At 56.9% G+C, this 55761-nt stretch carries 45 protein-coding genes and 7 pseudogenes; 31 read left to right on the top strand and 21 right to left on the bottom strand.

What is annotated here, in order from left to right; translation table 11 throughout:
• Window positions 1-32: 32 nt before the first annotated feature.
• From uppS to ispC, 3 genes are all read left to right on the top strand, one after another.
• Window positions 33-791, top strand: a complete 759-nt coding sequence (gene uppS, locus CAGGBEG34_RS05010) for a polyprenyl diphosphate synthase (protein ID WP_006682734.1) — start codon at window positions 33-35, stop codon at window positions 789-791.
• Between the two features lie 286 nt (window positions 792-1077).
• Window positions 1078-1893, top strand: coding sequence for a phosphatidate cytidylyltransferase (locus CAGGBEG34_RS05000; RefSeq protein WP_006682733.1), 816 nt, complete (start codon window positions 1078-1080; stop codon window positions 1891-1893).
• 10 nt (window positions 1894-1903) lie between these two features.
• On the top strand, window positions 1904-3067 hold the full coding sequence (ispC, locus tag CAGGBEG34_RS04995; RefSeq protein ID WP_006682732.1) for a 1-deoxy-D-xylulose-5-phosphate reductoisomerase: 1164 nt from the start codon (window positions 1904-1906) through the stop codon (window positions 3065-3067).
• Here the strand turns inward: ispC and CAGGBEG34_RS10100 are convergent.
• From CAGGBEG34_RS10100 to CAGGBEG34_RS04975, 4 genes and pseudogenes are all read right to left on the bottom strand, one after another.
• Window positions 3056-3546 (bottom strand): annotated as a pseudogene (locus tag CAGGBEG34_RS10100) (ABC transporter substrate-binding protein); the annotation flags it as partial. The gene ispC and the pseudogene CAGGBEG34_RS10100 sit on opposite strands and share 12 nt — an antisense overlap.
• Window positions 3547-3563: 17 nt before the next feature.
• A complete protein-coding gene (locus CAGGBEG34_RS04985) occupies window positions 3564-4193 on the bottom strand; it encodes a hypothetical protein (protein ID WP_042688152.1) in 630 nt (209 codons plus the stop codon).
• Between the two features lie 154 nt (window positions 4194-4347).
• Window positions 4348-5871: a monocarboxylate uptake permease MctP gene (gene mctP / locus CAGGBEG34_RS04980; protein ID WP_006682731.1), complete on the bottom strand. Its 1524-nt coding sequence runs from the start codon at window positions 5869-5871 to the stop codon at window positions 4348-4350.
• Window positions 5868-6077, bottom strand: a complete 210-nt coding sequence (locus CAGGBEG34_RS04975; protein ID WP_042688151.1) for a DUF3311 domain-containing protein — start codon at window positions 6075-6077, stop codon at window positions 5868-5870. The genes mctP and CAGGBEG34_RS04975 overlap by 4 nt, the downstream gene beginning before the upstream one ends.
• 141 nt (window positions 6078-6218) lie before the next feature.
• Here CAGGBEG34_RS04975 and bamA point away from each other — a divergent pair, with 141 nt between their 5' ends.
• The 12 genes and pseudogenes from bamA (at window position 6219) to ispF (ending at window position 17522) form a co-directional block, all read left to right on the top strand.
• Window positions 6219-8525: an outer membrane protein assembly factor BamA gene (bamA, locus tag CAGGBEG34_RS04970; RefSeq protein WP_006682730.1), complete on the top strand. Its 2307-nt coding sequence runs from the start codon at window positions 6219-6221 to the stop codon at window positions 8523-8525.
• A 30-nt stretch (window positions 8526-8555) separates the two neighbouring features.
• Window positions 8556-9110 carry an OmpH/Skp family outer membrane protein gene (locus tag CAGGBEG34_RS04965; protein WP_081463752.1) on the top strand — a complete coding sequence of 185 codons (555 nt, stop codon included), beginning with the start codon at window positions 8556-8558 and terminating at the stop codon, window positions 9108-9110.
• Window positions 9107-10174, top strand: coding sequence for a UDP-3-O-(3-hydroxymyristoyl)glucosamine N-acyltransferase (gene lpxD, locus CAGGBEG34_RS04960; RefSeq protein ID WP_006682728.1), 1068 nt, complete (start codon window positions 9107-9109; stop codon window positions 10172-10174). The genes CAGGBEG34_RS04965 and lpxD overlap by 4 nt, the downstream gene beginning before the upstream one ends.
• A 14-nt stretch (window positions 10175-10188) precedes the next feature.
• Window positions 10189-10656, top strand: coding sequence for a 3-hydroxyacyl-ACP dehydratase FabZ (gene fabZ, locus CAGGBEG34_RS04955; RefSeq protein ID WP_006682727.1), 468 nt, complete (start codon window positions 10189-10191; stop codon window positions 10654-10656).
• Window positions 10653-11441, top strand: a complete 789-nt coding sequence (gene lpxA / locus CAGGBEG34_RS04950; RefSeq protein WP_006682726.1) for an acyl-ACP--UDP-N-acetylglucosamine O-acyltransferase — start codon at window positions 10653-10655, stop codon at window positions 11439-11441. The genes fabZ and lpxA overlap by 4 nt, the downstream gene beginning before the upstream one ends.
• A 164-nt stretch (window positions 11442-11605) precedes the next feature.
• Window positions 11606-12673: pseudogene (gene lpxB / locus CAGGBEG34_RS04945) on the top strand (lipid-A-disaccharide synthase); the annotation flags it as partial.
• Window positions 12577-13341, top strand: a complete 765-nt coding sequence (gene rnhB / locus CAGGBEG34_RS04940) for a ribonuclease HII (protein ID WP_420885886.1) — start codon at window positions 12577-12579, stop codon at window positions 13339-13341. The pseudogene lpxB and the gene rnhB, both read left to right, overlap by 97 nt.
• A 19-nt stretch (window positions 13342-13360) precedes the next feature.
• Window positions 13361-15043, top strand: a pseudogene (gene metG / locus CAGGBEG34_RS04935) (methionine--tRNA ligase); the annotation flags it as partial.
• A 5-nt stretch (window positions 15044-15048) separates the two neighbouring features.
• Window positions 15049-15918 (top strand): glutamate racemase, encoded by an 870-nt coding sequence (murI, locus tag CAGGBEG34_RS04930; protein ID WP_006682722.1) that lies wholly within the window; start codon window positions 15049-15051, stop codon window positions 15916-15918.
• A gap of 51 nt (window positions 15919-15969) precedes the next feature.
• Window positions 15970-16179 (top strand): (2Fe-2S)-binding protein, encoded by a 210-nt coding sequence (locus CAGGBEG34_RS04925; protein WP_006682721.1) that lies wholly within the window; start codon window positions 15970-15972, stop codon window positions 16177-16179.
• 137 nt (window positions 16180-16316) lie between these two features.
• Window positions 16317-17042, top strand: a pseudogene (ispD, locus tag CAGGBEG34_RS11680) (2-C-methyl-D-erythritol 4-phosphate cytidylyltransferase); the annotation flags it as partial.
• Between the two features lie 3 nt (window positions 17043-17045).
• Window positions 17046-17522 (top strand): 2-C-methyl-D-erythritol 2,4-cyclodiphosphate synthase, encoded by a 477-nt coding sequence (gene ispF / locus CAGGBEG34_RS11675; protein WP_238984980.1) that lies wholly within the window; start codon window positions 17046-17048, stop codon window positions 17520-17522.
• Window positions 17523-17565: 43 nt separating this feature from the next.
• Here the strand turns inward: ispF and nth are convergent, their stop codons facing one another.
• The 7 genes and pseudogenes from nth to CAGGBEG34_RS04885 form a co-directional block, all read right to left on the bottom strand.
• A complete protein-coding gene (gene nth, locus CAGGBEG34_RS04915; protein ID WP_006682719.1) occupies window positions 17566-18204 on the bottom strand; it encodes an endonuclease III in 639 nt (212 codons plus the stop codon).
• Window positions 18201-19436, bottom strand: coding sequence for a DNA recombination protein RmuC (locus CAGGBEG34_RS04910; RefSeq protein WP_006682718.1), 1236 nt, complete (start codon window positions 19434-19436; stop codon window positions 18201-18203). Before CAGGBEG34_RS04910 ends, nth begins: the two co-directional genes overlap by 4 nt.
• 121 nt (window positions 19437-19557) lie before the next feature.
• A pseudogene (locus CAGGBEG34_RS04905) lies at window positions 19558-20956 on the bottom strand (sodium:proton antiporter).
• A complete protein-coding gene (locus CAGGBEG34_RS10095) occupies window positions 20916-21563 on the bottom strand; it encodes a C40 family peptidase (RefSeq protein ID WP_081463750.1) in 648 nt (215 codons plus the stop codon). Before CAGGBEG34_RS10095 ends, CAGGBEG34_RS04905 begins: the two are co-directional and overlap by 41 nt.
• A gap of 4 nt (window positions 21564-21567) precedes the next feature.
• A complete protein-coding gene (pdxA, locus tag CAGGBEG34_RS04895) occupies window positions 21568-22554 on the bottom strand; it encodes a 4-hydroxythreonine-4-phosphate dehydrogenase PdxA (RefSeq protein WP_006682717.1) in 987 nt (328 codons plus the stop codon).
• Between the two features lie 3 nt (window positions 22555-22557).
• A complete protein-coding gene (locus CAGGBEG34_RS04890) occupies window positions 22558-23556 on the bottom strand; it encodes a peptidylprolyl isomerase (RefSeq protein ID WP_006682716.1) in 999 nt (332 codons plus the stop codon).
• 7 nt (window positions 23557-23563) lie between these two features.
• Window positions 23564-25924, bottom strand: a complete 2361-nt coding sequence (locus CAGGBEG34_RS04885) for an LPS-assembly protein LptD (protein ID WP_158641798.1) — start codon at window positions 25922-25924, stop codon at window positions 23564-23566.
• Between the two features lie 187 nt (window positions 25925-26111).
• On the opposite strand from CAGGBEG34_RS04885, the gene CAGGBEG34_RS04880 reads away from it, so the two are divergent.
• From CAGGBEG34_RS04880 to CAGGBEG34_RS04870, 3 genes and pseudogenes are all read left to right on the top strand, one after another.
• Window positions 26112-27167 (top strand): aminoglycoside phosphotransferase family protein, encoded by a 1056-nt coding sequence (locus tag CAGGBEG34_RS04880; protein ID WP_006682714.1) that lies wholly within the window; start codon window positions 26112-26114, stop codon window positions 27165-27167.
• 17 nt (window positions 27168-27184) lie between these two features.
• Window positions 27185-27865: pseudogene (gene murU, locus CAGGBEG34_RS04875) on the top strand (N-acetylmuramate alpha-1-phosphate uridylyltransferase MurU); the annotation flags it as partial.
• 118 nt (window positions 27866-27983) lie between these two features.
• Complete coding sequence (locus tag CAGGBEG34_RS04870) at window positions 27984-29156, top strand: UbiH/UbiF/VisC/COQ6 family ubiquinone biosynthesis hydroxylase (RefSeq protein ID WP_006682712.1); 1173 nt, start codon at window positions 27984-27986, stop codon at window positions 29154-29156.
• A 293-nt stretch (window positions 29157-29449) separates the two neighbouring features.
• On the opposite strand, the gene CAGGBEG34_RS04860 is transcribed toward CAGGBEG34_RS04870, so the two are convergent.
• Together CAGGBEG34_RS04860 and ctaD are read right to left on the bottom strand one after the other, a co-directional pair.
• Window positions 29450-30307, bottom strand: a complete 858-nt coding sequence (locus tag CAGGBEG34_RS04860; protein ID WP_006682711.1) for a cytochrome c oxidase subunit 3 — start codon at window positions 30305-30307, stop codon at window positions 29450-29452.
• A gap of 119 nt (window positions 30308-30426) precedes the next feature.
• Window positions 30427-32037, bottom strand: a complete 1611-nt coding sequence (gene ctaD / locus CAGGBEG34_RS04855; RefSeq protein ID WP_006682710.1) for a cytochrome c oxidase subunit I — start codon at window positions 32035-32037, stop codon at window positions 30427-30429.
• A gap of 278 nt (window positions 32038-32315) precedes the next feature.
• Here ctaD and glnA point away from each other — a divergent pair.
• From glnA to CAGGBEG34_RS04830, 4 genes and pseudogenes are all read left to right on the top strand, one after another.
• A pseudogene (gene glnA / locus CAGGBEG34_RS04850) lies at window positions 32316-33730 on the top strand (type I glutamate--ammonia ligase).
• 339 nt (window positions 33731-34069) lie between these two features.
• On the top strand, window positions 34070-36001 hold the full coding sequence (dsbD, locus tag CAGGBEG34_RS04845) for a protein-disulfide reductase DsbD (RefSeq protein ID WP_420885885.1): 1932 nt from the start codon (window positions 34070-34072) through the stop codon (window positions 35999-36001).
• A 281-nt stretch (window positions 36002-36282) separates the two neighbouring features.
• Window positions 36283-37380 (top strand): SagB/ThcOx family dehydrogenase, encoded by a 1098-nt coding sequence (locus tag CAGGBEG34_RS04840; RefSeq protein ID WP_006682707.1) that lies wholly within the window; start codon window positions 36283-36285, stop codon window positions 37378-37380.
• 312 nt (window positions 37381-37692) lie between these two features.
• Window positions 37693-38991, top strand: coding sequence for an MFS transporter (locus CAGGBEG34_RS04830; protein WP_006682706.1), 1299 nt, complete (start codon window positions 37693-37695; stop codon window positions 38989-38991).
• Here CAGGBEG34_RS04830 and dnaJ read toward each other — a convergent pair.
• The 4 genes from dnaJ to hemH form a co-directional block, all read right to left on the bottom strand.
• Window positions 38972-40108, bottom strand: coding sequence for a molecular chaperone DnaJ (gene dnaJ / locus CAGGBEG34_RS04825; RefSeq protein ID WP_006682705.1), 1137 nt, complete (start codon window positions 40106-40108; stop codon window positions 38972-38974). The genes CAGGBEG34_RS04830 and dnaJ overlap by 20 nt on opposite strands.
• 1 nt (window position 40109) lies before the next feature.
• On the bottom strand, window positions 40110-42041 hold the full coding sequence (gene dnaK, locus CAGGBEG34_RS04820) for a molecular chaperone DnaK (RefSeq protein ID WP_006682704.1): 1932 nt from the start codon (window positions 42039-42041) through the stop codon (window positions 40110-40112).
• A 40-nt stretch (window positions 42042-42081) separates the two neighbouring features.
• Window positions 42082-42654 (bottom strand): nucleotide exchange factor GrpE, encoded by a 573-nt coding sequence (gene grpE, locus CAGGBEG34_RS04815; protein WP_081463747.1) that lies wholly within the window; start codon window positions 42652-42654, stop codon window positions 42082-42084.
• 232 nt (window positions 42655-42886) lie between these two features.
• Window positions 42887-43909 carry a ferrochelatase gene (gene hemH / locus CAGGBEG34_RS04810; protein ID WP_006682702.1) on the bottom strand — a complete coding sequence of 341 codons (1023 nt, stop codon included), beginning with the start codon at window positions 43907-43909 and terminating at the stop codon, window positions 42887-42889.
• Between the two features lie 114 nt (window positions 43910-44023).
• Between hemH and CAGGBEG34_RS04805 the strand changes: the two genes are divergently transcribed.
• Window positions 44024-44365, top strand: coding sequence for a hypothetical protein (locus tag CAGGBEG34_RS04805; RefSeq protein ID WP_006682701.1), 342 nt, complete (start codon window positions 44024-44026; stop codon window positions 44363-44365).
• A gap of 116 nt (window positions 44366-44481) precedes the next feature.
• On the opposite strand, the gene purM is transcribed toward CAGGBEG34_RS04805, so the two are convergent.
• Window positions 44482-45537, bottom strand: a complete 1056-nt coding sequence (purM, locus tag CAGGBEG34_RS04800) for a phosphoribosylformylglycinamidine cyclo-ligase (RefSeq protein WP_238984979.1) — start codon at window positions 45535-45537, stop codon at window positions 44482-44484.
• Here purM and CAGGBEG34_RS11670 point away from each other — a divergent pair.
• The 8 genes from CAGGBEG34_RS11670 to CAGGBEG34_RS11005 all read left to right on the top strand — a co-directional run bounded on the left by CAGGBEG34_RS11670 (window position 45475) and on the right by CAGGBEG34_RS11005 (window position 53646).
• Complete coding sequence (locus CAGGBEG34_RS11670; RefSeq protein ID WP_238984978.1) at window positions 45475-45615, top strand: hypothetical protein; 141 nt, start codon at window positions 45475-45477, stop codon at window positions 45613-45615. The two genes, purM and CAGGBEG34_RS11670, sit on opposite strands and share 63 nt — an antisense overlap.
• 117 nt (window positions 45616-45732) lie before the next feature.
• Window positions 45733-46809, top strand: coding sequence for an AI-2E family transporter (locus CAGGBEG34_RS04795; protein ID WP_042688145.1), 1077 nt, complete (start codon window positions 45733-45735; stop codon window positions 46807-46809).
• A 161-nt stretch (window positions 46810-46970) separates the two neighbouring features.
• Complete coding sequence (gene hda, locus CAGGBEG34_RS04790; RefSeq protein ID WP_006682698.1) at window positions 46971-47705, top strand: DnaA regulatory inactivator Hda; 735 nt, start codon at window positions 46971-46973, stop codon at window positions 47703-47705.
• A 26-nt stretch (window positions 47706-47731) separates the two neighbouring features.
• Window positions 47732-49975, top strand: coding sequence for a type I restriction-modification system subunit M (locus CAGGBEG34_RS04785; RefSeq protein ID WP_042688144.1), 2244 nt, complete (start codon window positions 47732-47734; stop codon window positions 49973-49975).
• A 48-nt stretch (window positions 49976-50023) separates the two neighbouring features.
• Window positions 50024-51499, top strand: coding sequence for a polynucleotide adenylyltransferase PcnB (pcnB, locus tag CAGGBEG34_RS04780; protein WP_006682696.1), 1476 nt, complete (start codon window positions 50024-50026; stop codon window positions 51497-51499).
• Window positions 51496-52014, top strand: coding sequence for a 2-amino-4-hydroxy-6-hydroxymethyldihydropteridine diphosphokinase (gene folK, locus CAGGBEG34_RS04775; protein WP_006682695.1), 519 nt, complete (start codon window positions 51496-51498; stop codon window positions 52012-52014). Before pcnB ends, folK begins: the two co-directional genes overlap by 4 nt.
• Complete coding sequence (gene rodA / locus CAGGBEG34_RS04770; protein WP_042688143.1) at window positions 52004-53152, top strand: rod shape-determining protein RodA; 1149 nt, start codon at window positions 52004-52006, stop codon at window positions 53150-53152. The genes folK and rodA overlap by 11 nt, the downstream gene beginning before the upstream one ends.
• Window positions 53153-53229: 77 nt before the next feature.
• Entirely contained in the window at window positions 53230-53646 is a 417-nt protein-coding gene (locus CAGGBEG34_RS11005; RefSeq protein WP_158641797.1) for a hypothetical protein, read from the top strand.
• Window positions 53647-53728: 82 nt separating this feature from the next.
• Here CAGGBEG34_RS11005 and lptB read toward each other — a convergent pair whose 3' ends face one another.
• From lptB to CAGGBEG34_RS04750, 3 genes are all read right to left on the bottom strand, one after another.
• Window positions 53729-54577 (bottom strand): LPS export ABC transporter ATP-binding protein, encoded by an 849-nt coding sequence (lptB, locus tag CAGGBEG34_RS04760; RefSeq protein WP_081463753.1) that lies wholly within the window; start codon window positions 54575-54577, stop codon window positions 53729-53731.
• A 113-nt stretch (window positions 54578-54690) separates the two neighbouring features.
• Window positions 54691-55308, bottom strand: coding sequence for a lipopolysaccharide transport periplasmic protein LptA (lptA, locus tag CAGGBEG34_RS04755; protein ID WP_006682692.1), 618 nt, complete (start codon window positions 55306-55308; stop codon window positions 54691-54693).
• Entirely contained in the window at window positions 55305-55592 is a 288-nt protein-coding gene (locus CAGGBEG34_RS04750) for an AbrB/MazE/SpoVT family DNA-binding domain-containing protein (protein WP_006682691.1), read from the bottom strand. Before CAGGBEG34_RS04750 ends, lptA begins: the two co-directional genes overlap by 4 nt.
• Window positions 55593-55761 lie beyond the last annotated feature (169 nt).

Here is a 55761-nt window from a genome sequence, read left to right as displayed (position 1 = left end):
CGGTCGCGCCCTTCTCTGCCTTCTCCGCCTTGATGCAAGCCACAATACATATTCCGCAGCATATCGCCATCGTGATGGATGGCAATGGGCGATGGGCCATACAGAAGGGATTACCACGCATTGCGGGACATCGCAAAGGCGTTGAGGTCGTGCGGGACATCGCCAGAGCGTGCGCGGAGCGCGGCATTGCCTATCTCACCCTGTTCGCGTTCAGTTCGGAAAACTGGCGCCGTCCCAAGGAAGAAGTGGCATTTTTGATGCGCCTGTTCACCAATGCGCTCGAACGCGAAATTGGCCAACTGCATGAAAACGGGATTCGATTGCGCGTCATTGGCGATTTGACGCGATTCGAGCCATCGCTGCAGCGCCAAATACAGCGCGCCGAAGCAAAAACCGCGCACAATACGCGTATGACGCTGACGGTTGCAGCCAATTACGGCGGACGCTGGGATATCCTCCAGGCCGCGCGCAGATGCGCATCCAATGCGCTCAACGCGGGCCGCCCAATCTCGCTTAGCGCGCTCAACGAAGCGGATATTGCAAAATATTTGGCGATTGCCTACGCGCCCGAACCAGACCTGTTGATCCGAACCGGCGGCGAGCAGCGCATCAGCAATTTTCTGCTATGGCAACTGGCGTATACCGAACTTTATTTTACGGATACTTTCTGGCCGGATTTCAACGCTGAAGCGTTCGCGCATGCGCTGCACTGGTACAGGAGCCGCGAACGCCGCTTCGGTTCAATCAGCGCGCAGCGCGAAGCGCCTGCGTATTCCGCCAAAGCTGTTTAGGGCCTGTTTCCAATTAAAACATGCGCGCGAACAGGTGAATCCGGTTGCAGGGCAAGGCGGGCGGCGCGTCGTTTGGTCAACCCAAACAAGCGCCGACCAACACCGCCCTGTGATCGGATTCACCTGTGCCCGTAAAATCAGGTTCAAAATTGGGGTTGCTGCCGATATGAGAGGCTCGCGGCGTCATGCGCTTTGCGAATATATTGAATATTCGCTTCGTCACATTCCTTGCGAGCCTCTCATATCGGCGCAACGCGCACACGTTTTAATTGAAAACAGGCCCTAGATGTTCAAAACACGCCTGATCACTGGCGGCGCGCTATTCGCCGTATTTATACCCGCGCTCTTTTTCGCGCGGCCTGTAGCGTTTTGTCTGTTAATCGCAGCGATCATGGGATGCGCCGCATGGGAATGGGCGCGGCTGCTCGCGTTGAAAAACAAGTATTGTGTGAGTTATGCGTTCGGCATTGGTCTCCTGTTTTTCTTATTGCGCCATTCAGGACAAAGCGCCACGCATACCCTGTATCTGACTGCCACTGTTTTCTGGCTTGGCATTGCGCCTTTGGCCCTCATTTTTCTCCCCAAAACCAGGTATTCCCGCCGATGGCGCCTGTTGTTACTCGCCGCCGGCCCGTTGATTCTGATGGTAAGCGGATATGCGTTGCTGGATGCGCGCACGTTCAGTCCGCGATTTGCATTCTCGATCCTGTTATTTGTGTGGGCCGCGGATAGCGGCGCGTATATTGCAGGCAGGCGGTTTGGCAGACATAAACTCGCGCCTTCCATCAGTCCCGGAAAAAGCTGGGAGGGCGCGCTTGGGGGGATACTGCTCGCGCTGGCCGCCGCGTTTGCATTGCAGGACTTTGAGCCCTCGCTGCTGACGGGCGCGCTTGAGCGCCTGGGTCTATGGGGCGCTTGTGCTGCGCTTTCTGCCTTATGTATCCTGAGCATTGTCGGAGACCTGTTTGAGTCGCTGTTGAAGCGTCAGGCGGGCGTCAAGGACTCAAGCGCGCTATTGCCCGGTCACGGCGGCGTGCTGGACCGCATCGACGCGCTGCTGCCAGTATTGCCGTTCGCCATGTGGCTTGTTCATGGAAGGTAATCCGCCTCCAATGCAGCAACGTTTAACCATTCTGGGCTCGACCGGTTCTATCGGCGTGAGCGCATTGGATGTTGTCGCGCGCCATCCAGAACGGTTTTCTGTCTTTGCGCTCTGCGCGCATCGCAATCTGAAGCGCCTGGCTGAGCAATGTCTGCAATTTGCCCCTGAGTACGCGGTGATCGGAAGCGCCGCCGATGCCGCCCAACTTAAAACGAGACTGGCGCGCGCCGGCCTGCGTACTCAAGCGTTATGTGGCGAGGCCGCACTCGCCGCGCTCGCCGCCGATTCCGGTTGCGATACCGTCATCGCGGCCATCGTCGGCGCGGCTGGGCTTGCGCCTACGCTTGCGGCGGCGCGCGCCGGTAAACGGCTTCTGCTGGCCAACAAGGAAGCGCTTGTGATGTCCGGCGCGCTGCTGATGGACGCGGTCCGCCGTCATCACGCCATATTGCTGCCGATTGATAGCGAACACAACGCGATTTATCAATGTCTAGCAACGCACGGAAAAGCGGAGCAAATTATTCTGACCGCATCCGGCGGGCCGTTCCTCACGCGCGATGCGGCATCTCTTGCCGATGTCACGCCCGCTGAAGCCTGCGCGCATCCCAACTGGTCAATGGGCCGCAAAGTCTCAGTGGACTCGGCGACGATGATGAATAAAGCGCTTGAAGTCATTGAAGCGCACTGGCTGTTCAATATGCCGGCGCACGCGATCGAAGTACTGATTCATCCGCAAAGCATCGTTCACTCAATGGTGCGTTATGCGGATGGATCGATGCTGGCGCAAATGAGTTACCCGGATATGCGCACGCCGATTGCGCATGCACTGGCTTGGCCGCAGCGCATTGCGTCGGGCGTGGCAAAGCTTGATCTGAGCAGCGTTGCGGAACTGAATTTCGAGCGCGTCGATCCAGTCCGCTTCCCGGCGCTGAATCTTGCGTTTGAAGCTTTGCGGCAGGGCGGGACGGCAAGCGCGGCGCTCAATGCAGCCAATGAAATCGCGGTAGATGCCTTTTTGCGCGGCCGCGCCCGCTTCACGGAAATTACGGCAGTGATTGAGCGGGTGCTTGAACGCTTTGAACCGGGCGCGGCGCATACGCTGGAAGAGATATTCACCGTAGACGCGCGCGCGCGGCGGCTTGCGCAAGAGGTTGTGTCTACCCTATTCCCTTAACCCGACTCTAGAAAAAATCGTCGCGCCGAACGGATTGATTTTGAAGCCCGTCACGCGCTTGTTGATGACTTGGTAATCAGTCGCATAGACGATGGGCGTAAGCGGCTGCCCGCGTTTAAAGATTTTCTGCGCTTTTAATTTGAGCCATCAAGCGAGCGTTCGGATTAGAGGGCCGCTGTACTGACATCGCCCACAGTGAAAGGGAGAATCCGTCTGGATAACCCGCCTGCGCCAATCATTTCTTCGCTTGTTTCAAATCACGCGGCGCGTCTTTCAAACTTCTGTCATAAGCCGAGTGTTGGGGCGGCATCCGGCGCAATGGCAAATATCAGCCTGGATAAGCGCACATCCTCAGGCTTCCAGTACTCCGGATTGCCGTCAAACATAATGGCCGAATCTTTCTCATATTTTCGGAAAATAAACGGGCCGGTGCCGACCGGTTTCTGATTAATCTCTGAGGGCTTACCCTGTTTCAGCAAATGCTGCTCTAAATTGCCTATATATTTAATATGGAGTATTTACCCCATGCGCGCAATTTGGATAGCACATGGCGGAGGGTAAACGGGGGGATTATTTTTTCCCGAATATGGGTGATGTGATTACTCATGGTTGGAACGGACACCTCAAACTGTTGAGCAAGCACTTTACATTGAGAAGCTTCGCACATGGCAAGTAAAATCTGCATCTCCTTGGATGTAGGTGGGCCAAGAGGATTGAAATAGCTCTCCAGTCTCAGATGCCGTAACAAATGCTGAATAGCCTTCTGTTTGGAGTTAGGGAAGGATATCTGATAGAGACCAAACAATCGACCCAAAGGCAATTGCGGGGTCAAATCCTGATAAAAAGTAAGAAATGCGATGATTTTTCTGTTATCTGCGCTTGAAATAGGAATTTTGGTGACAGCAGAAAGATCAATCAGACCATTCACGAGAATGTATAAACAATTAAAACTGACAGGGCGTTGTGCGAGTAATAATCGATTTTCAAATTCCTCGTTCCGTTTCACACCATTGCGCTCTGCACATATTACGGCGTCATCCAGATGTAATCTCTCCTTTCTATGAAGCACATCGTTCACCCAAAGCTCACGCGCAGTGATGCCGATTAAATCATGAATGGAGTCCATCCACTCATGACCACCTCATAATGGTTTGCCAGCAGATGTTTTCTGGTGCGCGCGTCTCTTACAAAACTTGAGTGAGGGTAGCTCTCTAAAAACTTAGATAAGAAATCTCCCATGCAGCTTATGCTTTCATGGCCGAAAAAATGCTGAAAATTATTCATTTTGTGCCTCCAACGGAGAAAGGGAAACGTATTGTTTCATTATTCCGCTTTTTCAAAAGGTTGCTCGGCAACGCGACGGAAAGCGCAAAGGTGATCGCGATGTTCATCAGCAGCGCGATTAATCCAATGTAGATAGGATAGTGCGCGCCGCCGAAATTCAGCGTATAAACGGGCTTTAAGCCTTGCGCCGCGCTTAACGCCGTCCCTGAGACGATGCCAGCGAACCAGCCGGTAAAGAGCGCGGGTAATTTTAGACGGCGCGTATAGAGCGTGAAAACAATGGCCGGAAAAATCTGCAAAATCCAGATGCCGCCGAGCAATTGCAAATCGATTGCATATTCGGTAGGCAGGAAGATAATAAATGTCAATGCGCCGAATTTGACCAGCAACGACGCCAGTTTTGCATTTTTCGTCTCGTGCGCCGGAGTCACTCTTTGGGACACAAAGGGTTTGTATAAATTACGCGTAAACAGATTGGCCGCGCCAATCGACATCACTGCCGCCGGCACAAGCGCGCTAATCGCGATTGCGGCGGCGGAAAAACCGAGGAACCAGGAAGGAAAGAGTCGCCTGATCAGCGCGGGCACCACGTCTGAACTCGCCTCAGGCTGAATGCCCGCGGCAATCGCCATCAACCCAAGCAGCGCAATCAGACCAAGCAGCAGCGTATAAGCGGGCAAAAACACCGCGTTCTTTTTGACGGTATCGGCGCTGTTTGCGCTGAGCACGCCGGTCATGGTGTGCGGATACATAAAAGCGGCGAGCGCGGAACCAAGCGCGAGCGTCGCATAGGCGGAAAACTGGGACGGATGCAAAATAATTCCAGTCGTGCCGCCTTTGAGAGAAAAAGCGCGGTCGGCCGCCTCAAAGACTGCGCCATAACCGCCCAGTTTGACGGGAATGACCGCAACAGTGACGATCACAACGATATAGATCATGATGTCCTTGACAAAAGCAATCATGGCTGGCGCGCGCAGCCCGCTGGTATAGGTGTAAGCGGCGAGAATCAGAAAGGCGGCGATCAGCGGCAGCTCGCCGTGTATGCCCAGACTTTGAATAACCACTTGCATACCGACCAACTGCAACGCGATATAGGGCATGGTCGCGATAATGCCGGTCGCGGCGATCGCAGCCACGAACCATCTGCCGCCATAGACGCTTTGCACAAAATCAGCCGCCGTCACATGCGCGCCGCGATGGCAAGCGGTCCACAGTTTCGGCATCACAAGAAAGATGAAGGGATAGACGATGATCGTAAAGGGCAGCGCAAAAAAGCCATAGGCGCCCACCGAGTACACTAGCGCCGGCACCGCAATCACGGTATAGGCCGTATAAAAATCGCCGCCGATTAAAAACCAGCTCACGGCAACGCCAAACCGCCGCCCGCCTAGCCCCCATTCATGCAGATGCAGCAGATCGCCCGCTTTCCAACGGGACGCAATAAAGCCAAGCACGGTCACCAAGGCAAAGAAGGCGATAAACACCGCAATCGCCGGAAGGTCTAAGGCATCCGCCTTCATTGCGCTTTCCCTTTCCTATAAAGGAGATATAACAGCAGCGACGTTAAAGGCACCCAAAGGAGCTGATACCAGTAAAAGAAGGGAAAACCGAATAAGGCGGGATATTGACGGTTGTAAAATGGCAGCCACAACAGTGCGATATACGGAAGCAATAGCAATATACCGAGCAAATTTTTCCGCAATCGCCGTTCGTTGTCTGTTTTCATCTTTGTCCTGTGTGGCCTGGTCAGCGGTCCATTCTTGACTCACTTTACCATACTGCCGCTCTGCGTAAGATGGGTTATACCTTTATCTTATTGTATGATGCGGCGGAATTTTACTACCCAATTTAACCGCGGGGAATCACGTTGTTTCAAGCGCATCGCTTTGCTCTCAAAACGCTCGCAGCGGCATTACTCGCCGCGTATAACGCTATCGCGCACGCAAGTGCATCATTTACGGTTCGGGATATTCGCGTCGAAGGGTTAGAGCGCATCGAGGCCAGTACGGTATTCGCCTATCTGCCGCTTAGGCCGGGTGAAATCTTCAATGAAGATAAAGCGACCGAAGTCATTCGCACGCTTTACGCCACCGGTTTTTTTAATGATGTGCGCGTGGCAGCGCAAGGCGATCTGGTCGTGGTTCAGGTGCTGGAACGCCCAATGATTACATCGGTTGACTTGAGCGGCATCCGTGCGGTGGATAAAAATAAGCTGAATGAAAATTTGCAGGCGCTTGGACTAACGCCCGGCCATTATTACGATAAAAATATCGTCAGTAAAGCCGAACAGAGGCTCAAAGAGGAGTATCTGACTCTGGGTTACTATGGCGCGGAAGTGACGACGACGGTTACTCCCATCGACCGCAACCGTGTCGCGCTGCTGTTTTCAGCCATTGAAGGGGAACGCGCGCGCATACGGCAAGTCAATTTCATTGGCAATAAGGCAGTCAAAACCCGTACATTGAAAGGCGAAATGCGCCTGTCAACGCCGGACTGGTTCTCCTGGTATACCAGAAATGACGCCTATGGACAGGAGAAATTCGCCGTCGATCTTGGCAATATTCGCGCGTATTATCTGAACCGTGGCTATCTGGAATTCAATATCGAATCGGCGCAAGTTTCGCTCTCTCCAGACAAGAAAGACGCCTATTTAAACATCAGCCTGCATGAAGGCGAACCGTATACGGTATCGAGCATACTGCTCACGGGCGAGCTGCTCGATAAAAAACGCGAATTGCAGAAACTGCTGACGCTAAAGCCCGGCGAGCGCTATTCAGAGTCGAAATTACGCGCGTCTGCACAAGCGATCAAGGACAAACTGGCTGAATACGGCTTTGCGTTTGCGACCGTGAGCGAGCAGCCCGCAATGGATCCGAAACAGCATACGGTTGCATTGACGCTGAATATTGCGCCTGGCCAGCGCGTCGCCGTCCGGCGCGTGAATATCGCAGGGAATCGTCAAACGCGCGATGAAGTCATCCGGCGCGAAATGCGCCAGTTTGAAGGCGCATGGTTTGATGGTCAGCGCCTTGCGCTTTCCAAGGCCCGGCTTGAGCGCCTCGACTATTTCAACGGCGTTAATATTGATTATGCGCCAGTCGCGGGCGTTGACGATCAAGTGGATATCAATGTCAATGTCTCTGAGAAGAGATTGGGCTTTGTCAACCTCTACGCGGGCTTTTCTTCCACGGAAAAGCTTATGCTCGGCGGCAGCCTGTCCCAGAATAATATCTTTGGCAGCGGCACCGACCTCTCCCTTAAAGTGGATACCTCGCGCGCCGCGCGCGCCTTTTCAATCGTACACCTCAATCCGTATTTCACGCCCGACGGCGTTGAACAGCTCACGAGCGCTTACTACGATACGCAAAAGCCGCTTGTATCCGCAGGCGCAGGAGCGGAAGACTTCACCATCAACCGGATCGGCGGCAGACTGCGCTTTGGCATCCCATTCTCCGAAGTCGATAAAGTCTATTTCGGCCTGGGTTTTGAACAGAATCGCTTCAAGGCGTATGAACAGGCGCCGAAGCGCTATCAGGAGTACATTCAAGAATTCGGCAGAGTGGTCAACAGCGCGCCCTTAACGATTGGCTGGGCGCGCGATGCACGCGATCATCCTACCGTTCCAAGCCGCGGCACTCTGACGCGGGCCAATTTTGAGCTGGGCCTGCCTATTGCCAGCACCAAGTACTATAAGATCGATCTTCAGCAACAGTACTATTATTCATTCGCGCGCGGGTTCGTGCTGGGCTTGAATGGCGAATTGGGTTACGGACGCGGCCTGTCCGGTAAACCGTTCCCCATTTTCAAAAATTACTACGCGGGCGGAATTGGCTCGGTGCGCGGCTATGAACCGGCTTCGCTCGGCCCCAAGGATGAAGACGCTCAGGTCGCCATTGGCGGCGCAAAAAGCGCGCTGGTGAATGCGGAAATCAGCGTTCCGCTGCCAAAAACTGGCTTTGACCGCATGCTGCGCGTTTTCGCCTTTGTGGATGCCGGCAATGTATGGGATGAGAAACAAACCCCCCGTTTAAGCGATATACGTTATTCCTATGGTCTGGGACTCACATGGATATCGCCAATCGGCCCGCTCAAATTTAGCTGGGGCTTTCCCATTGTAAAAAAAGCCGGGGATGCGTATCGAAGATTTGAATTTACAATAGGAACGTCTTTCTGATAGACCGTCGGTATCAAAGTGAATAGATGGATGAACCGCATTTCTCAATCCTATTGTCTGCGCCTGGTTCTTTTGGGCTTGTTCTTTAGCCATTCACCTGCCGCATTTTCCGAAGCCAAGCCATTGGCGCGGATTGCCGTAGTTGATTCGGACCGGATTCTGCGCGAATCAGCCGCTATCCAGCAAGCGCAGCAGCAGCTTGAACAGGAGTTTTCCGGGCGCGACCACGAACTGCGCAAGATTGCGCAACGCGTCCAGTCGATCACTGAAAAGCTCAACAAGAAAGGAGACGATCTGCCCGATGTCAAACGCAGTGCAATGCAAACCGAACTGGCGCAACTGAATGCGGATTTCCAGCGCAAACAGCACGAATTCAACGAAGCGTTCAATCAACGCCGCAATGAAAAAATCGCGGCCGTCGTGGACGATGCAAATCGCGTGATTCAGAAAATCGCGCAGGCTGACCAGTACGATTTAATTGTCCAGGAGGCCGTATATTTCAACCCGCGCATTGATATTACAGATCAAGTTTTGAAAGCATTGGCTGAGCCTGGTTTTGCACAAAAAATCAACGCCCGGCCATGAGCTTCACACTCAATCAATTGGCGCAGCGTTTTAGCGGCCGCATTGCCGGCGATGGCGAGCGTCAGATTGAGGGGCTTGCGCCGCTTGACGGCGCCGGGCCGCGCCAGTTGGCTTTTTTGGCCAATCCCAAATATCTCACGCAGGTGGTCTCCACCCGCGCCGCCGCTGTGTTGATCACAGAGGATTATTTTGCCAAAATCAATTCAAAGGCATTCTGCGCTTTTTTTATCGTCCCCAATCCTTACGCCACTTTTGCGCGCATTGCGCAGTATTTTGCTGAAAGCGTAGACAAACCGCCGCCCGCAGGCGTGCATCCAAGCGCATTCATCGATCCATCAGCGCGGCTTGCACCGAGCGCATCCATTGGCCCATATACTGTCATTGAAGCGAATGCGGTCGTTGGCGAACGCGCGCGTCTTGATGCGCATGTGTTTATCGGGAAAGGGGCAACGGTCGGCGAGGCATCGCATCTGTATCCGCATGTGACGGTTTATCATGGCTGCACGCTTGGCGCGCGCGTGATTGCGCATGCAGGCGCAGTGATTGGTTCAGATGGTTTTGGCTTTGCGCCGGACTTTGGCGATGAAAATCATCCTCATGACCGGAGCGGCGAATGGGTCAAAATTGTCCAGACGGGCGCGGTCGTGATCGGCGATGATGTTGAAATCGGCGCAAACACGACGATTGACCGCGGCACAATGGCGGATACGGTGATTGAGCGCAGCGTCAAGATCGATAATCTGGTGCAGATTGCGCATAACTGCCGGATCGGCGCCTATACGGTCATTGCCGGCTGCGTGGGCATTGCGGGCAGTACGACGATCGGTCGTCATTGCATGATCGGCGGCGCAGCCGGTATTATCGGTCACTTGATATTGGGCGACCGGGTGAGTGTGGCGGCCAAATCCCTCGTCACCAAGTCGCTTCCCAAAGCAGGCTTCTATAGCAGCGCATTTCCAGCGATACCTCGTTCAGACTGGAATCGCAATGCCACTTTAATGCACAAGCTCGACACCTTGCGCGCGCGGATCAAGCAACTCGAAGCGACCGTATTTTCCGCTTAAAGCCGCGATCATCCATGAATACTTCTGCAACTGCGCTTGATATCCACAAAATTCTCGCGCTTCTGCCGCACCGCTATCCTATTTTGCTGGTCGATCGCGTACTTGAGCTTGAGCCGCGCCGAAGAATTAAAGCATTGAAGAATGTATCAATCAATGAGCCGTATTTCAGCGGCCACTTCCCGCAGCGCCCGGTGATGCCAGGCGTGCTCATCATTGAAGCGCTCGCACAAGCCGCCGCGCTGCTGACCTTTTGCGGCTCCAAACAGGTCTCTGAGCAATCTCTGTATTACCTCGCAGGCATTGACAAGGCGCGCTTCAAACGGCCGGTTGCGCCGGGCGACACACTGATTTTGAACGTGCATCATGAACGGACGCGGCGCGAAATCTGGAAATTCAGCGCCAGCGCTGAAGTGGAAGGCACAGTTGCCGCTCAGGCCGAACTGATGTGCACCGCTCGCCCGGCGGAACAGGACAGAGGATGACGCACATCCATGCCAGTGCGATCATCGACTGCAATGCGCAACTGGATTCAACGGTGGTCATCGGGCCATACGCAGTGATTGGCCCGCATGTGCGCATCGGCGCGCACACAACGGTGGGCGCGCATAGCGTGATTGAAGGTCATACCACGATTGGCAGCTCTAACCGGATTGGTCATTTTGCCGCGCTCGGAGGACTGCCGCAGGATATGAAATATCAGGGCGAAGAGACGCGGCTTGAAATCGGCGACCGCAATACGATTCGAGAATTCACCAGCATCCATACCGGTACGGCGCAGGGCGCGGGCCTCACGCGCGTCGGGCATGACAACTGGATCATGGCATATGTGCATATTGCGCATGATTGCCTCATTGGCAGCCATACAGTCCTGGCCAACAATGCACAGATTGCGGGTCATGTGCAAGTGCACGACTGGGCCATTCTGGGCGGCATGACCGGAGTGCATCAACATGTGCGCATTGGCACGCATGCGATGCTCGGCGGCGCATCCTCGCTTGCGCAGGATGTCCCGCCTTTTGTGATTGCATCCGGGCATCGGGCGGCGCCCTATGGAATTCATATTGAAGGGCTGCGCCGGCGCGGTTTTGCCACCGAAGTCATCAGCGCTTTACGCGCGGCGTATCGAATTCTCTATAAATCCGGCCTGCCGCTGGATCAAGCGAAACCGCGCCTGGCGGAACTGGCAGGCCAATCCAGCGCGGCAGCGCCCTGGGTGCGCACGCTGCTCGATTTTATAGAATCCGCGCAGCGCGGGATTATTCATTAGAGCATTTTTCAGTGATTTTCCCTGTGTCGCTTCGCCGTTCTGTGTATTCGGGATCGCTGCGGGGTCGCCTCCATCGCTGCGCGATGGAGACCTGCTCCGCCCGCATCGATCCCCATACTGTCTTCGCGCTCGCTCCTTGAGTAAATCGACTGAAAAATGCTCTAATGTCCGCCTTGCAAATTGCGATGGCCGCTGGCGAGACCAGCGGCGATTTACTCGCCGGGGCCGTGATCCGGCAGCTCTCGATGCGCTTGCCGCCGGACAGCCGCTACTTTGGCATTGGCGGCGCGCAGATGAGGGCGGCGGGATTTCAGGCCCGTTTTCCAAGCGAGAAACTGGCCGTGCGCGGTTATGTCGAAGCCGCGCGCCATCTGCCTGAAATCCTGTGGCTCCGCCGCGCTTTTAAACGCACTTTACGCGCCGCGCCGCCTTCGGTTTTCGTCGGCGTCGACGCGCCCGATTTCAATCTCGGCCTGGAATGCGCTCTACGCCGCGCCGGCATTCCAACGGTGCATTTCATCAGTCCGTCGATCTGGGCGTGGCGCGGCGCGCGCATTCATAAAATCAAACGCGCAACGGATTTGATGTTGTGCGTTTTTCCATTTGAAACGGAGATTTATGCGCGTGCGGGCATTGTGCATCGCTATGTTGGACATCCGTTGGCGGACCTCATTCCGTTCAAACCCGATCCGATGGCTGCACGCCGAACGCTAGGTTTACCGGAGTCTAGACCAGCAATCGTCGCGGTTTTACCGGGCAGCCGGAACTCCGAAATTGCGCGCATCGCGCCGGTTTTTTTTGCGGCGATGGCGCGTATGCACGAGCGGGGGCGCAGACTGCGTTTTGTCATGCCAGCGGCCTCGCCCGCGATACGCGGCGCTTTGCAGCGGCTTGCCGGACGCTACCCACAATTGCCGCTTTCGCTGATCGACGGCCATTCGCATCGCGCGCTTGAAGCATGCGATGCGGCGCTCGTTGCAAGCGGGACCGCCACGCTCGAAGCCGCGCTCTATAAAAAGCCAATGGTCATTTCATACCAGGTGCCCTGGCTGACGGCGCAGATCATGAAACGGCAAGGGTACCTGCCGTATATTGGTCTGCCGAATATTCTGGCGGGGCGCTTCATCGTGCCCGAATTGTTGCAGCGCTCTGCAACGCCCAACGCGCTCGCGGATGCGCTGTTCGATCAACTGGACAACGACGCAAACCGGCGCGCGCTCAACGAAATCTTCACTCAGCTCCATCATACGCTGAAGCGCGGCGCGGCGGCGCGCGCGGCGGATGCGATTGCAGAGGTGATCCATGCCGCACGACACCGCCGATGAATATTGAATGCGGCGTCGATGAAGCAGGCCGCGGGCCGCTGGCCGGGCCAGTTGTCGCCGCGGCGGTCATTCTGGATGAAACCGCGCCGATTCATGGATTAGCGGATTCAAAAACATTAAGCGCTCAAAAACGCGCCGCGCTTTTTGAGCTGATCTGCGCGCGCGCCCGCGCGTACTGCATTGCCAGTGCATCGGTTGAAGAAATCGACCGTTTGAACATTCTGAACGCAACTTTGCTTGCAATGCGCCGCGCGGTTGAAACGCTTGCGATTAGGCCCACGCTGGCGCAGATTGACGGCAACCGGTGTCCACCATTGAATATCCGCGCCCAAGCCATTGTACGCGGCGACGCGCATATCCCCGCCATTTCGGCGGCCTCGATTCTCGCCAAGGTTGCGCGCGACCGAATGCTGCTCGAATTGCACGCGCAGTATCCTGAATATGGCTTTGACCGGCATGCCGGCTACGGCACGCGCGCGCACCTGGCTGCCTTGCAGCGCTACGGCCCATGCGTGCATCACCGCCGTTCTTTCGCACCCGTGCGCGCGCTGCTTAAGCATTCACATCTTGTCTGATATCTAATCCATCTTCCTTATGTCTGCCGCTTTTCCTCATCTACAAAAACAAAACCCCGCGCCGCGCCGCATTTTTGTGACTTCTGCCTTGCCTTACGCCAATGGTCCGATTCACCTGGGCCATTTGCTTGAAATGATTCAGACGGATATCTGGGCGCGCGCGCTGCGCATGCACGGCCATTCAGTGCTGTATATCGGGGCGGACGATACGCACGGCACGCCGATTATGCTGCGCGCGGAAAAGGAGGGCATTGCGCCGGACGCGCTTATCCAGCGCGTCTGGGCTGAGCACAAGCGCAATTTTGACGATTTTGATATTTCATTCGACTATTACGGCTCAACCGATTCCGAGGGCAACCGGCAACTGTGCGAGCGCATTTACCGGGCGCTTGAGGCGTCTGGCTTGATTGAAGCGCGCGTGATTGAACAGGCGTATGACCCGAAACAGCGTATGTTTCTTCCGGATCGCTTTATCAAGGGCGCATGCCCCAAATGCAGCGCGCCTGAGCAGTATGGCGATGCCTGCGAGCGATGCGGTTCGACCTATGCGCCCACCGATCTTGTGAATCCATATTCCGTACTCTCCGGCGCGGCGCCCGTGCGCAAAACCACAACGCACTATTTTTTCCGCCTCTCCGATTCGCAGTGCCAACGATTCCTGCGGCGCTGGGTTGCGCAGCTCGCACAAACGGAAGCGCGCAATAAATTGCGTGAATGGCTCGGTGAAGCAGGCGCATCGAAACTCATCGACTGGGATATCTCGCGCGATGCGCCCTATTTCGGTTTTGAAATTCCGGGCGCGCCTGGGAAATATTTTTATGTGTGGCTGGATGCGCCCGTCGGTTACTACGCCAGCCTGAAAGCGCTTTGCAACGCGCGCGGCCTCGATTTTGAGGATTGGGTCAAGCCGGAGAGCGCCGCCGAGCAGTACCATTTCATTGGCAAGGATATTCTGTATTTTCATACCTTATTCTGGCCCGCGTTGCTCAGATTTTCAGGTTTCCGCCCGCCGACCAATGTGTTCGCGCACGGCTTTTTGACCATCGGCGGTCAAAAAATGTCGAAATCGCGCGGAACTTTTATCACCGCGCAGCGTTATCTCGACGCGGGTCTGAATCCGGAATGGCTGCGCTACTACTTCGCCGCGAAGCTCAATGGTTCGATGGAAGATATCGACCTGAACCTGGGCGATTTTGCAACGCGCGTGAACAGCGATTTAATCGGCAAATACATCAATATCGCCAGCCGGACAGCGGGTTTTCTGGTCAAACGCTTTAACGGCTGCGTGCTTGATCGCGCAATGCAGCATCCGCTGCTTGAACGTCTGCGCGCGGCCTTGCCATCCATTGCAACGCATTATGAAAACCGCGATACCGCGCGCGCAATGCGCGATGCCATGCGCAATGCAGACGCGGTCAATGCCTATATCGACGCTGAAAAACCCTGGGAGTGCGCGAGAGCGCCAGAGAGTAAAGACAGGCTGCACGAAATCTGCAGCGTCGGCCTTGAAGCGTTCCGCTTACTGACGCTCGCCTTAAAGCCCGTGCTGCCGCGGCTGGCGCGCACAGTGGAAGACTGGCTCGCGATTGAATCGCTTGCCTGGCCCGATGCGCGCACACCCTTGCGCAGCGGCCAGCCGATACGGGTTTACCGCCATTTGATGACGCGCATCGAACCCGGCCGCATGGATGCGCTGCTGGCCAGGCCATGAACCCCCTTCCTCTAGAGCGTTTTTCAGTGAGCGCACCGATTGGCATATTTGATTCGGGTCTGGGCGGACTTTCGATTTTAAGCGCCATCCGCGCGCTTCTGCCGGATGAATCGCTTTATTTCTGCGCCGACTCGCGTTATGCGCCCTACGGCGAGCGTGAGGTTGAATTTATCGTCCAGCGCGCTTTCGCCTTGAGCGCGTGGCTGCTCGAACAGAGCGCAAAAGCGCTGGTGGTCGCCTGTAATACCGCAACGGCGCAAGTCATTGAAGCATTGCGCGCGCGCTTTGCAGTGCCGGTGGTCGGCGTCGAGCCGGGGATTAAACCCGCTGCCGCCTTGTCCGTCTCGCGCGTTGCAGGCGTGCTCGCAACGGCAAGCACTTTACACAGTCAGCGGTTCCGGCAACTGCTCGCTGCTCACGGCCGCGACTGCCAATTTATCCTCCAGCCCGGATACGGTTTGGTGGAAGCCATCGAGCGCGGAGACCTTGACTCGCCTGGGCTATTGAAGCTGCTTGAACGTTATTTAACGCCTATGCTGGCTGCGGGCGCGGATACCCTGGCGCTGGGATGCACGCATTATTCTTTCCTCACCGCTGTCATCCTGAAAATCAGCGGAAAACAGATGCAATTGATTGACACCGCAACGGCCGTTGCCCGCCAGGTCGCGCGCGTGCTGGACATGCACAACAGGCGCGCGCCCGCCAATGCAACGCCACGCCTATGTTTCTATTCAACCGGCGATGGCCAGCCACAGCAGCGCTTGCTCCCCGCCTTATTGGGTATCCATGCACAGGTTGAATGCGTGAGGATTCCAAATATACCTTCGCATACAGATGCAGTATTCACAAAACCTGTTGCATCTTGACCGCGTTTCAATGAAAATGATTCTTGTTAAAATTCAGATGATGATTCAGTCATGATTATCTGCGTCTGCCAATCCGTTTCCGACCGTGAAGTGCGCGCCGCGATTCGTAATGGCGTGACCTCACTTGAGCAATTACAGCTTGAGCTTGGCGTTGCAAGCGGTTGCGGCAAATGCACGAATGCCGTTTGCGAGATGCTCATCCAGACGCGGCGATGCACCGGAAAAGAAGAAGCACACGCGCGCCCCCGCAAAGCCGCCTAGAGCCTTTTTCATCGGCTTGCACAGCGTCACTTCGCGCTCGCCGTATTATTTATACTGTCTTCACGCTCGTTCCTTGTGCAATCTCACTGAAAAAGGCTCTAGAGCATTTTTCGCTTTCATCATATTCCCGCGCACACGTGAATCCCCGTCTTTTCGTCCTCATCCCGTGCGCCGGCGCGGGGATGCGCGCAAGCGCCAGCCTTCCTAAACAATATCAATGGATTGCCGGCCGCCCTCTGCTCTATCACACTTTATCCGCCTTCAATGCGTGCCCTGAGCTGGCGCATATACTGGTTGTGCTCGCGCCCGAAGATGCGCATTTTGAGATGCGTCACTTTGAGGGCTTATGTTTCGAGCCGCGCCATTGCGGCGGCGCCTCACGGCAATTATCCGTATTGAATGGCCTGAATGCGCTGGCTGACAGAGGCGCAAGCGCGCATGACTGGGTGCTGGTTCACGATGCGGCCCGGCCCGGCATTACGCCTGCATTGATTCGCGCGCTGATTGACGCTGTGCAGAATGATCCGGTCGGCGGCATTATGGCGCTGCCGCTCACTGACACGCTCAAGCGCGCCTTCGGAAATCGCGCAGAGGACGCCTCGCCATCGCGCATTGCATGCACTGAACCGCGCGCAGGCTTATGGCGTGCGCAAACGCCGCAGATGTTCAGATTCGGGCGATTATGCGATGCGCTCACGCGCGCGCAGCGGGCAGGCCGCACCTTCAGCGATGAAGCGGGCGCGCTTGAAGCGCAGGGGCATATGCCCCTGCTGATCAAAGGCCATCCGCGCAATTTCAAAGTGACTTATCCAGAGGATGTTGAATGGACTGAAGCGTTTTTATCAAAATCAACCCTGTCCTCCGCTTTGCGCATTGGACAAGGCTATGACATCCACGCTCTGACGGCTGGGCGGCCACTGATCATCGGCGGCGTCACCATTCCTTTTGAACGCGGATTGCGCGGCCATTCGGACGCAGACGTGCTGCTGCACGCGCTCATTGACGCGCTGCTCGGCGCCGCCGCGCTCGGCGATATCGGACAGCATTTTCCAGACACCGACCCGCGTTTCGCAGGCATCGATAGCCGCGCTTTATTGCGCGCAGCGCATCAGCTTGTCCATGCAGCCGGCTACCGGATCATCAATGCCGATAGCACAATCATCGCGCAGGCGCCCAAACTTGGCCCGTATATTCCAGCCATGCGCGCCCATCTCTCGGCTGAACTCAGCCTTCCGCTTGAGCGCATCAATATCAAAGCGAAAACCAACGAAAAACTGGGTTTTATCGGACGCGGCGAAGGGATTGCCGCTGAAGCGGTTGTATTACTAAAAGTCATTTCATAAATAGGCGAGAATCGGGCGGCGTGAAGGGATTTTATTATGCCGCCTACGGCGGCGGCGTTTTTGACTGAAATTCGCACAATGGCGCAATCGCGCAATGCCAGCATTCAGGCCGGCGCGCTTTGCAGACATAGCGGCCATGCAGAATCAGCCAATGATGCGCATGCCGCTGGAATTCGCGCGGCGTTGCCGCCTCAAGCGCTTTTTCGACTTCGCGCACAGTCCTGCCCGGCGCCAGGCCGGTGCGGTTCGCAACGCGAAAGATGTGCGTATCGACCGCAATCACGGGCTGGCCAAACGCCGTGTTGAGGACCACGTTCGCCGTTTTGCGTCCCACGCCAGGCAGGGATTCCAGCGCGGCGCGCTCCGCGGGCACTTGGCCCTGATAGCGTTCAAGCAGCATCGCACAGGCCGCGATGATGTTTCTGGCCTTGGTGCGATATAGGCCAATCGACTGGATATAAGGGCGCAGGCCGTCCGCGCCCAGTTCAAGCAGCGCGCGCGGCGTATTGGCGCGCGCAAAAAGGATGCGCGTTGCCTTATTGACGGACACATCCGTCGCCTGCGCCGAGAGCATCACCGCGATCAGCAATTCAAACGGCGTTTGATATTCCAGCTCGGTCGTTGGGTGCGGGTCCAGGCTTTGCAGTGCCTGATAGAGGGCGCAGCGCCGGGCGGCATTCATAGATCAGAGCATTTTTCAGCGAGTGCGCTATCCGGCGCCGGCAAGGCTTCCACATCGCGCAATTTCCGATGAATCACGCGGGTGCGCGTCTGGGCGCTTTCAATCGAGCGCGTGACCGTTTCCAGTTGCGATTTGGTTTTCGCCAGCGCTTCGCCAAACCTAGCAAATTCCGTTTTGACCGCGCCCAGCACATGCCAAACTTCGCTAGAGCGTTTTTCAATCGCAAGCGTGCGAAATCCCATTTGGAAACTGCTGAGTATCGCGGACAAGGTGGTAGGGCCGGCAATCGTAATCCGATATTTGCATTGCAGCGCCTCGAACAGTCCCGGACGGCGCAGCACTTCAGCGTACAAGCTTTCGATCGGTAAAAAAAGGAGCGCGAAGTCGGTCGTATGCGGCGGCGCGAGATATTTCTCCGCAATGCTTTTCGCGCATGCGCGCACGCGCGCCTCAAGCGCGGCAGAGGCGAGGTCGAGCGCGGCCTGATCAGCGCGTTCCTGCGCGTCAATCAAACGCGCATAGTCTTCGCGCGGAAATTTGGCGTCAATCGGCAGCCAAAGCGGCTGGGTTCCGGATCCGTCCGCATTGACCAGATTGCCAGGGAAACGCACCGCAAAATCAACGCGCGCGCTGCTTTTTGGCACGACGGCCACGTTTCTTGCATACTGGTCGGGCGCCAGCATTTGCTCCAGCAATGCGCCGAGCTGGACTTCGCCCCAGGTGCCGCGCGTTTTCACATTGGTCAGCACTTTCTTCAAATCGCCGACGCCGTCCGCAAGCGTTTGCATTTCACCCAGACCGCGATGCACCTGTTCAAGCCGCTCGGACACCCGCTTAAACGATTCGCCAAGCCGCTGCTCCAGCGTTGCCTGTAGCTTTTCGTCAACGATATGGCGGATCTGGTCAAGTTTGGACGCCGTATTGGCTTCAATGTCCTTGAAAGCGCGTTCAAGCGTCGCGCGCATCCCGGCAAGCGCGCGGTCATTACTTTGCGCAAGCTGCGTTAACTGTTGATTCAACGCATTGTTTTGAAGCGCAGAAGATTGCGTGAGCTGCGCCGTGACCGTCTGCTGGAATTGCGCAAAGTTGGCACTGGATTCCGCGCGGCCAGCGCGGCCCGCTTCAGCAATTTCATCACGCAATCCGCGTTCCAGGCGCGTAAAAAGCGCGAACAGCGCCAGCGCGATCAACGCCAGCGCAGCAAGAACGATGATCCACAGGGAAACTGGCATGGGATGGCTCACAATGAAATGAGGAGTTTCGCACAGCCGTGCTGGCAAGGCGCGCCGACGCAGAAAGTACACCTAGTACGGCAAGGAGGCGCAACACCGCCAGCGCGGCTGTGCGAAACGCCTAGCGGAAAAAGATCCATGTAGTCAATGCGAATACCGGCATCAAAACGCACCCCGACCACGCCATAAAACCAAAAAAGCTTGGCATGCGCACGCCGCGCGATTGCGCAATCGCTTTGACCATGAAATTCGGCGCGTTGCCAATATAAGTATTCGCGCCCATAAACACCGCGCCTGCGGAAAGCGCGGCGAGCGCGGTCGCGCCTTCATTCATCAGCGTTTGCGCATTGCCGCCCAAGGTATTGAAAAACACCAGATACGTCGGCGCGTTGTCGAGAAAGCTCGATAAAAGCCCTGTGACCCAGAATACCATCGCGCCTACCGGCTGGCCGTTAACGTCGCTGATTGCGCGGCCCACAAACGCAAANGGCGCCGGCGCTGCCAGCGCGCAGCATCGCAATCACGGGCGCAATGGTGATAAAAATGCCTGCAAATAGTTTCGCCACTTCGGCAACCGGCGCCCAATTGAAATCATTAGCGGCGCGCGCCGAGCGGGGCGTCGTCCACCATGAGGCCGCCATTACGCCAAGCAACAGCAACTCGCGCGCCAGATTCTGCATGTCGACCTGCGCGCCCCATAGATGGAACGCAATGCCCGGCTTCCACAGTCCGCTCATCAGCACCAGCGCCAGCACGCAGGCAAGCCATACAAAATTGATTTTGCCTTCGATGGAGAAAGAAGGCGAATCCGGCGTCGGGTCGAGGAACGGCGCGCGCGCTTCTTCACGGTGATGGAAATAATATACATCGATCAAATAAAACAGCGCGAGCAGCAGGATGACGGCAAATAGCATTGGCTTGAACAGATGCGCGGTGGTCCAGAAGAAGCCAACGCCGTTCAGAAAACCGAGAAATAAGGGCGGATCGCCGAGCGGGGTTAATGCGCCGCCGATATTGGCGACCAGAAAAATAAAAAAGATCACAACGTGCACGGTATGCCGGCGGTTATCGTTTGCGCGCAGCAATGGACGAATCAGCAGCATTGCGGCGCCGGTGGTGCCCATCACGCTCGCCAGCAGCGTTCCCAGAGCAAGCAGTCCCGTATTCATGACCGGAGAGCCATGCAGATTGCCGCGTATGCATAAACCGCCCGCGACGGTATACAGCGCGGTCAGCAGGATAATGAAAGGAAGATATTCGGCGAGCAGCGCATGCACGATGCTCTGCGCCGCGCTGCCCGCGCCGTGGACGGCGGCGAATGGCGCAACAAATAGCGCTGCCCAGAACAGCGCGATTTTTCCAAAGTGATGATGCCAGAATGCGGGCGTCAGCAGGGGCAGCAGCGCGATGGAGAGCAGCATGCCGGCAAAGGGCAGTCCCCATAATGGCGAAAGCGCGGCGCCGTCCACAGCGGCAGGCTCAATCATAGGTTGCAAATCGCGCAATTGGATCATCTGCATCGAACGCCGTGTTTTGCGCAGGTCTGGCAGACATTGGCATATCGTTCGCTGGCTTCCGGGGCGAGGCGGAGATTGCCTGCGCGAAAGGATATCGCACTGCAATCCGGCGGATTCCGTTGAAATGACGCGCCCAATAGGGCGCGTCCACATGGTCAATGCGAACGAGGCTTCCAGACGAGGGGGCGTTTACAAAGCGATGATGGCCAACATAAATGCCCACATGCGAGTTGGGATGTCCATTGGTGTTAAAAAAAATCAAATCCCCGGGGGCCACCTGGTCAGGCGTGATGCGTTTGCCCTGCGCGCTCATTTCTCTTGCGGTGCGCGGCAGATTGATATGCGCGGCGCGCTCAATCACATAACGCACCAGTCCGCTGCAGTCAAAACCGCTCTCCGGCGTATTGCCGCCCCAGCGGTAAGGCACATCGACCAGACTCATGGCGAACAGCGAAATCTCTTCGTTACCAGCGCTGTGATCGGCCCATGCCGGACGCGCTGCGGCTGGCGTTGCAGTTGGCGTTGCGCGCGCTCTGTCCGCGCGGCGCGGCGCGCTGGCGCAAGCGGAAAGCAAGAGCGCAATCAATACAATCCAGGGAGCGCGGCACATTGGATTAGGGTCTGTTCCGAGGCTGCGGACGGCGGCAGCGGCGCGCTATTTCAATCGCGCTCCCGATTGCATCCATCAGGCTGCCTGGATCGGCGCGGCCCGTGCCGGCCAAATCCAGCGCAGTGCCATGATCCACCGAGGTGCGCACGATCGGCAAGCCGAGCGTGATATTGACGCTTTTGCCAAATGCCGCGTATTTGAGCGTCGGCAAGCCTTGATCGTGATACATCGCCAGCACGCAATCTGCGCCGTCCAGCATGCGCGGCGTAAAGAGGGTATCCGCCGGATAGGGGCCGCGCGCATCCATTCCCGCCTCACGCGCGCCGGATACTGCGGGCGCGATCACTTCAATGTCCTCATGGCCCAGATATCCGCCCTCGCCAGCGTGCGGGTTCAGGCCGGAGACGAGGATACGCGGCGCGGCAATTTCAAAATAACGGCGCAAATCCATATCGATGATCCGCAGACTTTCGAGCAGGCCCCCAGTATTCAACGCCGCGCTGACTTCCTTTAAGGGCAGATGCGTGGTCGCCAATGCGACCCGGAACGTCCGGCGGCCTGCCAGCATCATCACGGCGCGCGCCGCGCCCGTGCGCTGCGCCAGATATTCGGTATGGCCGGTAAATGGAATATCCGCCTCCAGAAGAATGCGCTTTTGCAAGGGCGCGGTGACCAGCGCATCGAATTCTCCGCTGAGCGCGCCATCGATTGCGCGGTCAAGCAGCGCCAGTACATAATGACTATTGGCCGCGTTCAACTGGCCTGGCGCACTGCGCGCACGCAGCGCCTCATGCTGGCATGCAACGCGCCCTGTTGCCTGTAATGCCGTCCAATCGACCTGAACCGCAGCGGCGCGCTCCGCGAGCAGCGCGCAATCTCCCAGAACCGTGAAATGCACATCCGGCCATTCCACACAGGCTGCCTGCACCGCCTGCACGCTCAGCTCTGGCCCTATGCCAGCCGGTTCTCCAGTGGTAATCGCAATTTTCAATGCTCAGAATGATACCGGTACCATATATCGAACATAAGCCTGATCGCGCAGCGCGCGCAACCAGCGGTCATGCGCCTGCGCGGCCTTGCGCATCCCAATGGCCTGGCGCGCGATATTCTGCCTTTGCTGCGCGGAGGGCGCGGCGCGCCGGCGCTCCAGAACCTGAATCAGATGCACCCCATAAGGGCTGCGCACCGGCGCGCTGATTTCCCCTGCTTTCAGACTTGCCATCGCGCGCTCAAATTCAGGCACGGTCTGTCCTGGCTCCAGCCACCCCAGATCGCCGCCCTGCGCCGCCGTCCCGTCAATAGATAATTGACGCGCAAAGCGGGCAAAGTCAGCGCCCGCCTCCACCTTCTTTTTCACTTCGAGCAATTGCTGGCGGGCGGACGCTGCTAGAGCGCTGTCATCGGCGCGCAGCAGAATATGCCGCGCATGCGTATGCTCAATATCGGGCAAAACTGCGCGGTCAAGATAGTCCCTGACCTCGGCGTCCGGCACAACGATCTGGCTCTCGATTTCTTTCACGCGCAATTTGGCCAGCAATAGTTCATCTTCCATCTCCCGTTTCATGGTAGACCAAAAGATGCCCTGGCGTTCGAGCTTTGCACGATATTCCTCGCGCGGCAGCCCGCTCTCCTGCACCAGCCGGTCCAGCGCGGCGGCGCGCTCCGCTTCGCTCACGCTGATCTTCTCTTCGCGCGCTTTGTGCAGCATCACCTGTTTCAGCACCATCTGCTCAAGCGCCTGCGCGCGCAACGCTTCAGCATCCGGTGCCGTTGCGCCTTGCTGTTGCAGGCGGCGCGCGATCTGCGCGGCGAAGGCGTCCAGCGCGCGCTGGGTAATCGCTTCATGGTTCACCACCGCGACAATCCGGTCCACGGTACCGCTGGCATCAGCGACCGGCTTTTGCGCATAGGCAGCCACCGACATCAAACCCGCCGCAATGCCCGCTACGGCGCTGCGCAAAAATGGGAATGAAATGGGATAAATATTTTTCATAACATGTTTATTCGTATAGAGAAAACCGTGAAGGGGGCAACGGCGCAGGCAAGGGCATATAGCCCGGCACGCTCGCACGGAACCGTTCAATCAGCCCATTATCCACCTTTGAGAGTCCTTTGAGCTCAAGCTGCGCAAGCACGCGCGTGCCCTTCCGGTTTGCGTTGTTCATATCCACGCCATTTGCAAAATGCTGCACGGCCGCCCCCAGCCGCCAACAGTCGGCATCGTACTGGAAACCCGCCAGACCATCGACGACCCGTTTTGTATCGAGGGCATAGTTGAGCCGGCCAATGCCAGTCCAGCGGCGGCCCAGCGGCCACTGCGCTGAAAGCGCGATCTGTTTGATGGGTTCCCGCCCCAGCGTTTCATTCGCGCGCGTATAGCGGTAATCCACGTTGAATACCCGGTACGGCGCGGGATGCCAGCTTAAGGCCATATTGGAGCGGATTGAATGTTTGCTGTCCGTGTTGAACTGAAGCGTTGTTTCAGCGCTCAACGCGCCGTTCGGATTCCATGCGGCGCCGAGCAATAAATCCGAATGATTCGCCTGCGCGCGCGCTTGACCGGGTTTTAAAGTCAGGCGTTGCTGGCGGAAATAATATTGCTGCGCGATCATCAAGCGCGCCTGTTCTGCACCGCGGCCCGGCTCCATAAAGCGGGACGTTAGCCCCAGCGTCACGCGATTTGCATCGGCAATCCGGTCGTTGCCGGAAAAGGTGTTAGGCGTATAAATCTCTCCAAACCCAAAATCCGATTCGGCGGTATCGAAAATGGGCATGAAATCCTGGTTCCGGTACGGCGTGTACACATAATACAAACGCGGCTCAAGCGTCTGAATCGATGGATGGCCGAACGGCCATATCGCCCCTATGGGCCGCTCAAAAATGAGTCCGCCATCTACGCTGAACGTCGGAACCGCAACGCGCGCATTGCGCGGCTGGCCTTGAGGCGCATCAGATCCAATCCGGCTCAGTTGATAAGCGGCCAGATGCGCCTGCAACGCTGGAATCAGGAAATAACCCGGCGCGCGCAATAATTCATAACTGAGCGCCGGCTTTAAATGGACGCGCTGGCCCTCAGTGGCCTGTGATGCCTCATTTTTCTGTAACTGATGCACCGCGACCGGATTGCGGATTCGGAAACGGGAATAATTGCCTTCTACGCCGACATGAATACGGTCCGCAAAATGATTCCGGTATTCAAGCTTCAGCTCCGGCTCGCGCCCATACGGCGGCTCGGACGGCGGCAGTGTCTGCCAGCGTTGCACGCGCATCAACGCCGACCACGGCCCTTTTTGATAGCGCAGGCCCGCCTCCTGCGGAAACAGGAATTGAGCGCCGTTCAAGAGAATATCGCTTGCGGCCAAATCTGCCGGATACATCTCATCCGAGACGCGCTGGTAATCCAGATACGCATCCAGGCCAGCGCCCAGCGCATGATCGTGCTGCATATTCAACGCATAACGGCTTTTTTTAAGCACCACATCACGCGGCATATATTCCATATGAATAGCGCCCGAATACGTCGGCATCAGATAACGATATTCAGCGCCCAGCTGCGCGCTGCGCCGCGTCGTGATGCGCGGATACAGGGTTAAATCATCATTCGGCGCAATATTGAAATAATACGGCACGGTGATGTCCAGCCCCGCCGTCGAGCTCAGCCCGACTTTAGGCGGCAGAAAGCCTGAGGCGCGTGCATCGGACAATGGAAAGGATAAATAAGGACTCGCGAAAACCGGCACCCCATAAAAGAAGAGCGTCCCGTTGCGGGCGACGCCCCGATCCGCGCCCGTGTCCAATTCGACGCGCTGCGCCCGTATCAGCCAGTCTGGCCGCCCGGTGCATGCACATCCCGTATAAGAACCGCGCGTGACCGCCAGCCGTTCCGGACCGAGTACATCGATGCGTTGCGCACGGCCTGAGCCGCCGGTGATATTGAAATGATAGGTCGGAGACAATAGATAACCTTCCACTGTATTCACATTCAGATGCGCTTCAGGTCCGGTAAAGGTATTGCCGCGATGGATGATTCGTACATTTCCATACGCATCGGCGCGGTCAGACTCCGCGTCATAATGCAGCCGGTCGCCTTTGATCACGGTGGCATGGGCGCGCACTTCGGCATCGCCCGAAATCGTGACCGCTTGATCGCCCTGAACCTCAATCCGCGCGCCGCGGACAAATTTCGCGCCTGATTTTGCGTCTGCATCGCCCGCGCGCAAAGGATGTAAAAAATGTTCCTCAAGTTGTGGCGCCAGCGTCAAGGGCAATTCTGCGTTCGCGACGAGCGGCATGCCGGCGAACATCGCGGGCACACAAGGCAGAACAGTCCAGAAGGGTGGGCGAGGCAGTAGACGTGGCACAATCGGGGCCTGAGAACCTGTTTACGATCTTACTGCGCGCCCGTGAGCCTGTGTCGGGCGGTGCTCGGAATCCTCACATATATCAAATATGCTCCGGTTCCTGCGCTCCGTCCTCCTTGGCTGACAGGCGCTCGCTACAGATCGTAAACAGGTTCTGAAATCAAATCTTTTATTATCTCTCAATCATATGCGCGCCGCGCAACTGCTCGCCTGGCTTGCGAACCAGCCTTATCCTCTTGACCTTGATTCAGTCGAAACCATCCGCACCGATGCGGGCGCGCGCCGCTACCTCCGGGTGGCCAGCGCCGGCCCGCACGGCCCAACGCTGATTGCCGTCGATGCGCCGCCGCCGGAAAAATGCCGTGAATTCCGGCATGTCTCGCACTTGCTTCTGGAAGCGGGCATCCATGCGCCGCGCGTGCTTGAGGCGGATTTTGAACGCGGCTTTATGCTGGTCACTGATCTGGGCCGCACCACCTATCTGGAGTATTTTGCGGCGCTGAAAAATGCTCCAAATCCATTGAAGTCCGCCGGTCTGGATGCCGCTCAGCCATTATTCATCGCTGCGCTCGATACGCTCATCGAATGGCAACGCACCACCCGCGCCGGCGTACTGCCAGACTACGATGAAAAGCTGCTGCGCCGCGAATTGGCGCTTTTTCCCGAATGGTATCTGCAATGCCATCTCGGTTTAACGCTCACCTCCGCGCAGCGCGCCGCGCTCGATGCGGTTTACGCCTTGCTTATCCGCAATGCGGCGGCGCAGCCGCGCGTCTTTACGCATCGGGACTATATGCCGCGCAATCTGATGGTAAGCGCGCCCAATCCAGGCGTACTCGATTTTCAAGACGCTGTCACGGGCCCGCTGACCTATGATCTTGTGTCCCTGTTCCGCGACGCATTCATCAGTTGGGAAGAAGCGCTTGAGCGCGTCTGGATCGGCTATTACTACACCCGCGCGCGCAGCAAAGGGCTGCCAGTGGACGCTAATTTTGAAAGCTTCTACCGTGCGCTTGAATGGATGGGTCTGCAACGGCATCTGAAAATTCTGGGGCTGTTTGCGCAACTTCACTATCGCGACGGGAAATCACATTATTTAACCGATACGCCGCGTTTTATCGCGTATGCGCAGCGCACCGCTCAACGGTATTCTGAACTGGCGCCGCTCGCGCGCCTGCTGGATGAATGCGTAGCGCCGCACAGCGCCGCGATGGCCGCATCCCCAACCCGTATTGCGCCATGAGCGCTCTTCTTACTGCAATGATTTTCGCCGCCGGACGCGGAGAGCGGATGCATCCGCTCTCCGACGCCTGTCCCAAACCGCTGCTCAATGCGGGCGGCAAAGCCTTGATTGTCTGGCAGATCGAGCGGCTCGCACGCGCGGGTTTCAGAGATTTGGTCATCAACCACGCCTGGCGCGGTGCGCAGATTGAAGCGGCGCTTGGCGACGGCGCGCGCTGGGGCGTGCGGATTCGTTACTCCGCCGAGCAGCCGGCGCTGGAAACGGCGGGCGGCATCCGCCAGGCGCTGCCCTTGCTTGAGGCGCGGCGCGGCCCATGCGCCTTTGTTGCCGTGAGCGGCGACCTCTATACCGATTATGACTACCGTTTGCTGCATGCGCCCCTGCAACGGATTTCGCAACAACCCGAACCGCATCTGCATCTGGTGATGGTGCCGAATCCGGACCATCACCCCAATGGCGATTTTGCGCTGCTGGACAACGGCCAACTCTCGCTCATCGATGCGCCGCGTCTGACTTTCGGCAATATCGGCGTCTACCATATGCACATGTTTCATACACTCGCGCCCGGCGCGCATTGCGCGCTTGGGCCCTATTACCGAACCGCTATCGCCGCGCGGCGCGCGAGCGGCGAACAGTATAGCGGACGCTGGTTGAATATTGGCGCGCCTGAACAGTTATATGCGCTCGACGCAATGCTATCAGGCGTTCCGCACAACCGCGCTGGCGGCGTTGCGCCTCCTTGCCGTACTCATTGTACTGTCTGCGTCGGCGCGCCTTGCCAGCGCGGTTGTGCGAAACTCCTACGGCACTCGTGCAGTGAAATTTGATTTTGATCTAATCATTGCCGGCGCGGGGCCGGTGGGGCTGAGCGTTGCGCGTCTTCTTGCGCAGCGCAGCGCAACGCGCGCGCTATCGGTGGCGCTGGTTGATCAACACGCCATCACGCCCGTCGGCGACCCGCGCACGCTCACGCTCTCATACGGCAGCCGGATGCTGCTTGAACCGCTTGGCTGGCCCGATGCGGCCACGCCCATCCAATGTATTCATATCTCGCAGCGCGGCCATTTTGGCCGGATGCTGATCGATTGCCGCGCCCATGATTTGCCCGCGCTCGGCTATGCGGTGCCTTATGGCGCGCTGATGCGCGCGCTGACCGGGAATATCGGAACCATCGGGTCAGTGCGGCATCTCAAACGCGCCACAGCGCGCGCGCCTGTTCAGGATGCGCACGGCGTCACGCTCCCGATTGAGACAGAACGCGGGCCGCAACAATTACGCGCCCGTTTGCTGATTCACGCCGCCGGCGGTTCTTCAGCGCGCGCTTCCATAGAAGGCGCGCGCTATAGCGGGCGCGACTATCAGCAAAGCGCGCTGCTCGGTTTGGTGCGCGTTGAAATGCCGCGGCCCTGTTGGGCGTGGGAACGTTTTACGCGCGAAGGGCCGCTTGCGCTTTTGCCGGTTGGCGGCATGCGCGCGGCGGATTATGCATTGGTCTGGTGCGGCGCGCCCAATGACGCACAACGCCGTATGGCTTGCTGCGATGATGCGCTGCTTGCGGAACTCGGCGCGCGCTTCGGCCAGCGGATGGGACGCTTTATTGCAATCGAGCGCCGCGCCGTTTATGCGTTGCGTTTGCAGCGCGTTGAGCCGTGTGTGCAGGGGCGTGTAACCGTCATTGGTAATGCCGCGCAAACGCTGCATCCGGTCGCCGGTCAGGGTCTGAATTTAGGTCTGCGCGATGCTTACGCCCTGGTCGATGCGCTCGCGCATGCTGGCCCAACGCCAGCAGCGCTTGCGCGCTTTGCGCGCCGCCGGCGGCGTGATCGTACCCTCACCATCACAATGACCGATTGGCTCGCGCGCGCATTCAGCACTCGCCGCGCCGAACGCTTCGCGCCTCTCTACGGCGCAGCGTTCACCCTGCTTGAATGTCTGCCGCCCGCTAAGCGGGCCCTTGTACGGCAGATGATGTTCGGATGTCGGCGTTGAATTTAGAACCTGTTCACGATCTGTAGCGAGCGCCTGGAAGCCTTGGAGGGCCCGCCGGAACGCTGCCCGAGGGACCCGCGAAGCGGGATCGGTTTGTTGCGGCGGGCCACAAGCCGCGCGGCAACCCGGCGGGCAGTGCGCCGCTCCGGGGTCGCCTCCATCGCAAAGCGAGGCAGACCTGCTCCGCCCTGCGCGGCGCAGCGCAGGAACCGGAGCATATTTGATATATGTGAGGATTCCGAGCACCGCCCGACACAGGCTCACGGGCGCACAGTAAGATCGTGAACAGGTTCTTACAACCAGTACACCACCACATATAAGCCCAGCCACACTACATCGACAAAATGCCAATACCAGGCGGCGCCTTCAAAGGCGAAGTGATGATCCGGCCTGAAATGGCCGCGCGCCAACCGCATCAGCACAACGGTCAGCATTAAAACCCCCAGCATGACGTGAAAACCGTGAAAACCGGTCAACAGGAAAAAAATGGAGCCGTAGACGCCCGAGCTCAGTTTCAGATTGAGCTCCCGATACGCATGGCGATATTCATAGCCCTGCAGACACAGGAAACAAAAGCCTAACCCTACCGTTGCCGCCAGCCAGAAAATGGCGGCGCGGCGCTGGCCATCGCGCAGCGCATGATGCGCAACCGTCAGCGTTGCGCCGGAACTCAGCAATAGCGCGGTATTGATCGTTGGAATCGGCCACGGCCCCATCGCCTCGAACGGAGGCGTCAACTCCGCCGGCCCGGCGTTCGGCCAGAGCGCGCTGAACTCCGGCCAGAGCAGTTTATGGTCAAAATCGGCGAGCATGGGCGCGACGACGGCGCGCGCGTAAAACAATGCGCCGAACAGTGCACTGAAAAACATGACTTCCGAGAAGATGAACCCGCTCATGCTCCAGCGGTATGACGCATCGATACGTTTGCCATAGAGTCCGCGCTCCGATTCTGCAATAGCATCGCCAAACCAGCGCCAGAGCACGCATGCCAAAGCCGCAAGACTGAGACTGAACACAATGGGCGCCCATGTCTGGCCGTTAATCCAGCCCGCCAGTGAAAACATCACGCCGAGCAATGCCAGCGCCGCGCGCGCCGGATGCCACGACATAGAGGGCACAAAGTAGTCAGGACTGTGTTGGGGAACGTTCATCCAGATTCTCTCAGGCGTTCCGCACCGCCGCACTGGCAAGACGCGCCTTTGCTGCCGGTACAAGTAGTACGGCAAGGGGCGCTGCGCCGCCAGTGCGGCGGTGTGGAACGCCTCATGATTTACTTGACCACTGGCGGCCTTTCAAAAGTATGAAAAGGGGCCGGGCTGGGCACCGTCCATTCAAGCCCTTGCGCGCCTTCCCACGGTCTGGCGGGCGCTTTTTCGCTCTTATTTTCACCCTTAGACAGATAAACGGGCAGCGCAACGCACAACAGAAAATACACCTGCATTAAACCAAAACCGAAAGCGCCAATCGTTGCAATCTGGTTGAAATCGGTAAATTGCGCTGGATAGTCGGCGTAGCGGCGCGGCATGCCGGCCAGTCCCAGGAAGTGCATTGGGAAAAATCCGATATTGAATGAAATCAGCGAACCCCAGAAATGAATCCGGCCGCGCACTTCCTGATACATTCTGCCCGTCCACTTGGGAGACCAGTAATACCAGCCCGCGAAGAGCGCAAACAGCGAGCCTGCCACCAATACATAATGGAAATGCGCAACCACATAATAAGTGCCGTGCACCGCGACATCGAGCGGCGCCATCGCCAGAATGAGTCCGGTAAAGCCGCCCATCGTAAAGACAAAGATAAAGCCGACCGCGAACAGCATGGGCGTCTCAAAACTCAGCGCGCCGCGCCACATTGTCGCAATCCAGTTGAAGACTTTAACGCCGGTCGGCACTGAAATCAGCATCGTCGCGTACATAAAGAATAACTCGCTGGACACCGGCATGCCAGTGGCGAACATATGGTGCGCCCAGACCATAAACGATAGGATCGCAATCGCCGCAACAGCATACACCATCGAGTTATAACCAAAGAGCGGTTTGCGTGAAAACGCCGGTATTACGTGCGAAATGATTCCGAACGCAGGCAGAATCATGATATACACCTCAGGATGCCCGAAAAACCAGAAAATATGCTGATACAGCACCGGGTCCCCGCCGCCCGCCGCGTTGAAAAAGGAAGTGCCGAAATGGCGGTCGAACAGCAGCATCGTCACCGCGCCCGCCAGCACCGGTATCACCGCCAGCAGCAGATAGGCGGTCACCAGCCAGGTCCATGCGAACATCGGCATTTTCATCAAGCTCATCCCAGGCGCGCGCATATTCAAAATGGTCACCACAATATTGATCGCGCCCATAATCGATGATGCGCCCATGATATGGATCGCAAAAATCAGCAAATCCATCCCCGGCCCCATCTGGGTCGATAAAGGCGCATACATCGTCCAGCCGGACGCCGGCGCGCCGCCGGGCATCAAGAAGGAAGCGCAGAGCAGCAGCGCTGCCGGCGGCAACAGCCAGAAGCTGAAGTTGTTCATCCGTGCGAACGCCATATCGGATGCGCCGATCTGCAATGGCAGCATCCAGTTCGCAAAACCGACAAAAGCCGGCATGATCGCGCCAAAGACCATCACGATGCCGTGCATCGTCGTCAGTTGGTTAAAAAACTCAGGCCGCATGATCTGCAGGCCGGGCTTGAACAGCTCCGCCCGGATCAGCAGCGCCATCACGCCGCCGACAAGAAGCATCGCAAATGAAAAAATCAGATAGAGCGTTCCAATATCCTTGTGATTGGTTGCGAGCACCCAGCGCCGCCAGCCCGACGGCGGCGCATGAGGGCCGTGCGTTCCGGCATGACCGGTGTCCGGTGTAACTGTTGCCGTCATTCTAACTCTCCTGATTCTTCAGAGCATTTTTCAGTGGCTTGCCCTGTGTCGCTTCGCGCGCGCTTCTAGAGCGATCCTGCTGAAAAATGCTCTAGAGCGCGGATTCACCGCTTCGCTGAAAATTGTAGCGCGTTCGCGCCCAAGATACAGAAAGAGAAAGCAAGAAACTGAAAGAGACGCATTGAATTAAAGAAAACATAATGAAGATAGACGCGCTTGTTTGATAGGCTAGCGGCCATTTGTAGCGCATTCAAGCGCATAAAACAACAGGAGCAGGAATGAATAAAAACGTGGCCGACATGATTCGGCTTGTAAAAGACGAGAACATCAAATTTGTGGATTTACGTTTCACCGATACGCGCGGCAAGGAACAGCATCTTTCCTTTCCAGCCGCCGCTCTGGATGAGGATAAATTCAGAAATGGGCATACCTTTGACGGTTCTTCTATCAGCGGCTGGAAAAGTATTGAAGAATCCGATATGACCTTGATACCGGATGCAAATGCCACTTATATCGATCCCTTCTACGAAGAATCCACGCTTGTATTGCGGTGCGACGTGGTCGAACCGGGTAGCGGCCTGAGTTATGCGCGCGACCCGCGTTCTCTGGCAAAGCGCGCGGAACAGTATCTCAAGGAAAGCGGCCTGGGCGATGCCGCGTATTTTGGCCCTGAACCGGAATTCTTTATCTTTGATTCGGTGCGCTGGGGCGTTGAGATGTCCGGCGCTTTTGTCCGCATCGACTCTGAAGAAGCCTCGTGGTCATCCGGGAAGAAATTTGAACAGGGAAATACCGGCCATCGTCCCAGCGTTAAGGGCGGTTATTTTCCGGTTGCGCCGGTGGATTCCTTTCAGGAGCTGCGCAGCGAAATAGGTCTGATTCTGGAACGGATCGGCGTACCCGTCGAACTGCATCATCATGAGGTCGCGGGATGCGGTCAAAATGAAGTCGGCACAAAATTTTCTACTTTAACGCAGCGCGCCGACTGGACGCAGATTTTTAAATATGTGGTGCATAACGTTGCGCACTCTTATGGCAAAACAGCCACCTTTATGCCCAAGCCAGTCGTTGGCGATAATGGTTCAGGCATGCACGTCCATCAATCGGTATGGAAAGACGGGCGCAACCTCTTCGCAGGAGAAGGCTACGCGGGCCTGCAGAGTTCGCGCTCCACTATATCGGCGGCATTATCCGGCACGCGCGCGCTCTAAATGCGATTACAAATCCCACAACCAATTCATACAAACGTCTGGTGCCCGGTTTTGAAGCGCCGGTCAAGCTCGCGTACTCAGCGCGCAACCGTTCCGCATCCATCCGGATTCCCTATGTATCCAATGCGCAGGCGCGCCGGATTGAAACGCGCTTTCCGGACCCGCTGGCCAACCCATATCTGGCATTCTCCGCCTTATTGATGGCCGGACTCGATGGGGTGCAGAACAAAATCCATCCAGGCGAAGCAGCAGACAAAAACCTGTATGCACTCTCCCCTGAAGAAGATCGCAAGATGGCGACGGTATGCTCCAGTCTTGAACAGGCGCTTGACTGCCTCGATCAAGACCGCGAATTTCTGACGCGCGGCGGCGTATTCAATGATGATCTGATTGACGGCTATATTGAAATGAAGAGGGCGGAAGTCACGCGCCTCAGGGCAACGACGCATCCAATCGAGTTTGAGATGTATTATTCTTTGTAGAAGTCATTTCATCAATGACTTCTAACTTCTTGGCCGTCAGCTTTCCAGATTGAAATGCAATGCTTAGAACCTGTTCACGATCTGTGACGAGCGCCTGTCAGCCAAGGAGGGCCCGCCGGAACGCTGCCCGAGGGACCCGCGAAGCGGGATCGGGCCGTGAAGGCGGGCCACAAGCCGCGCGGCAACCCGGCGGGCAGTGCGCCGCTCCGGGGTCGCCTCCATCGCAAAGCGAGGCAGACCTGCTCCGCCCTGCGCGGCGCAGCGCAGGAACCGGAGCATATACATCATATGTGAGGATTCCGAGCACCGCCCGACGCAGGCTCACGGGCGCGCAGTAAGATCGTGAACAGGTTCTTACGGGGCTTCCTGTCCATCATGCGCCTTGCGGCGCCGCCGCTTCTCATCCTGTGCGCGCTTTTGCACCATAGCGCGGCGCGCGCAATCCGCGCGCCGCTGCCCCCGGAGCTCGCTTTCAGGTTTAGCGCCATTGAGCGCGCGGGCGCCGTCGAACTGCATTTTTCCATTGCCGATGGCTATATTCTGTACCGCGAGCCTTTCGCATTTACCGTGGCGCGCGGCAGCGCAACGCTCGGCGCGCCGGTATTGCCAAAGGGTCAGATCAAGTTTGACGACAATTTTCAAAAGAATGTCGAGACTTATCAGGGCAAGCTGAGGGTTCTGCTTCCTGTGATACAGGCAAGGGCGCCCTTTGATCTGATCGTCACCTCGCAAGGATGCGAAATTCAGCAAGGCGTCTGTTATCCGCCTATCGAGCATCGCGTTCGGGTCCAGAGGGCGGCGTTGCAGTCCAAGACGGATGCACTCCCCAAACCGCAGGCCTCAACGGCGGTTCAGTCTGAGGTTGAGCCCGCCAGCGGCCTGTCCAGGCTCTATCGCCTGGACAATATTCAGACACTGCTCAAAGAGCGCAGCGGATTCGTTGCGCTTCCCCTTTTTGTATTCATCGGCATCGCACTCAGTCTGTTGCCGTGTTCGCTGCCGATGATCCCCATCCTTTCCGCGCTTATTGCAGGCGAAGGCGCGGCATTGAACCGCCGGCGCGGACTGTGCCTGTCGCTGACCTATGTATTGGGCATGGCGGCCGTGTATACCGCGCTGGGAATTGCGGCCGCGCTGACCGGCTACAGCCTTGGCCTGTGGTTGCAAAATCCCTGGGTGGTCGGCGTTTTTGCATTATTGCTGTGCGTGTTTGCATTCTCCCTGTTTGGATGCTTTGAGCTGACTTTGCCGCAGCGCTGGCTGAGCCGCGTCAGCGCGCTTCAGCAGAGGCTGTCGGGCGGAAAAATCATGGCCGTATTTGGAATGGGCATGCTCTCGGCACTGGCGGTGGGCGCATGTATGAGCGCGCCGTTGTTCGGCATTCTCGCTTTTATCGCGCAAACCGGCAGTGTGGCATTCGGCGGCGCTGCGCTGTTCCTGATGACTCTGGGGATGGGCGCGCCGCTGCTGATCGTCGGCGCGGGCGCAGGCGCATTGCTGCCGCGCGCGGGCCGCTGGATGGAGGACGTCAAGCGCGCTTTTGGACTATTGCTTGGTATCGCAGCCGTTGATCTGCTTTTCCCGCACTTGCCGCGTATTGCGATGCTATTGGCGGCGTTCTATCTCATATGCGCAGCCTTTATGCTCCATGTATTTGAGTTTCAGCCGGATGCTCAAACGGAAACCTCTGCGCGCGCGCGCGCCTGGCGACGGGTTGGACAGAGCGCGGGCGGGTTATGCGCGATGTGGGCCATCGCGCTGGCGGCGGGCGTTGCCGCCGGTTCCCGCGATGTGCGCTATCCGCTGCGCGTATTTGGGAACCACGCGGGCAATGCGCAGGAACAGTCCGCCCCTCTGGACTTCAAGCGCATCCAGACCGTGGAGGAATTCGAGCGCGCCTTAAAGCGCAGCAAACAACCTGTATTGCTGGATTTTTACGCCGACTGGTGCGCCAGTTGCCGCGAAATGGAATCGACCACCTTCAGCGATGCGCGGGTGCAGGCGCGTCTGGCGCAATGGACGCGATTGCGGGTCGATGTGACGGCTTATAACGCGGACAGTCGCGCATTGCTGAAACGCTTTGGCATCTACGGGCCGCCCGCCCTCCTCTTTTTTGATATCCAAGGCAATGAAATGCCTGGGTTGCGCGTGGTCGGCGATCAGTCGAGTGAGCGGTTTTTGAGAACTCTGGACGCGGCAAAGCCTGCGCTGGAAGGCGCATCCGGACGGGCATTGCAATCGTCGAACAGGACGAAAACAGGCGCCGTGTGAACGATTGCGTGTGGTGCAGGTTTCATATAAGGTCTTCACCCTATTGCGTCCCGATACAAGTGAACTCATATTGGAATTGGGCCGCATCGGCCCGTACGTACTCCACTTTATTCAGGAGACCAAGATGACACAAGTGAATCTCGAAGCAACTCACTCACTGTTTGAAAACATTCTTGCTGTACATCCAGCCTGATTTCTGACTGAGCGCGCCCGATACAGCGCTCCTGTATCGGGCGTTGATATCTATTGAATCTTCTGCCACTCTACTCGCTGCCCAGCCAATGACGCCAGAACTCTTCCTGAGGATTGTGGACGGAAAAGTCATTGTCTGGGATTATGCGCACCACACGCAATTTGAAATCGACGACCCGCATCTTGAACGGCTGATTGCGCTCTGTTCAGGCGCAGAACCCACAGATTCAGAGATCGATCAAACGCTTCAATCCTCTGGGGTTCTCAATGCTCGATACCCTGAGCAATGGGGATGGGATTGTTTGTCCCGTATTTTTCATCGAGGCACTCAAATTGATTTAAAACCCGGCGAGCCTTTACGCACTGAGGATGGTGCGCAGGAATATGTGGATTATTGCGCCGCGATTGCCGACAAAGCGCCCCCGATGCATCTGGAATTACCCGGACAGACGGTTCCATTACCCGATGCAGATATGGCGCGTCTGAGTGCAACCACGCTGGCGGATGCGCTGCGCGCACGGAACACATGCCGCGCTTTTGATGCGGAGCCGCTTGAGCTCAGGCAAGTGTCCACCGCGCTGTGGGCAACGTTCGGCGCAGTACATGGTGACAAGCGTTACGATATGGAAACGCAGGGCCTACTCCCCATCGGCTATCGGCGAACATCCCCGTCCGGCGGTTCACTGCAAACCAGCGAACCCTATCTGGTGGCATTGCGTATCCGGGGATTAGCGCCGGGCGTTTATCATTACCGCTCACACCAACACAAATTATCTGTCGTTCAGGACAGTTTTGACCCTGCATTGCTAGGCCCTTTGCTGGGCCAGCAAAACTTCGCTAATGATCTGGCGTATGGCATTTTTATCGTCTCCAGATTCCATAAGCTGTGGTGGAAGTACCCGCATTCCAGAGCGTATCGGGTCGCACTGCTCGATATCGGTTGCCTAATTCAGACCTTCCAGCTTATATGCGCGGCGCAAAATGTCCAGTCCTGGCCTGCCGGACATTTCATTGATGCAGAGGTCAATCCGCTGCTGCGCCTGGATACTGAACGCGAATCGGCGATGTTCTTTGTCGGCGCGGGACGTGGTTCTGGGCCACTCTCTCGAAATCAGTTCTCCATCCTGCAGTCCAGAATGCAGCCGCCAACGTCAGAACCTGTTCACGATCTTACTGCGCGCCCGTGAGCCTGTGTCGGGCGGTGCTCGGAATCCTCACATATATCAAATATGCTCCGGTTCCTGCGCTGCGCCGCGCAGGGCGGAGCAGGTCTGCCTCGCTTTGCGATGGAGGCGACCCCGGAGCGGCGCACTGCCCGCCGGGTTGCCGCGCGGCTTGTGGCCCGCCGCAACAAACCGATCCCGCTTCGCGGGTCCCTCGGGCAGCGTTCCGGCGGGCCCTCCAAGGCTTCCAGGCGCTCGCTACAGATCGTGAACAGGTTCTTAGAGGCAGGCTGACTCACCTTTGTCTGATCAAATCATCTCTGTCCGGGAGATTCCATGCCCGCGGCAATAACCGCAACGGACGTAACACGCGCGCTCTATCGGAAAGTCAGTTGGCATATTCTGCTGTTGCCAACCCTAATGTATTTCGTCTGCGCGCTGGATATCAGCAATATCAGCTTCGCAAAACTTCAGATGCAGCATGATATTGGGATAAGTGATGCTGCTTACGGATTGGGGGCAAGCCTCTTCTTTATTGCTAATATGCTCTTTGATATACCCAGCAGCCTGCGGTCGATCCGAATTGGCTTACGCCGCACCCTCAGCCGGGCGATGGCGTTATATGGTTTGGGTTCAATCGCACTGCTTTGGATATCCGGAGCATACGCCTTTGCACTGCTGCGTTTTCTGTTCGGTATTTTCGAAGCAGGCTGCACTTCGGGTGCAATGGCCTACTTTAGCCGCTGGCTGCCCCCTTCCAGAATGGGGCGGACGCTCGCGTTATTTTCCTGCGCGCCCAGTATTGCGGGAATCATCAGCGGCCCATTATCCGCCTGGATCATGACCCGCCTGGCGGGCGCCGCGGGCCTGGCAGGCTGGAAATGGCTATTTCTACTGCAAGCTCTGCTGTGCTTTGGCTTAGGCATCCTGATCTTTTTAAAGCTCGACGACGCCCCTGCGTCTGCGTCCTGGTTGTCCGCCGGCGAAAAGTCAGTGCTGATTGCGCAGCTTGGACCACGTTCTCAAGTTCTGGAACCCACCTCTTTGTTGCAGGTGCTTAAAAATTTGCCCGTGTCTCTGTATAAAACCGGATTCAGTTATTTTTGTTTGATGTGTGCTGCGTATACCGTGATGTTGTGGTTGCCCACCCTGCTCAGGGAAGCGGGCACAACCGGGTTGATGTCGATTGGCGCGCTGTCCGTCTTTCCGCCGCTGCTGTCATTCACAATGAAAATTGCGCTCGGCGCTTGTTCCGACCGAATGGGTGAGCGCCGCTGGCATAGCGCGTGTTCCACCCTGATAGGCGCAGCCGCAATGTATTTGGCAGCCTGGACAACAGACCATCTGATCGTGCTGCTCTTCAGCATGACGTGCACATTGGCGTTTACGTCCGCAGCCAGCAACGTATTGACGGCCTTATGCTCGGATGATTTGAAAGGGCATGCAACAGCCGGCGGGATAGCTTTCCTCGGCAGCGCTGGTATGCTCGGCAGTTTCGCTGGTCCCACCGTGATGGGCTGGAGCAAAGCGGCTACCGGCAGCTTTCAGGCAGGGCTGTTTGCGATAGCGAGTATCACACTATTGGGCGCAGCATTGATTGTTTCTAATCGATGGCTCATTCAAAAAACCGTTTGACGCGGTCGAACCAGCTTTTGCTTTGCGGACTATGGCGAGCGCCGCCTTCGGTCAGGGACTGTTCAAATTGCTTGAGCAGATTGCGCTGATGCTCAGTCAGTTTGACCGGCGTTTCGACCTGGATATGCGCGTACAGATCACCCGGCACGCTGGTGCGCAGACCCTTGATCCCTTTGCCGCGCAGCCGGAACGTCTTGCCGGGCTGGGTGCCTTCCGGCACGGTAAAGCGGGCACGGCCAGCGAGCGTTGGCACTTCGATCTCGCCGCCGAGCGCAGCAACGGTGAATGCAATCGGAATCTGGCAATGCAGATCATCGCCATCGCGCTCAAAGACCGGATGCCGTTTTAAATGGATTTCAACGTATAAATCGCCCGGCGGTCCGCCGCCGATGCCCGGCTCGCCATTGCCGTTTGAACGAATCCGCATGCCGTCATCGATTCCCGCCGGAATATTGACCGCCAGCGTTTTAATCTGCTTGACTTTGCCAACGCCATGACATTGCGCACACGGCGTGGCGATATAGCGTCCGCTGCCATGACATTGAGGACAGGTTTGCTGAATGCTGAAAAAGCCCTGCGCCATCCGCACCACGCCGCTGCCGCCGCAACCCGGACAGGTTTGCGGCTTCGTTCCGGGCGCTGCGCCTGAGCCATGACAATTCACACAGTTCGACCAGCCCGGCACGCGCAATTTGGCCTCATCGCCATGCGCCGCCTGCTCCAGCGTAATATCGAGCGTGGTGCGCAAATCCGCGCCGCGTTGCGCCCCTGCCGGGCCCGCGCGCCCGCGGCCTTCCGCGCCGCCAAAGATATCGCCAAAGATATCGCCGAACGCTTCCGCGAAGCCGCCAAAGCTTTGCGCGCCCGCACCGCCCATGCCCGCCATATTCGGATCGACGCCGGCGTGACCGTATTGATCGTATGCGGCGCGTTTTTGCGGATCGGAGAGCATTTCATACGCGTGCTTGACTTCCTTGAAACGCGCCTCGGCCTCTTTATTGTCCGGATTGCGGTCGGGGTGATACTTCATCGCGAGCTTGCGATACGCTTTTTTGATTTCCTCATCGCTCGCGTTTTTGGCGACCCCCAGCGCTTGATAAAAATCCCGTTCCGCCATCTCAGTTTTCTTTTTTTACATCCTTGAACTCGGCATCAACCACTTCATCCGGCTGTTTTTTTTCATCTTGCTCCTTTTCCGGCTCGCCCGCCGCCTGCTTGGCCTGTAGGTCGGCCATCATTTTCTCGCCGATCTTCTGCGCCGCCTGCGAGAGCGCCTGCGCTTTCGCGTCGATTTCGGCCTTGTCGGCGGCGTGGTCGTTCAGCGTCGCTTCAAGCGCCTTGATCGCTTCCTCGACCGCCGTTTTCTCGCCCGCCTCCAGCTTACCGCCATATTCCGCCAGCGATTTTTTCGTACTGTGCAGCAAGGCCTCGCCCTGATTGCGCGCTTCGACCCGTTCGCGCTGCTTATGGTCCTCGGCGGCGTTTGCCTCGGCGTCTTTGACCATCCGCTCAATTTCAGCTTCGCTCAAGCCCGAATTGGCCTTGATAGTGATTTTGTTTTCCTTGCCGGTCGCTTTGTCTTTCGCCGACACATGCAAAATACCGTTCGCGTCGATATCGAAAGTCACTTCAATCTGCGGCCCGCCGCGCGGCGCGGGCGCGATGCCTTCCAGATTGAATTCGCCGAGCAGTTTGTTACCTGCGGCCATTTCACGCTCGCCCTGGAAGACTTTGATGGTGACTGCGGGCTGGTTGTCGTCGGCGGTCGAGAAGACTTGCGCATGCTTGGTCGGGATCGTCGTGTTTTTGCTGATCATCTTGGTCATCACACCGCCCAGCGTCTCGATGCCCAGCGATAACGGCGTCACGTCGAGCAGCAGCACATCGCTGCGCTCGCCGGACAGCACCTGGCCCTGAATTGCCGCGCCGACCGCAACCGCTTCGTCCGGATTCACATCGCGGCGCGGGTCGCGACCAAAGAACTCCTTGACCGCGTCCTGCACCTTTGGCATGCGCGTCATACCGCCAACCAGAATCACATCGTCGATTTCGCTGACCTTGACGCCGGCGTCTTTGATCGCCGTGCGGCACGGTTCAATCGTGCGCGCAATCAATTCTTCAACCAGAGCCTCCAGTTTGGCGCGCGTAATTTTCAGATTCAGATGCTTCGGCCCGCTCGCGTCTGCGGTGATATAGGGCAGATTGATTTCGGTTTGCGGCGCGCTCGACAGTTCGATCTTGGCTTTTTCCGCTGACTCTTTCAGCCGCTGCAGCGCAAGCACATCCTTCGACAGATCAACGCCCTGCTCTTTTTTGAACTCGCCGATGATGTAATCGATGATGCGCTGGTCGAAGTCTTCGCCGCCGAGGAAGGTATCGCCGTTGGTCGATAGCACTTCAAATTGCTTCTCGCCGTCAACATCGGCGATTTCAATGATCGAGATGTCAAACGTGCCGCCGCCGAGGTCATAGACGGCGATTTTGCGGTCGCGCTTGTCGGTTTTATCCAGACCGAACGCGAGCGCGGCGGCGGTCGGCTCATTGATGATCCGCTTCACATCCAGACCGGCGATACGGCCGGCATCCTTAGTCGCCTGGCGTTGCGAATCGTTGAAGTATGCGGGCACCGTAATCACCGCTTCGCTCACCGTCTCGCCGAGATAATCCTCGGCGGTTTTTTTCATCTTGCGCAGCACTTCGGCGGAAATCTGAGGCGGCGCGAGCTTTTGATCACGCACTTCAATCCAAGCGTCGCCGTTGTCCGCCTGAACGATTTTGTACGGCATCAAGCCGATGTCTTTCTGAACTTCCTTTTCGCTGAAACGGCGGCCAATCAAGCGCTTCACGGCAAATAAAGTGTTGGCCGGATTGGTGACCGCCTGCCGCTTCGCCGGAATGCCGACCAAAATTTCGTTATCGTCCATATAGGCGATGATCGACGGCGTGGTGCGTCCGCCTTCCGCGTTCTCAATCACTTTGACCTGTTTGCCTTCCATCACGGCCACGCAGGAATTGGTCGTCCCCAGGTCGATGCCTATCATTTTTCCCATTTGTTCATCTCCAAGTCTCCGTTCTGTCGTGAATAAGCGCTCATTCATCGTGATGTGCTGGCGGCCCCGCACTTTCTGGCTGACAGACGGTCACCAGCGCCGGACGCAGCACGCGATTCTCAATCAGATAGCCTTTCTGCAGCACGCTGACGACCGTGTTTGGCGCTTGGTCAGCCGGCACGGTTGAAATCGCCTGATGCCGGTGCGGGTCAAATTTTTCGCCCGCTGGATGAATCACGCACACGCGAGCGCGGTCAAAGGCCGCGTTCAACTGCCGCAGCGTGAGTGCAACGCCTTCGCGTAATTTACCCAGCTCGCCCGATGTATCCGCGGCAGCCGCTTCGAGACTGTCGATCACAGGCAACAGCTCTTCAGCGAAGCGTTCGATTGCAAATTTATACGCTTTTTCCAGGTCTTCCTGCGCGCGCCGGCGCGTGTTTTCGGTGTCGGCCTTCGCGCGCAAAAACTGCTCTTCCAGCTCGGCGATTTTCAGTTGCGCCGCCGCCAGGGCATCCGCCGCATGCTGTGTATCCGGCGGCGCGCCCGGTTTTTCTTCCTCGGACGAGGCCGCCGGATGCGGCGCGCTGTCTTCCACTCTATTGGGTTGATTCATGAAAGTGCGAAACTCCTATCACTACAAATAGCAAGTTGCTAGCAGGTGGGGACTCAAATATTCATTTCAAGAGAGGCGCATCATCTCTTAGAACCTGTTCACGATCTTACTGCGCGCCCGTGAGCCTGCGTCGGGCGGTGCTCGGAATCCTCACATATATCAAATATGCTCCGGTTCCTGTGCTCCGTCCTCCTTGGCTGACCGGCGCTCGTGACAGATCGTGAACAGGTTCTTATCTGCGCAGATGTTGCGCGGCGAGCGCCGCCAGCGCATCGATCAACGGAGCGGAGTCATTCACGCAGGCGATGCGGTGGTATGCGCCGCCACCGGCGCGCAGGAAAACGGCGCGCGCGCGGATATCGAGTTCTTCCAGCGTTTCCAGACAGTCGGCGGTAAAGCCGGGACAGAACACATCGACGCGCCGCGTTTTTGCCGTGCCAAGCCGCTCAAGCAACGCGGCGGTTGTCGGCTGCAGCCAGCGTGCCAGGCCAAAGCGCGACTGAAAACCGATCTGCCAATGCGCTTCGGATAAATCCAGCGCCTGCGCAAGCAATGCCGCGGTGCGCCGGCAGTGCGTTTCATAAGGGTCGCCGCGTTCGATCATTGCCTGAGGCAAGCCGTGAAAACTGAGCAACAGCTTATCGCCCGCTGCAAAATCGGGCCGGCTGTGCATCGACCAGTCACCGCGAATTCTCTGCGCGCACGCGGCGATATACGGCGGAAAATCGGCGTAATGCCGGATCGTGCGAATTTCTGGCAAATCACGCATGTATTTGCACGCATCGAATGTCGCATCGAATGCGGAGGCCGTCGCCGCCGCTGAATACTGCGGATACATTGGCAGCAACAACACCCGTTCAATGCCCTCGCGCTGCAATTGCTGGAGCCTGGCGCGGATACTCGGCGCGCCATAGCGCATCGCGCACTCAACCCGCGCGCGCGGGCCGTCGCGCGCAAGACGCGCCGCGAGCGCGGCTGCCTGGCGCGCGCTATAGACGCGCAGCGGCGCGCCTTCCGCCATCCAGATCGATGCATATCGAGCGCTTGAGGCGCGCGCGCGCAGGCTCGCGAGCAGCGGTACAATCGCCCGTCGCAGCAATGCGCGACTGATTGGGTTTGAACATTCAAGCACGCGCGGATCGGAAAGAAACGCGCGCAAGTAGCGCCGCACCGCGCGCGGCTGCGGCGCCTCGGGCGAACCGAGGTTGATCAGCAAGATCGCCGTGTTTGGAAAGCGAGCGTGTTCAGAACGCAATGATATCTACCCAAAGGAGGAAAGCAATGTCTAGGGCCTGTTCTCAATGAAAACAGGCCCTAGAATCCGCTGGAACAGGAAGATGATGACAGGGCGCGCCTGGGGGGCGTCTTTTTGAGCGCGTTTCCATTCGGCAGCGTTCAGGCGCAATCGGCGCAGACGACACCGAAAGAGATCATCCAGCAGTTCTGTGATTCAGCATCGGCCGCTTATGAGAAACACAGAAGCCCCGCGTTGCTGACACTGGATCGTCAGGCGGAAGCGCTGAATCAAGCATATACAAAGCAACATCCCGGTGAGAAACCGCCATTTGGCGATGGCGTTCCGCTCTCCTCATCGCGCGGCGACGCCGCAAACTGCCGCATCAAGCGCATCCGCCGCGTTGCTCAGGGCGTGGAAGCCGAGCTTGAGTATTCTCTCCCCGGTGAGAAAAACGTTGAAGAAGCGCAAAAATAAATATCCAGAGTGCTATAGCCAAGTGCATTTAGTTTGAGTACAAGGAAGCAGCCGCGAAGACAGTATATAAATACGGCAAGCGGCGATGACGCTGTAATCAAATTAAATACGCTTGGCTATATATGACACTTGCGCGCCTCATTGTGTGATGAGGCGCGCACCACAACCTGCGGTTCATGCGCCTGACGCGCGCGAATGCTGCCTATGCGCCAGGCCGCCTCGCCCGCGTCCAGAAGCTGCGTCAGCGCGGCATCGGCGATGCCAGCGTCAACCACCAGCGCCATGCCGATGCCGCAATTGAAAACGCGCTGCATATCCGTCTCCGCCAACTGCCCGTGTTCGCGCAGCCATTCAAACACGGGCGGACGCGGCCAGGCACAGGCATCCAGTTCGGCGCACAGGGATTCAGGAAGCGCGCGCGGAATATTTTCGATCAATCCGCCGCCAGTAATGTGCGCAATGCCTTTAATGGGAGCGCGCTCAAGCAGCGCGCGGATTGGTTTTACATAAATGCGCGTCGGCGCCATGAGCGCATCGGCCAGCGAGCGGCCATCTAGCTCTGCGTTCAGATCGGGCCGCGCGCGCTCGATCATCCGGCGCACCAAAGAGTAGCCATTTGAATGAATGCCGCTCGACGCAAGTCCAATCACAATATCGCCTGCTGTCATCGAACGTCCGTCAATGATGGCTTTTTTTTCAACAACGCCGACCGCAAAGCCAGCGAGATCATATTCGCCGCCAGGATACATGCCCGGCATTTCCGCCGTTTCTCCGCCAATCAGCGCACAACCGGCCTGTTCGCAACCGGCTGCAATTCCGTTGATGACGGTCGCCGCCACCTCGACATCGAGCTTTCCGCACGCAAAATAGTCGAGGAAGAACAGCGGCTCTGCGCCGAGCGTCAAAATATCGTTGACACACATCGCGACTAAATCCTGTCCAATCGCGGCGTGCCGTCCCAGTTGCGCCGCCAGTTTAAGCTTGGTTCCTACCCCGTCCGCACCCGACACCAGCACCGGCTCGCGGTATTTCCTGGGTACTTCAAAAAGCGCGCCGAAGCCGCCAATGCCTTTAAGCACCCCATCGCGCCGCGTGCGGCGCGCAAGGGGTTGAATCCGTTTGATCAGCGCGTTGCCGGCATCGATATCGACGCCCGCGTCCAGATAGGACAGGGGCGCGCAGTGGGTCAGTGTCAGTTCTCGGTTGCCGGACAGAGTGGTCTCCTAGACAAAGTTCTCACGGGCAAATAAGCGCCGCCCGACGCAGGATCACGGGCGCGCAGAAAGAACCGTGAACAGGCTCTGACATACACTGTGAAGTATGCGGGCTAATTCTGAATAAAATAACGCATTTTAAACCTCTTACCGATGAACCCGCCGCGCCCGTTCTTGACTCCTTATCAACGACAGACGTTTGTCTGGCTCGTTGTCGCGTGTGTGTTAGGGACCCTATTGTGGCTGCTCAGGCCGGTTCTGACATCGTTTCTGACGGCGGGCATTTTTGCGTATATTTTGCATCCCGGCGTTGCATTCCTGGCGCGTCATAAAGTGCCTCGCGGCATTGCCGCTGCTCTGATGCTGCTGTTACTTGCCTTCTTGATCATTTTTCTGGGTATTTTGCTGTTAATCATCGTTCAGAAGGAAGGTCCCGCGCTGCAACAGAAAATTCCGGTTCTGCTTTCAAATATGCATCAAATTCTATCCGCGCATGCCGCACGGTTCGGGATTGATTTAAATCCTGATTTTTCAGGGCTTAAAGATTTCGCGACCCGTCAGTTTGCGAGCAGTGCAAATACGTTGCTCTCAGCCGCCTGGCAGTCGTTGCGCGCGAGCGGCAACGCAATGATGAGCGCACTCAGTAATCTCGTGCTGGGGCCGCTTGTGTTGTATTACTTGCTGGTCGAATGGCACCGGATCGTTGCGCATCTGCGCTTGGCGGTGCCGCGCCGCTGGCTGGAGGCCACCGTTCGTCTGGCGCGGGAAATGGATCAAATGCTGGCGCAATATCTGCGCGGACAATGGCTGGTAATCGCGGTGCTCGCGGTGTATTACACCGTGTGCCTGTCGATTGCCGGTTTAAATATTGCATTACCCGTCGGCATCTTTACGGGTCTTGCGGTGCTGATTCCCTATCTGGGCTATTTTATTGGACTGACGCTGGCGTTAACGGCTGCGCTGCTGCAATTCAGCGATTGGTATGGATTCGGTGCCGTCGCAGTCATTTATGGCATCGGGCAGTTGCTCGAAAGTTACTTCCTGACACCGTATCTGGTCGGTGAGCGCATTGGCCTGCATCCGCTGGCGGTGATTTTTGCGTTGCTCGCTTTCGGCCAGTGGTTCGGCTTTTTCGGCGTGCTGCTTGCATTGCCCGCCGCTGCGATTGTGGCGACAGCGCTGCGCGAATTGAAACGCAGATATTTAGCGAGCGCCTTTTATCAATATTAGGGCATTTTTCAATGCGATTGCACAAGGCACAAGCGAGAAGACAGTACGGGGAGCGATGCGGGCGGAGCAGGTCTTCATCGCGAAGCGATGGAGGCGACCCCGCAGCGGGACCATACGGCGAGCGCATCATTGCGCAGGGCAAGCCGCTGAAAAATGCTTTAATGGACCATTTTCGATCCGCGCCCCGTCAACTGCTTCTCGATTTTGGCGCGCCGCCCGCCGCGCGCTTCGACCAGTTTGTGGCGGGCGCGAATGCCGAGCTGGTCTCGCAGCTCTCTACGTTAAGTGATGCTCTGATGACTGGAGGCGCGCCAGAACGCCTGTTCTATTTATGGGGCGCGGCCGGCAGCGGACGCAGCCATCTACTCCATGCGTTGTGCGCGGACGCAGGCGCGGCGCGCGCCCGTTTGCTTGGACCGCACAGTCCGCGCGCCGCTTTTGAATTCGATGCCGCAGTGGCCATTTACGCGCTGGATGATTGCGATGCATTGTCCGCGGCGCAACAGAGCGATACATTTACGCTCTTTAATGAAGTGCGCGCGCATCCGCGCTGCGCTCTGGTTGCAGCGGGCAATGCGCCGCCGCGCGCGCTGGCGCTGCGCGAAGATTTGCGCAGCCGGCTCGGCTGGGGCCTGGTCTTCCAGCTTGCGCCATTGGACGATGCGCATAAGCGCGAAGCGTTGGCGCGCGCCGCGCGCGCGCGCGGACTGGCGCTCTCTGCGGATGTGTCCGCTTACCTGTTAACGCATTTCAAACGCGAGCTGCCGGCGCTGATGGCGTTGCTTGACGCGCTCGACCGTTTTTCTCTTGAACATCAGCGCGCGGTGACATTGCCGCTGGTACGCGCATGGCGCGAGGAACATCCAGTTAAAAACAAGCGTCTCATACTTTCTTGAGGCTGGATTTGAGCGGCTTCCATATCATGCAGAATCCCCCTCTCAAAGATGGATGGATTAGAGATGTCGCCACGGGCAAACCTGTGGACGCGCGAAAACCAGAAGAAGCGATACGGCAACTCTATGAAAAGGAATTACATGACGACTACGGCTACGATTACGCGCAAATGGACATTGAAGTCAGCATTCAGCACGGAGAGGCGGGAAATAGAAAAAACAAAACCGAGAAAGCAGACCTTGTGGTTTATCACACGATAAACACGAATCGGCGGGCTCAACATCAGGATATTCTTGGCATCGTCGAAACAAAACGGCCCAGTCGGAAAGAAGGCATCAAGCAATTAGCCAGCGATATGTCCGCCACGTCCTGCCAGTGGGGCGTCTGGACGAATGGCAATGAAATTGAGTATCTCTATCGGGATGCTGAAACAGGACGCATTCAAAGGGATTTTATATTTCAAATCCCCAAGCGGGGCGAGTCTTTTAAAGATATCGGCCGCATTTCGAAGGAACATCTACAACCCTCCAACAAGCTCAAAATCATTTTTAAAAGGCTCCTCAATACGCTCTACGCGAATACCAATATCAGTCGCAGAGAAAAGCTGGGCACGGAGATGATCCGCCTCCTTTTTTGCAAAATATGGGATGAAAGTTACGATCCCAATGTACTACCCGCCTTCCGTGTGGGTTTTGATGAAAAGCCTGAACAGGTTGCAGAAAGGATCAGAGCGCTCTTTAAGAAAGTCAGGGACGATTTCTCTGAAGAAGGGGTTTTTGACGCAAATGAAGAGATCAAACTGGATGATCGGTCTATCGCCTATGTGGTGGGTCAATTGGATAGATATAGCTTATTAAAGTCGAACAAAGACGTCATAGGAGATGCTTTTGAGGTTTTTGCAGAAAGTAAACTGGTCGGGGAAAAAGGAGAATTTTTTACGCCCCGCGAGGTGGTCAAGATGGCCGTTCGGGTGGTTGATCCGAAACCCAGACAAACCGTTTGCGATCCGGCTTGCGGGAGCGGCGGATTTCTGATTTATGCGGTGGAGCATATCTGGAAGTCCATGCAGCAGGACAGGCAATGGAAGGGGTTGTCAGAGGAGACCCTGCGCAGAGAACAGAGAAAGATGGCGGAGCGATCCTTTTACGGGATAGATAAAGAAATTGATCTTGTCAAAATTACCAAGGCTTATATGTCCATTATTGGAGATGGAAAAAGCAAAGTCGTACAGGAAAATACCTTGCACGAGCCTTGCGAATACAATCCGCGCGCCAAAATGCTTTTTGTTCAGGATGAAGCGACCCATACAATCCGAAAGTTCGATTGTATCCTGACAAACCCACCCTTTGGCAGCAAGATTAAAGTGCTCGAAGCGGATTCAGGGCAGTTTGAACTGGGTTACAAGTGGAAGGAAATAGAGGGCGTTTGGCATAAAACGGATGAGATCAAAAAAACGGAACCCCAAGTGCTTTTTATCGAAAGATGCTTACAAATGCTCAGGACAGAAGGCAAGTTACAACAGGAATTCATTACGATGGGGGTATGCGAAGGGATCGGGCACGACCATAACGGAAAACCGTTATATCGGTATGACGAGAACAAAAAGCATTTCACAGAAGAAATCTGGGATAACAGTATCGACATCATGGAAGAACTGAAAGCCCCTTCGCATCCAGATAACCATTATGTATTTCGCGTTCCTACACGGAATATAAAGGGCTCTGTTTATGTTCCCCGCTACTACTGGAAAAAATATAGTGTCCAGATTGAGGAGAGGGCGAAAAAAGAACATTTTCAGCTGGTGAGCATCCAAAAACTGCTGGATGAGGGCATTATTCAATCCTTTGCAGGGCACGGTTCTCCAGAAGCAAGATTTAAAGGACTGGGAGATATACCCTACGTGCGCGTGGCGGATATTATGAACTGGTCAATATACAAAAATCCGACTGCCTTTATTCCTGCTTTTGAATATCAAAGAGTCAAGGGTAATGGTTCTGATTTAAAAGAAGGGGACGTATTGTTTGTGCGCCGTGGAAGTTTGTATTTACTTTCTCATACGCTGACCCAAAAACAGATTAATAGCAAAGTGCTGACTGATACAACGTTACCGACGATTGGAGATCGATGGAAAGAATTGAAGCTGCCTGTAGCAAATGACGCAACACGCAGAAAAGAGATTAAAGAAAAGATTAAACACTCCTTTTTAAAAAAATGGGCCGGACAGCAAGAAATAGAGTCTCTTGCACAACAGTTTGGCGACCTCACCACATAGCGAAAGATTCATAACGCGTTTTGCAGGCGATCCATTGAAGAATAACGAATGACCCTTTTGATCCGTAAATTATCCAGTCACATCAAGGCGGCCATACTCAGCATACATCGTATGTTCTCAGGTTCATCACCGTCCCAGCCAATCCCTGCCTCCGTCGTCATTCCAGTTCAAGCACATCAGATCGATCCGGCGCGGGTTTCACGTCATGCGGCTCAGGTGACCGAGACGCTCACGCGTGCCGGTTATCGCGCTTTTATCGTCGGCGGCGCGGTGCGCGATTTGCTGCTTGGGTTGACTCCGAAGGACTTTGATGTGGCCACAGACGCAACGCCCGCGCAGGTGCGGAAACTGTTCCGGCGCGCGCGTCTGATCGGGCGGCGTTTTCAAATCGTCCATGTACTGTTTGGGCGGGAAATCATCGAAGTGACGACTTTCCGCGGCAGTTCGGGCGCGCCGGCGCGCATGTCTCAGGAGGGCAAACGCGCTTGGAGAAGAGGGCGCGATTCAGCGCATCCTCTGCATGCGGTTGATGCAAGCGGGCGCGTGGTGCGCGATAACGTGTGGGGCGAGCAACATGAGGACGCCGCGCGCCGCGATTTCACCGTCAACGCGATGTATTACAACCCGGCGGCGCAAACGGTGCTGGATTATCACAACGGCATCGCGGATGTGCGTGCGCGGCGGTTGAGAATGATCGGAGACCCGGCCGCGCGCTACCGTGAGGACCCGGTGCGAATGCTGCGCGTGGTGCGCTTCGCGGCAAAACTCGGTTTTGAAATTGACGAACGGACGCGCGCGCCGATTCGAACGATGGCCGCGCTGCTGAACAGCGTGCCGCCGGCGCGGCTATTCGATGAGGCGCTTAAACTGCTGCTGTGCGGCCATGCCTTTGAAGGCGTGCAGCGTTTGCACGCTGAAGGCTTGCACCGCTGCGTCCTGCCGCTGCTGGATGCGGCGCTTGAAAACGCGCAAGCGGCGGAATTGATCCAGCGCGCGTTACGCAACGCCGACGCGCGCGTGCGCGCGGATCAACCGGTCTCGCCAGGTTTTTTATTTGCGGCGCTTTTATGGCATGAGGTGTGTATCCATTGGCAGCGCGGGCAGGCGGCAGGCGAATACCCCATTCCAGCGCTCTATCGCGCAATGGATGAGACGCTCCAGTTGCAAATGAAATCACTGGCGATCCAGCGCCGCACGAGCGCAGATATGAAGGAAATCTGGGGATTGCAGCCGCGCCTTGAGAAACGCGGCCGCGGTGCGTTCAAGCTCATCGAGCATGCGCGTTTCAGGGCGGCCTATGATTTTTTGCAACTGCGGTGCGAATCCGGCGAACTCGACGGCGCGCTGGGCGCCTGGTGGGCGGCGTTTGCGCAAGGGAATCCGGCGCAGCGGGAGGCGTTGCTAGCGCAATGCGCGCCGTCCCAGAATGCGCAGAAAAAAGGGGGGCGGCGGAAAAAAGGAAAGGCTGCGCCGACGGATTCGACTGAATCCGCGCCAATGGACGGAACGGGCGAGGAGCGATGACGATTGCCTACCTTGGCCTGGGCGCCAATCTCGGCGAGACGCTGCAAACGATGCAGCATGCCATCGCGTCCCTTGCGCAACGGACGGGCATTGCCGTGCGCGCCCGATCCGGTTTCTATCGCAGCGCGCCCGTTCAGGCGGACGGCCCGCCATACGCCAACTGCGTGGTCTGCGTTGAAACTTCTCTTGAGCCGCGTGTATTGCTCAGAACGACTGCGAACATCGAAACGCAGTTCGGACGCACGCGGCCTTATCCAAACGCGCCGCGCACGCTCGATATCGACCTTCTGCTGTATGGCGATGCGTGCATCGATGAAGCGGACTTGACCGTTCCGCATCCGCGTTTGACTGAACGCGCGTTCGCGCTTGCGCCGCTGCTTGAACTGGCGCCGGACATCGAAATCCCGCGGCGGGGCCGCGCGGCGGAATTTCTGGCCTCCGTTGCAGCGCAGCAAATCTCGCGAATCACGGAGACTGGCATGAAAGCCCAGGGCAAAAGCGAAAATGCGTTTTAGCTTTAAGGACGGAGTGCGCCGGCTTGGATGCCTTGTTTCTGTGCTGGACAAACCGCTCGTATGGATGGTCTTTTTATTGACGGGCATCGGTCTGCTCAGTGTGTATAGCGCCAGCTTCGATACGCCGGGGCGATTTCAAGATCAAATTCGCAATGCCGCGCTCGTCTTTACGTTGATATGGGCCATCGCATCTGTTCCGCCGCAGACGCTGATGCGTTGCGCAGCGCCGCTCTATACAATTGGCGTTGCGTTGCTCATTGCAGTGGCCATGTTTGGACTCGCGCGCAAAGGCGCCAAACGGTGGCTCCATGTCGGAGTCGTCATCCAACCGTCTGAAATCATGAAAATCGCGGTCCCGATGATGCTGGCCTGGTATTACCATCAACGCGCCGGCCTTATCCGGACGCACGATCATCTGATTGCGCTGCTGCTCCTGATGGCGCCTGTCGGCCTGATTGCCAGGCAGCCAGACCTGGGTACGGCAATCCTGGTGTTCTCATCCGGCTTTTTTGTCAGTTATTTGGCGGGTTTGAGCTTCCGATGGATTGTGCCGGTTTTTCTTGCCTTTGCGTTGGCGGTGGGCGCTTTAATCACATTCGAGACCAAAATTTGTCAACCAGACGTGCAATGGCCGTTGCTGCATGATTACCAGAAACATCGCGTCTGCACATTGCTCAACCCAGGCGCCGACCCGCTCGGCAAGGGATTTCATACCCTCCAGGCGACCATTGCGATTGGCTCAGGCGGCCTGCACGGCAAGGGCTGGCTCAAGGGCACGCAAACGCATCTGGAATTTATTCCTGAAAAACACACCGATTTTATTTTCTCTGTATATGCGGAAGAATTCGGTTTGATCGGCGGCCTGGCGCTGCTTGCTTTATATTTCTGTCTGATTGTGCGGGGGCTGCAGGTTGCGGCCAGAGGCGCAACTTTATTTGGCCGCCTGTTGGCCGGTTCGTTAATACTCACCCTTTTCAGTGATGTATTTGTCAATATCGGGATGAATAGCGGCCTGCTGCCGATTGTGGGCGCGCCCTTGCCATTGATGAGTTACGGCGGCACCGCGCTCGTCACGGTTGGGATTGCAGTGGGTTTGATCATGAGCGTTGGACGGCGCAAGCCGCTGATTCAAAGCTAGAACATGTCTCAGAAACAAATACACAGCATCATCCCTTAGAACATTTTTCAGCGATCCCGAATACACGGAACGGCGAAGTGACGCCGAGCAAACCGCCGAAAAATGGTTCTTCCTCACTTGGCGTGAAGCGCCTGGTATGCACAGACGCCCTGAATGGTTCTACCAGGGTTTTGTCTGGAAGTTCAATTTATGTGTTCACCCTTGTCTGCACAGTGACTGAATTGCCTGGGATGCTCATCAAAGGTTGGCAACGGGTTGGCAGTCGGCGGATTGTGAGCCTGCGGGGCAAGAAGGCCAGCGCCCGTTGTACTGTTTGCCATGCGGTCAGCGGGCAAGTTCATGGTCATGACTGGCGTCAGGTAGAAGATTTGCCATGCATCGGCGGGCGCGTGACGCTCGAGAGGCCCTATCGCAATGGCAGAGTCGAAGGACAGGTCAATCGGTTGAAATACCTTAAGCGGTCAATGGATGGATGCGCAGGCTTTGAAGTGTGACGCATTCGGGTGTTCCATTCCATCTGAAGTGATCTCGCAGATGCACGCAAAGTAAGGTAGAACCGGAAAAATGCTCTAAAACCTACATCTTAAAATGCTCTCCCAAATAAACGCGGCGCACGGATTCGTTTGCGATGATATCGGAGGGTGCGCCCGCCGCGAGTACGCGGCCGTCACTGACGATATACGCATGATCGCAAATGCCGAGCGTCTCGCGCACATTGTGATCGGTCACTAGAATGCCAATATTGCGCCGCTTCAAAAAGCGGATGATTTTCTGGATTTCCAGTACCGCAATCGGATCAACCCCGGAAAAAGGTTCATCCAGCAGAATGAATTTAGGGTTTGTCGCCAGCGCGCGCGCAATTTCAACGCGGCGGCGCTCGCCGCCCGACAATGACAGCGCAATGTGCTCATTTAAATGCGCAATCTGTAATTCGTTCATCAACGCCTGGGTGCGCGCTGCAATGGCATTTGCCGGCAAAGGCACGCCGCGCGCATCGCGTTGCAGTTCGAGCACGGCGCGGATATTCTGTTCGACCGATAACTTCCGGAAGACAGAGCTTTCCTGGGGTAAATAAGAAAGTCCAAGTCGCGCGCGTCGGTGAATCGGCAACATGCTCACGGGATGGCCGTCGAGCGTAATCTGGCCGGCATCGAGCGGGATCAGCCCGACCATCATATAAAAGGAGGTGGTTTTGCCGGCGCCGTTCGGACCCAGCAGTCCGACAATCTCGCCGCTTTTGACTTCCAGGGAAATATCCTTAACGACCGTGCGTGCGCCAAAGCGTTTTTGCAAATGACGCGCCGCCAGCGCGCTTTGGCGTACAGACACCGGATACGCAGACGGCGCGCCGCTAGAGCATTTTTCAGTGATTTTCCCTGTGTCGCTTCTGCGTTTTCGGCATTCGGGATCGCTGCGGGGTCGCATCCATCGCGCTGCGCGCGACGGAACCTGCTCCGCCCGCATCGATCCCCATACTGTCTTCGCGCTCGCTCCTTGGGCAAATCGACTGAAAAATGCTCTAAACCGGTCTGCGGCATTCATGGCTGGGTTTTTTGATCGAGCGTATTGCTCATCTCAAGCGGAGCGGCAGCGCCTTCTTTAGATGAAGCCGCGCCTGTGCGCGGAGACAGCATTGCGCGCACCCGGCCGGACGGATTGCCGGAAGCGTCGGCGGAACTCTGCGCGGTATAAAAATCATTTTTTGCTTCATAGCGAATCACGTGGCCGTGGATTTCGTCAATCACTTTGGCGCTGCCTGAGAGGCGGCGCACCACCGCGCGCCCGACAAGCGTCGCGATTTCATTCTTGCCGTCATAGTCGATGCGTTCGCCCTCGCCTTCAATCGTTTCGTCCACGCGATCCCGCTTGCTGCGGAAGTAGGCGCGCGCGCCGCGACCGGCTGTGCTGTTCAGAAAATAATATCCTTGCGGGTCTTCGCGTATGACAACGCGATCTCCTTTCAGGACAGTGGTCCCCTGCGTGACAATGGCCCGGCCAGAGAGTGTGCTGATGCGTTTTAAATCATCATGAGTCCAGCGGTCTGCCTGTACATAAATGGGCTGATCCCGATCCGCGCGTTCAGCGCGCGCCATCGCGCCCGGCAAGAATGCGCATAGCAACGCGCCCGCGGCGCATAAACGGCGTTTTTGTATCAAGGACGGAGATCGTTCCATCTACCCATCACACCCTGGACCATGCACCTTGCACACGCGCCCCGTGCAGCAATAGCGGCATTCATTTGCTCAACGCTGACGGGGACAGCGGGCTTGCACAGCAAACCTCTCAGTGTTCTCACGTCTTCATGCGCCGCAACGATCGCAAACTGATGATGACTCAGTTCTACAAACCCTACTCTGCCGCCTGTTTTCAGGCCCAGTTTAGTCCGAACTGATGCAGGCAGGGTAATTTGTCCTTTTGATGTCACTGTAGTCATCGCCATGTCCACTCCTTGATCAGTCCAAATTTCTTATTTATAGAGTAAGGAATTGAAGAGAACAGGATCAAATGGAAGCGCGCCTGCACAAACATACAAGGCGCGCGGCGCTTTGTGTGGAATGACGATGGTTTAGCTGAGTTGATGAGGATTGATTTGGGAGACTTGGCATCTT

The sequence above is a fragment of the Candidatus Glomeribacter gigasporarum BEG34 genome (assembly GCF_000227585.1).
GTDB classification, from domain to species: Bacteria; Pseudomonadota; Gammaproteobacteria; order Burkholderiales; family Burkholderiaceae; genus Glomeribacter; species Glomeribacter gigasporarum_B.
This window is presented reverse-complemented; position numbering and strand designations above follow the sequence as displayed.

What these genes read in the sequence shown, in the direction of transcription:
- uppS (WP_006682734.1), top strand. Translation starts at nt 33, where the DNA reads ATGCAAGCCACAATACATATTCCGCAGCATATCGCCATCGTGATGGAT.
- CAGGBEG34_RS05000 (WP_006682733.1), top strand. Translation starts at nt 1,078, where the DNA reads ATGTTCAAAACACGCCTGATCACTGGCGGCGCGCTATTCGCCGTATTT.
- ispC (WP_006682732.1), top strand. Translation starts at nt 1,904, where the DNA reads ATGCAGCAACGTTTAACCATTCTGGGCTCGACCGGTTCTATCGGCGTG.
- CAGGBEG34_RS04985 (WP_042688152.1), bottom strand. Translation starts at nt 4,193, where the DNA reads ATGGACTCCATTCATGATTTAATCGGCATCACTGCGCGTGAGCTTTGG.
- mctP (WP_006682731.1), bottom strand. Translation starts at nt 5,871, where the DNA reads ATGAAGGCGGATGCCTTAGACCTTCCGGCGATTGCGGTGTTTATCGCC.
- CAGGBEG34_RS04975 (WP_042688151.1), bottom strand. Translation starts at nt 6,077, where the DNA reads ATGAAAACAGACAACGAACGGCGATTGCGGAAAAATTTGCTCGGTATA.
- CAGGBEG34_RS04965 (WP_081463752.1), top strand. Translation starts at nt 8,556, where the DNA reads ATGAACCGCATTTCTCAATCCTATTGTCTGCGCCTGGTTCTTTTGGGC.
- lpxD (WP_006682728.1), top strand. Translation starts at nt 9,107, where the DNA reads ATGAGCTTCACACTCAATCAATTGGCGCAGCGTTTTAGCGGCCGCATT.
- fabZ (WP_006682727.1), top strand. Translation starts at nt 10,189, where the DNA reads ATGAATACTTCTGCAACTGCGCTTGATATCCACAAAATTCTCGCGCTT.
- lpxA (WP_006682726.1), top strand. Translation starts at nt 10,653, where the DNA reads ATGACGCACATCCATGCCAGTGCGATCATCGACTGCAATGCGCAACTG.
- murI (WP_006682722.1), top strand. Translation starts at nt 15,049, where the DNA reads ATGAACCCCCTTCCTCTAGAGCGTTTTTCAGTGAGCGCACCGATTGGC.
- CAGGBEG34_RS04925 (WP_006682721.1), top strand. Translation starts at nt 15,970, where the DNA reads ATGATTATCTGCGTCTGCCAATCCGTTTCCGACCGTGAAGTGCGCGCC.
- nth (WP_006682719.1), bottom strand. Translation starts at nt 18,204, where the DNA reads ATGAATGCCGCCCGGCGCTGCGCCCTCTATCAGGCACTGCAAAGCCTG.
- CAGGBEG34_RS04910 (WP_006682718.1), bottom strand. Translation starts at nt 19,436, where the DNA reads ATGCCAGTTTCCCTGTGGATCATCGTTCTTGCTGCGCTGGCGTTGATC.
- CAGGBEG34_RS10095 (WP_081463750.1), bottom strand. Translation starts at nt 21,563, where the DNA reads ATGTGCCGCGCTCCCTGGATTGTATTGATTGCGCTCTTGCTTTCCGCT.
- CAGGBEG34_RS04890 (WP_006682716.1), bottom strand. Translation starts at nt 23,556, where the DNA reads ATGAAAAATATTTATCCCATTTCATTCCCATTTTTGCGCAGCGCCGTA.
- CAGGBEG34_RS04880 (WP_006682714.1), top strand. Translation starts at nt 26,112, where the DNA reads ATGCGCGCCGCGCAACTGCTCGCCTGGCTTGCGAACCAGCCTTATCCT.
- CAGGBEG34_RS04860 (WP_006682711.1), bottom strand. Translation starts at nt 30,307, where the DNA reads ATGAACGTTCCCCAACACAGTCCTGACTACTTTGTGCCCTCTATGTCG.
- ctaD (WP_006682710.1), bottom strand. Translation starts at nt 32,037, where the DNA reads ATGACGGCAACAGTTACACCGGACACCGGTCATGCCGGAACGCACGGC.
- CAGGBEG34_RS04840 (WP_006682707.1), top strand. Translation starts at nt 36,283, where the DNA reads ATGACGCCAGAACTCTTCCTGAGGATTGTGGACGGAAAAGTCATTGTC.
- CAGGBEG34_RS04830 (WP_006682706.1), top strand. Translation starts at nt 37,693, where the DNA reads ATGCCCGCGGCAATAACCGCAACGGACGTAACACGCGCGCTCTATCGG.
- dnaJ (WP_006682705.1), bottom strand. Translation starts at nt 40,108, where the DNA reads ATGGCGGAACGGGATTTTTATCAAGCGCTGGGGGTCGCCAAAAACGCG.
- dnaK (WP_006682704.1), bottom strand. Translation starts at nt 42,041, where the DNA reads ATGGGAAAAATGATAGGCATCGACCTGGGGACGACCAATTCCTGCGTG.
- grpE (WP_081463747.1), bottom strand. Translation starts at nt 42,654, where the DNA reads ATGAATCAACCCAATAGAGTGGAAGACAGCGCGCCGCATCCGGCGGCC.
- CAGGBEG34_RS04795 (WP_042688145.1), top strand. Translation starts at nt 45,733, where the DNA reads ATGAACCCGCCGCGCCCGTTCTTGACTCCTTATCAACGACAGACGTTT.
- hda (WP_006682698.1), top strand. Translation starts at nt 46,971, where the DNA reads ATGGACCATTTTCGATCCGCGCCCCGTCAACTGCTTCTCGATTTTGGC.
- CAGGBEG34_RS04785 (WP_042688144.1), top strand. Translation starts at nt 47,732, where the DNA reads ATGCAGAATCCCCCTCTCAAAGATGGATGGATTAGAGATGTCGCCACG.
- pcnB (WP_006682696.1), top strand. Translation starts at nt 50,024, where the DNA reads ATGACCCTTTTGATCCGTAAATTATCCAGTCACATCAAGGCGGCCATA.
- folK (WP_006682695.1), top strand. Translation starts at nt 51,496, where the DNA reads ATGACGATTGCCTACCTTGGCCTGGGCGCCAATCTCGGCGAGACGCTG.
- rodA (WP_042688143.1), top strand. Translation starts at nt 52,004, where the DNA reads ATGCGTTTTAGCTTTAAGGACGGAGTGCGCCGGCTTGGATGCCTTGTT.
- lptB (WP_081463753.1), bottom strand. Translation starts at nt 54,577, where the DNA reads ATGCGACCCCGCAGCGATCCCGAATGCCGAAAACGCAGAAGCGACACA.
- CAGGBEG34_RS04750 (WP_006682691.1), bottom strand. Translation starts at nt 55,592, where the DNA reads ATGGCGATGACTACAGTGACATCAAAAGGACAAATTACCCTGCCTGCA.